At 49.0% G+C, this 57,671-nt stretch carries 47 protein-coding genes (2 of these 47 cut by a window edge); 16 read left to right on the top strand and 31 right to left on the bottom strand.

The features are described from left to right. Positions 1-1,071, bottom strand: the 5' portion of a protein-coding gene (locus KWG64_RS10830; protein WP_195815568.1) for an MFS transporter. The gene continues 222 nt to the left of window position 1, outside the view; only the first 1,071 of its 1,293 coding nucleotides appear in the window; it begins with the start codon at positions 1,069-1,071; its stop codon lies beyond the left edge, outside the window. A gap of 957 nt (positions 1,072-2,028) precedes the next feature. Here KWG64_RS10830 and uxaC point away from each other — a divergent pair. The 4 genes from uxaC (at position 2,029) to KWG64_RS10810 (ending at position 7,189) form a co-directional block, all read left to right on the top strand. Next, a complete protein-coding gene (uxaC, locus tag KWG64_RS10825; RefSeq protein WP_195815569.1) occupies positions 2,029-3,441 on the top strand; it encodes a glucuronate isomerase in 1,413 nt (470 codons plus the stop codon). Positions 3,442-3,580: 139 nt separating this feature from the next. Further along, positions 3,581-5,032, top strand: a complete 1,452-nt coding sequence (locus KWG64_RS10820; RefSeq protein ID WP_218521895.1) for a tagaturonate reductase — start codon at positions 3,581-3,583, stop codon at positions 5,030-5,032. A gap of 10 nt (positions 5,033-5,042) precedes the next feature. Next, the gene (locus KWG64_RS10815) at positions 5,043-6,533 is read left to right on the top strand and encodes a UxaA family hydrolase (protein WP_218521894.1); all 1,491 of its coding nucleotides are present in this window, start codon (positions 5,043-5,045) and stop codon (positions 6,531-6,533) included. A gap of 92 nt (positions 6,534-6,625) precedes the next feature. Continuing rightward, the gene (locus tag KWG64_RS10810; protein ID WP_218521893.1) at positions 6,626-7,189 is read left to right on the top strand and encodes a YgjV family protein; all 564 of its coding nucleotides are present in this window, start codon (positions 6,626-6,628) and stop codon (positions 7,187-7,189) included. Positions 7,190-7,213: 24 nt separating this feature from the next. On the opposite strand, the gene KWG64_RS10805 is transcribed toward KWG64_RS10810, so the two are convergent. From KWG64_RS10805 to pyrB, 7 genes are all read right to left on the bottom strand, one after another. Continuing rightward, complete coding sequence (locus tag KWG64_RS10805) at positions 7,214-7,945, bottom strand: proteasome-type protease (protein WP_218521892.1); 732 nt, start codon at positions 7,943-7,945, stop codon at positions 7,214-7,216. A 30-nt stretch (positions 7,946-7,975) separates the two neighbouring features. Continuing rightward, entirely contained in the window at positions 7,976-8,770 is a 795-nt protein-coding gene (locus KWG64_RS10800) for a transglutaminase family protein (protein WP_218521891.1), read from the bottom strand. Beyond that, entirely contained in the window at positions 8,770-9,711 is a 942-nt protein-coding gene (locus KWG64_RS10795) for an alpha-E domain-containing protein (protein WP_218521890.1), read from the bottom strand. The genes KWG64_RS10800 and KWG64_RS10795 overlap by 1 nt, the downstream gene beginning before the upstream one ends. Next, positions 9,705-11,165: a circularly permuted type 2 ATP-grasp protein gene (locus KWG64_RS10790; RefSeq protein WP_195815578.1), complete on the bottom strand. Its 1,461-nt coding sequence runs from the start codon at positions 11,163-11,165 to the stop codon at positions 9,705-9,707. Before KWG64_RS10790 ends, KWG64_RS10795 begins: the two co-directional genes overlap by 7 nt. Before the next feature lie 300 nt (positions 11,166-11,465). Then, positions 11,466-11,852 (bottom strand): 2-iminobutanoate/2-iminopropanoate deaminase, encoded by a 387-nt coding sequence (ridA, locus tag KWG64_RS10785; protein ID WP_101075009.1) that lies wholly within the window; start codon positions 11,850-11,852, stop codon positions 11,466-11,468. Between the two features lie 53 nt (positions 11,853-11,905). Continuing rightward, complete coding sequence (gene pyrI, locus KWG64_RS10780) at positions 11,906-12,370, bottom strand: aspartate carbamoyltransferase regulatory subunit (protein ID WP_101075010.1); 465 nt, start codon at positions 12,368-12,370, stop codon at positions 11,906-11,908. A gap of 13 nt (positions 12,371-12,383) precedes the next feature. Further along, positions 12,384-13,325 (bottom strand): aspartate carbamoyltransferase, encoded by a 942-nt coding sequence (pyrB, locus tag KWG64_RS10775; RefSeq protein WP_195815579.1) that lies wholly within the window; start codon positions 13,323-13,325, stop codon positions 12,384-12,386. A 397-nt stretch (positions 13,326-13,722) separates the two neighbouring features. Here pyrB and KWG64_RS10770 point away from each other — a divergent pair, with 397 nt between their 5' ends. Further along, positions 13,723-14,193 carry a YhcH/YjgK/YiaL family protein gene (locus KWG64_RS10770; protein ID WP_218521889.1) on the top strand — a complete coding sequence of 157 codons (471 nt, stop codon included), beginning with the start codon at positions 13,723-13,725 and terminating at the stop codon, positions 14,191-14,193. A 12-nt stretch (positions 14,194-14,205) separates the two neighbouring features. Here the strand turns inward: KWG64_RS10770 and KWG64_RS10765 are convergent, their stop codons facing one another. Next, a complete protein-coding gene (locus KWG64_RS10765) occupies positions 14,206-15,978 on the bottom strand; it encodes an alpha-amylase family glycosyl hydrolase (RefSeq protein WP_218521888.1) in 1,773 nt (590 codons plus the stop codon). A 164-nt stretch (positions 15,979-16,142) separates the two neighbouring features. Then, a complete protein-coding gene (gene argF, locus KWG64_RS10760; RefSeq protein ID WP_218521887.1) occupies positions 16,143-17,150 on the bottom strand; it encodes an ornithine carbamoyltransferase in 1,008 nt (335 codons plus the stop codon). Positions 17,151-17,318: 168 nt separating this feature from the next. Between argF and rraB the strand changes: the two genes are divergently transcribed. Further along, the gene (gene rraB, locus KWG64_RS10755; protein WP_104924309.1) at positions 17,319-17,744 is read left to right on the top strand and encodes a ribonuclease E inhibitor RraB; all 426 of its coding nucleotides are present in this window, start codon (positions 17,319-17,321) and stop codon (positions 17,742-17,744) included. 1,150 nt (positions 17,745-18,894) lie between these two features. Then, entirely contained in the window at positions 18,895-19,698 is an 804-nt protein-coding gene (locus tag KWG64_RS10750; protein WP_218521886.1) for a DUF4225 domain-containing protein, read from the top strand. Positions 19,699-20,182: 484 nt separating this feature from the next. On the opposite strand, the gene KWG64_RS10745 is transcribed toward KWG64_RS10750, so the two are convergent. The 15 genes from KWG64_RS10745 to tssB all read right to left on the bottom strand — a co-directional run bounded on the left by KWG64_RS10745 (position 20,183) and on the right by tssB (position 39,730). Further along, entirely contained in the window at positions 20,183-20,662 is a 480-nt protein-coding gene (locus KWG64_RS10745) for an Hcp family type VI secretion system effector (protein WP_218521885.1), read from the bottom strand. Positions 20,663-20,679: 17 nt separating this feature from the next. After that, the gene (locus tag KWG64_RS10740) at positions 20,680-22,041 is read right to left on the bottom strand and encodes a VasL domain-containing protein (protein WP_218521884.1); all 1,362 of its coding nucleotides are present in this window, start codon (positions 22,039-22,041) and stop codon (positions 20,680-20,682) included. 43 nt (positions 22,042-22,084) lie between these two features. Next, positions 22,085-25,567: a type VI secretion system membrane subunit TssM gene (gene tssM / locus KWG64_RS10735; protein ID WP_370628647.1), complete on the bottom strand. Its 3,483-nt coding sequence runs from the start codon at positions 25,565-25,567 to the stop codon at positions 22,085-22,087. Positions 25,568-25,647: 80 nt separating this feature from the next. Next, on the bottom strand, positions 25,648-27,069 hold the full coding sequence (tssA, locus tag KWG64_RS10730; protein ID WP_218521882.1) for a type VI secretion system protein TssA: 1,422 nt from the start codon (positions 27,067-27,069) through the stop codon (positions 25,648-25,650). A 23-nt stretch (positions 27,070-27,092) separates the two neighbouring features. Then, positions 27,093-27,695: a type VI secretion system-associated protein VasI gene (gene vasI, locus KWG64_RS10725; protein WP_255562161.1), complete on the bottom strand. Its 603-nt coding sequence runs from the start codon at positions 27,693-27,695 to the stop codon at positions 27,093-27,095. 95 nt (positions 27,696-27,790) lie between these two features. Next, positions 27,791-30,439 carry a type VI secretion system ATPase TssH gene (gene tssH / locus KWG64_RS10720; RefSeq protein WP_218521880.1) on the bottom strand — a complete coding sequence of 883 codons (2,649 nt, stop codon included), beginning with the start codon at positions 30,437-30,439 and terminating at the stop codon, positions 27,791-27,793. A 16-nt stretch (positions 30,440-30,455) separates the two neighbouring features. Beyond that, positions 30,456-31,220: a type IVB secretion system protein IcmH/DotU gene (icmH, locus tag KWG64_RS10715; protein WP_370530271.1), complete on the bottom strand. Its 765-nt coding sequence runs from the start codon at positions 31,218-31,220 to the stop codon at positions 30,456-30,458. Between the two features lie 4 nt (positions 31,221-31,224). Beyond that, entirely contained in the window at positions 31,225-32,568 is a 1,344-nt protein-coding gene (gene tssK / locus KWG64_RS10710) for a type VI secretion system baseplate subunit TssK (protein ID WP_218521920.1), read from the bottom strand. A gap of 2 nt (positions 32,569-32,570) precedes the next feature. Further along, positions 32,571-33,104: a type VI secretion system lipoprotein TssJ gene (gene tssJ, locus KWG64_RS10705; RefSeq protein ID WP_195825177.1), complete on the bottom strand. Its 534-nt coding sequence runs from the start codon at positions 33,102-33,104 to the stop codon at positions 32,571-32,573. Then, positions 33,101-34,429, bottom strand: coding sequence for a type VI secretion system-associated FHA domain protein TagH (gene tagH, locus KWG64_RS10700; RefSeq protein WP_255562153.1), 1,329 nt, complete (start codon positions 34,427-34,429; stop codon positions 33,101-33,103). The genes tssJ and tagH overlap by 4 nt, the downstream gene beginning before the upstream one ends. A 25-nt stretch (positions 34,430-34,454) precedes the next feature. After that, positions 34,455-35,489 (bottom strand): type VI secretion system baseplate subunit TssG, encoded by a 1,035-nt coding sequence (tssG, locus tag KWG64_RS10695; RefSeq protein ID WP_218521878.1) that lies wholly within the window; start codon positions 35,487-35,489, stop codon positions 34,455-34,457. Beyond that, a complete protein-coding gene (tssF, locus tag KWG64_RS10690) occupies positions 35,453-37,288 on the bottom strand; it encodes a type VI secretion system baseplate subunit TssF (protein ID WP_218521877.1) in 1,836 nt (611 codons plus the stop codon). The genes tssG and tssF overlap by 37 nt, the downstream gene beginning before the upstream one ends. A 5-nt stretch (positions 37,289-37,293) precedes the next feature. Beyond that, on the bottom strand, positions 37,294-37,725 hold the full coding sequence (gene tssE / locus KWG64_RS10685; RefSeq protein WP_195815597.1) for a type VI secretion system baseplate subunit TssE: 432 nt from the start codon (positions 37,723-37,725) through the stop codon (positions 37,294-37,296). Positions 37,726-37,727: 2 nt separating this feature from the next. Next, positions 37,728-39,212: a type VI secretion system contractile sheath large subunit gene (tssC, locus tag KWG64_RS10680; protein ID WP_195815598.1), complete on the bottom strand. Its 1,485-nt coding sequence runs from the start codon at positions 39,210-39,212 to the stop codon at positions 37,728-37,730. A gap of 20 nt (positions 39,213-39,232) precedes the next feature. Further along, positions 39,233-39,730 carry a type VI secretion system contractile sheath small subunit gene (gene tssB / locus KWG64_RS10675; protein ID WP_195815599.1) on the bottom strand — a complete coding sequence of 166 codons (498 nt, stop codon included), beginning with the start codon at positions 39,728-39,730 and terminating at the stop codon, positions 39,233-39,235. A 542-nt stretch (positions 39,731-40,272) separates the two neighbouring features. On the opposite strand from tssB, the gene KWG64_RS10670 reads away from it, so the two are divergent. From KWG64_RS10670 to KWG64_RS10640, 7 genes are all read left to right on the top strand, one after another. Then, entirely contained in the window at positions 40,273-40,791 is a 519-nt protein-coding gene (locus KWG64_RS10670; RefSeq protein ID WP_104924329.1) for an Hcp family type VI secretion system effector, read from the top strand. Between the two features lie 75 nt (positions 40,792-40,866). After that, entirely contained in the window at positions 40,867-42,855 is a 1,989-nt protein-coding gene (gene tssI / locus KWG64_RS10665) for a type VI secretion system tip protein TssI/VgrG (RefSeq protein ID WP_218521876.1), read from the top strand. Positions 42,856-42,871: 16 nt separating this feature from the next. After that, entirely contained in the window at positions 42,872-43,912 is a 1,041-nt protein-coding gene (locus KWG64_RS10660; RefSeq protein ID WP_218521875.1) for a DUF2169 domain-containing protein, read from the top strand. Next, positions 43,902-45,290 carry a polymorphic toxin type 50 domain-containing protein gene (locus KWG64_RS10655; RefSeq protein WP_218521874.1) on the top strand — a complete coding sequence of 463 codons (1,389 nt, stop codon included), beginning with the start codon at positions 43,902-43,904 and terminating at the stop codon, positions 45,288-45,290. Before KWG64_RS10660 ends, KWG64_RS10655 begins: the two co-directional genes overlap by 11 nt. Before the next feature lie 20 nt (positions 45,291-45,310). Continuing rightward, positions 45,311-45,610, top strand: coding sequence for a hypothetical protein (locus KWG64_RS10650; protein ID WP_218521873.1), 300 nt, complete (start codon positions 45,311-45,313; stop codon positions 45,608-45,610). A gap of 240 nt (positions 45,611-45,850) precedes the next feature. Continuing rightward, positions 45,851-46,468, top strand: a complete 618-nt coding sequence (locus KWG64_RS10645; RefSeq protein WP_218521872.1) for a polymorphic toxin type 30 domain-containing protein — start codon at positions 45,851-45,853, stop codon at positions 46,466-46,468. Further along, positions 46,468-46,845 carry a hypothetical protein gene (locus KWG64_RS10640; protein ID WP_218521871.1) on the top strand — a complete coding sequence of 126 codons (378 nt, stop codon included), beginning with the start codon at positions 46,468-46,470 and terminating at the stop codon, positions 46,843-46,845. The genes KWG64_RS10645 and KWG64_RS10640 overlap by 1 nt, the downstream gene beginning before the upstream one ends. Before the next feature lie 826 nt (positions 46,846-47,671). On the opposite strand, the gene KWG64_RS10635 is transcribed toward KWG64_RS10640, so the two are convergent. The 4 genes from KWG64_RS10635 to KWG64_RS10620 form a co-directional block, all read right to left on the bottom strand. After that, positions 47,672-49,105: a 6-phospho-beta-glucosidase gene (locus KWG64_RS10635; RefSeq protein WP_218521870.1), complete on the bottom strand. Its 1,434-nt coding sequence runs from the start codon at positions 49,103-49,105 to the stop codon at positions 47,672-47,674. Between the two features lie 57 nt (positions 49,106-49,162). Beyond that, the gene (locus KWG64_RS10630) at positions 49,163-50,695 is read right to left on the bottom strand and encodes a PTS transporter subunit EIIC (RefSeq protein ID WP_195815604.1); all 1,533 of its coding nucleotides are present in this window, start codon (positions 50,693-50,695) and stop codon (positions 49,163-49,165) included. A 147-nt stretch (positions 50,696-50,842) separates the two neighbouring features. Continuing rightward, positions 50,843-51,583, bottom strand: a complete 741-nt coding sequence (locus KWG64_RS10625) for a MurR/RpiR family transcriptional regulator (RefSeq protein ID WP_218521869.1) — start codon at positions 51,581-51,583, stop codon at positions 50,843-50,845. A 36-nt stretch (positions 51,584-51,619) separates the two neighbouring features. Beyond that, entirely contained in the window at positions 51,620-52,123 is a 504-nt protein-coding gene (locus KWG64_RS10620; protein WP_195815606.1) for a GNAT family N-acetyltransferase, read from the bottom strand. A gap of 306 nt (positions 52,124-52,429) precedes the next feature. On the opposite strand from KWG64_RS10620, the gene KWG64_RS10615 reads away from it, so the two are divergent. Together KWG64_RS10615 and KWG64_RS10610 are read left to right on the top strand one after the other, a co-directional pair. Next, positions 52,430-53,830: an AAA family ATPase gene (locus tag KWG64_RS10615; protein ID WP_218521868.1), complete on the top strand. Its 1,401-nt coding sequence runs from the start codon at positions 52,430-52,432 to the stop codon at positions 53,828-53,830. After that, the gene (locus KWG64_RS10610; protein WP_218521867.1) at positions 53,814-54,590 is read left to right on the top strand and encodes a retron system putative HNH endonuclease; all 777 of its coding nucleotides are present in this window, start codon (positions 53,814-53,816) and stop codon (positions 54,588-54,590) included. The genes KWG64_RS10615 and KWG64_RS10610 overlap by 17 nt, the downstream gene beginning before the upstream one ends. A gap of 95 nt (positions 54,591-54,685) precedes the next feature. Here KWG64_RS10610 and KWG64_RS10605 read toward each other — a convergent pair whose 3' ends face one another. Together KWG64_RS10605 and KWG64_RS10600 are read right to left on the bottom strand one after the other, a co-directional pair. Then, positions 54,686-57,541 (bottom strand): valine--tRNA ligase, encoded by a 2,856-nt coding sequence (locus KWG64_RS10605; protein WP_218521866.1) that lies wholly within the window; start codon positions 57,539-57,541, stop codon positions 54,686-54,688. Continuing rightward, on the bottom strand, positions 57,534-57,671 hold the 3' portion of the coding sequence (locus tag KWG64_RS10600; RefSeq protein WP_101075028.1) for a DNA polymerase III subunit chi. It continues 348 nt past the right edge of the window; the window shows 138 of its 486 coding nt (coding positions 349-486); its start codon lies beyond the right edge, outside the window — the gene reads right to left on this strand; its stop codon occupies positions 57,534-57,536. The genes KWG64_RS10605 and KWG64_RS10600 overlap by 8 nt, the downstream gene beginning before the upstream one ends.

Raw genomic sequence — 57,671 nt, 5'->3', positions numbered from 1 at the left:
GTTACGGCCAAACACGTCAGAAGACAAAGTAATCAGCGCGCCGGACAGTGACTGGTGAGCAAAACCACCGATGCACAGTAAAGCGATTGCTGCGTACGGGCTGGTGAACAGGCCGATCATGCCAGGGCCGATCATCAGGACCGCACCCATGGTAACCACCAGTTTACGGGAGACAATCAGGTTCACTTTGAAGTATTTCTGGAACAGCGGAGGCAGGTAGCCGCCGAGGATACAACCGAGGTCAGCAAACAGCATCGGCATCCACGCAAACATCGCGATTTCTTTCAGGTTAAAGCCATACACCTTGAACATGAACAGCGGGATCCAGGCGTTGAATGTGCCCCAGGCAGGCTCAGCCAGGAAGCGCGGCAGCGCGATGCCCCAGAACTGGCGGTTACGCAGGATCTGCCAGGCCGACATTTTCTTGCCGTTGGTGGTCTGGTGCTGTGCTTCCTGACCATCAAGAATGTAATCGCGTTCTTCGTTGCTCAGTTTTTTCTGGTCTTTCGGGTGTTTGTAAAATACCAGCCAGCTCAGTGCCCAGATCAGGCTCAATGCACCGGTAATGATGAAGGCGAGCTGCCAGCTGTGCATCAGGATGCACCAGACAACCAGCGGTGGCGCAATCATCCCGCCGATAGAAGAACCGACGTTAAAGTAGCCCACGGCGATAGAACGTTCTTTGGCCGGGAACCATTCGCTGCTGGCTTTCAGGCCGGCAGGGATCATCGCGGCTTCAGCCATACCAACGGCACCGCGGGCGATCGCCAGACCACCCCAGCTGCTGGCCAGCGCGGTCGCCATACAGAAGATGGCCCACATAACGGCGAACATGGCGTAACCGACTTTCGTGCCCATGACGTCAAGAACATAACCGGCAACCGGCTGCATCAGGGTATAGCAGGCGGAATAAGCGGCGATAATATAAGAATATTGCTGAGTGGTAATGTTGAGCTGAGTCATCAGCGTCGGTGCTGCGGCGGCAATGGCGTTACGTGTTAAATAGCCTAATACAGTGCCGCATGTCACCAGTGCGATCATGTACCAGCGTAACCCTTTAATCTTACCCATTTAACTCTCTCCCAGTAAATAATCCGGCAATGACAACGCACGCTGTCATGGCGTATTTCGCACCACGCTGCCTGAGCATGGGCTTCTGGCTTCCTTAAAGTGGTTTCCGGGGATATCGCCGCCAGATGATTTCACTGGGAGCGGCCCGATGTTTACGCACTGGTTTATTGTTATCTGTGCGTAAGATCCGATGAGCGTCCTGAACACCAGAATTGTTGCTTCGCCATGAGGCTGACTGCGCCTGGGAAGTGTTTTGCCCGGGCAACAGCGAAAGGACGTGGCAGGTAATCTCTGACGCTCTTGTCCGGGCGAAGCAAAGATAACTTGTCATACAGATTTAAAATTTGAATGACATCACAAAACCACATTTAATTTGTGTGCTTACTTAACTTTTTTAACTACACACTTATTTAATTGAATTTACTGAGAAAATTACTTTTTGATTGATCTTGTTCACACTTTTCCATGAAGGATTAACATCAGGTACCGGATCACTGAAACGTAATTGGTGTAACAACTTCACGGATTGATCACATTTCGTCCGCACGCTTAACGCGGGGCGTTTTGAGTACAGATTGCGCGTTTTATTACGCAGCTAATCAGAAGAACTCGATGGAATGCCGGCAGGCGCGGGGAGTAAGAGGCTGAGTAAATGGCGGCATTACGTGGAAACGGTGAAACTGGTTTTGTCACATTTGGTACGAAATAACCTGTCATACAGATTTAAAGTTTGAGTGACATCACAAAATGACACTCTGATTGTGAGGATAATAAGTACCCGTGCAGTAAGGCTTCAACGCTATTATTTTACAGAGAGTTAGTGAGTTTATTGGGTCCTGAATTGCCTGCTATTACCGGCATATACCCCTAAAAAGAGCTGGACGACAACCTGAATTGGTGTGATAACTTCGCACCATTGAGAGACAACTCTACAGATTTCATGATGAGGAACCTAAGATGGCGCAGTTTTTAACAGAAGACTTCCTTCTCGACACTGAATTCGCACGTCGCCTGTATCACGACTACGCGAAAGATGAGCCAATTTTCGACTACCACTGCCATTTGCCGCCTGAGCTGATCGCTCAGAACTACAAATTCAAAAACTTGTATGACATTTGGCTGAAAGGCGATCACTACAAATGGCGTGCGATGCGCACCAACGGTGTTCCTGAACGTATGTGTACTGGCGACGCCACTGACCGCGAGAAATTTGACGCGTGGGCCGCCACGGTTCCTCACACCATCGGTAACCCGCTTTATCACTGGACGCACCTTGAGCTGCGTCGTCCGTTTGGCATTACCGGCAAACTGCTTTCCCCGTCCACCGCAGGCGAAATCTGGGAACGCGGTAATGAATTACTGGCGCAGGACAACTTCTCTGCCCGCGGCATCATGAAACAGATGAACGTGAAAATGGTCGGCACAACCGATGACCCGATCGATTCTCTGGAACATCATAAAGCCGTCGCTCAGGACACCAGCTTTGATATCAAAGTGCTGCCAAGCTGGCGCCCGGACAAAGCGTTCAACATTGAAGCCGCCACGTTTGCGGATTACGTGAAGAAACTGGAAGCTGCGGCTGACGTTTCCATCACCCGTTTCAGCGATCTGCGTGATGCGCTGAAAAAACGTATGGATCACTTCGCGGCGCACGGTTGCAAAGTTTCCGACCACGCGCTGGACGTTGTGGTGTATGGCGAAGCGGATGATGCGACGCTGGACGGCATTCTGGCCCGCCGCCTGAACGGTGAAACGCCAACCACAGAGGAAATCGCCCAGTTCAAAACCGGCGTGTTGCTGTATCTGGCTTCTGAATATCAGCGCCGTGAATGGGTGCAGCAGTACCACATTGGCGCGCTGCGCAATAACAACACCCGTATGTTCCAGCTGATCGGCGCGGACGTCGGTTTCGACTCCATCAATGACCAGCCGCTGGCAGAACCGCTGTCTAAACTGCTGGGCGCGCAAGGTCTGGCCGGTGGTCTGCCGAAAACCATTCTGTACTGCCTGAACCCGCGTGATAACGAAGTGATCGGCACCATGGTCGGTAACTTCCAGGGTGAAGGGATGCCGGGCAAAATGCAGTTCGGCTCCGGCTGGTGGTTCAACGACCAGAAAGATGGCATGCAACGTCAGATGACACAGCTCGCCAATCTGGGCTTGCTGAGCCGTTTCGTGGGGATGCTGACCGACAGCCGCAGCTTTCTGTCTTATACACGCCACGAATATTTCCGTCGCATCCTGTGCCAGATGATCGGCCACTGGGTGGAAGCGGGCGAAGCGCCGGCAGACATCGAACTGCTGGGCAGCATGGTGAGAAATATCTGCTTCGATAACGCCAAACAGTATTTCCAGATTGAACTGAACTAAAAGCACAACGGAGCGCAGATTCCTGCGCTCCAGATAAAACACAGAAATAACAAACTATTATCCCAATAAAGAACGACGGCCACGGGACAAACTGATGTCCTCAAAGACCGGCGTCTGACCAAATTAAGGTGAATGTGAGATGCAAAGGTTAAATCGCCGTGACTTCCCAGGCCGTCAACATCCAGACAAAATTATCCAGTTCGGTGAAGGCAACTTTTTGCGGGCGTTTGTCGACTGGCAGATAGATTTGCTCAATGAACATACCGATCTGGATGCCGGTATCGTGGTCGTTCGCCCGATTGACACCGATTTCCCACCTTCACTGAGTACGCAGGATGGTCTGTACACCACGATCATCAGCGGCCTGAATGAGCAGGGCGAAACCGTGCGCGACACGCGCATCATTCGTTCCGTAAACCGCGAAATCAATATTTACCATCAGTTTGACGAATATCTGGCGCTGGCCCGCGACCCGAATATCCGCTTTGTGTTTTCGAACACTACCGAAGCGGGTATCAGCTATGTCGAAAGCGACAGCCTGAATGATGCGCCTCCGGCCAGCTTCCCCGCCAAACTGACCCGACTGCTGTTCGAGCGCTTCACTCACTTCTCCGGTGCCGCCGATAAAGGCTGGGTTTTACTGCCGTGTGAACTGATCGATTATAACGGCGAAGCCTTGCAGGAACTGGTGCTGCGCTATGCACAGCAATGGGCATTACCGGCGGCATTCACCCAGTGGCTGCAAAACAGCAACACTTTCTGCTCGACGCTGGTTGACCGCATTGTGACGGGCTACCCGCGCAGCGAAATCGACAGTTTGCAGGAAGAACTCGGTTATCAGGACAGCTTCTTCGACAGCGCCGAACACTTCTATCTGTTCGTGATCCAGGGGCCAAAAAGCCTGGCGCAGGAACTGCGTCTGGACAAACTGCCGCTGAATATCCGTCTTGTTGACGACATCAAACCGTATAAAGAACGCAAAGTGGCGATCCTTAACGGCGCGCACACGGCGCTGGTGCCGGTGGCATTTTTGGCCGGGCTGAACACCGTCGGCGAATCGATGAATGACGCGCAAATCAGCCGCTTTGTAGAGCTGGCGATTGCCGAAGAGATTTCACCGGTTCTGGATCTGCCGCAGGATGAACTGACGTCATTTGCTCAGGCGGTTCTCAGCCGTTTCCGCAACCCGTTCATTCAGCATCAGTTGTTGTCAATCGCGCTGAACGGCATGACCAAATACCGCACCCGTATTCTGCCGCAGCTGCTGGCGAGTCAGGAAAAAAACGGCATTTTGCCTCCGCGCCTGACTTTCGCACTGGCCGCCTTGCTGGCGTTTTACCGTGGCGAACGTCACGGCGAAATCTATCCGTTGCAGGACGATGCACACTGGCTGAGCCGTTTCTCCGAACTGTGGGCAAGCGTGCGCAGCGGTAACCTGCCGCTGGTCGGGCTGGTGGAAACCGTGCTCGCCGATGAAGAACACTGGGGGCGGGACCTGAACACCGTGCCTGGCCTGACGGCAAAAATCACCGAACAACTGCAGGCGATTGAAGACCGTGGCATGCGCGATGCGCTGGCGGCTTACAGCTAAGAGAGCAACTATGCAAAGTATCATTCAAATTCATACTGCCGATAACGTCGCCGTTGCGCTTCGCGATATTGATGCTGGTGAGCGGGTTGAAGCAGGCGGTCACACCGTCGTTCTGGCTCAGCCGGTTGTGCGGGGCCATAAGTTTGCCCTGCGCCCGATTGCGGCCGGGGAAAACATTGTTAAATACGGCCTGCCGATTGGGCATGCGCTGACCGCGATTGAGCCGGGTGTGCATATTCACTCACAAAACGGCAAAACCAATCTCAGCGATCTGGATCAGTACCAGTATCAGCCGGATTTCGCGACGCTGCCGGATCAAATGGCCGATCGCGAAGTGCAGATCTACCGTCGTAAAAACGGTCAGGTCGGGATCCGTAATGAAATTTGGCTGATCCCAACGGTGGGCTGCGTTAACGGCATTGCCCGCCAGATCCAGTCACGTTTTCTGAAAGAAACCAATGACGCAGAAGGCACCGACGGCGTCTTCCTGTTCACCCATCCGTTTGGCTGCTCACAGCTGGGTGATGACCACGTGAACACCCGCACTATGCTGCAAAATATGGTGCGCCATCCGAACGCGGGCGCGGTGCTGGTGATTGGTCTGGGTTGTGAAAACAATCAGGTGGACGTCTTCCGTGAAACGCTGGGTGAAGTTGACGAAGATCGTGTGCGTTTTATGACGCTGCAAAAATTCGACGACGAAGTGGAAGCCGGTCTGGAACGTCTGCGTGAACTGTATGCGGTTATGCGTGACGACAAACGCGTAACGGGCAAACTCAGCGAACTGAAATTTGGTCTTGAATGCGGCGGTTCTGACGGCTTGTCCGGTATCACCGCGAACCCGCTGCTCGGACGTTTCTCCGACTATGTGATCGCCAACGGCGGGACTTCCGTGCTGACTGAAGTGCCGGAAATGTTTGGTGCGGAACGCATTCTGATGAGCCGCTGCCGCGATGAATCGACGTTTGAAAAGACCGTTCACATGGTCAACGATTTCAAACAGTATTTCATCGAGCATAATCAGCCGATTTACGAGAACCCGTCGCCGGGCAACAAAGCGGGCGGTATCACCACGCTGGAAGAGAAATCGCTGGGCTGCACGCAGAAAGCAGGGCAAAGCCCGGTGATGGACGTGCTGAAATACGGTGAACGTCTGACGACGCCGGGCCTAAATCTGCTGAGTGCGCCGGGTAACGACGCCGTGGCAACCAGCGCGCTGGCCGGTGCCGGTTGCCATATGGTGCTGTTCAGTACCGGTCGCGGCACGCCTTACGGCGGTTTTGTGCCGACGGTAAAACTGGCGACTAACAGTGAACTGGCGACGAAAAAACCGCACTGGATCGACTTTGATGCAGGGCGCCTGATCCACGATGTCAGCATGGATCAGCTGCTGGGTGAGTTTGTGGATCTGATCGTTGCGATCGCGGATGGCCGTAAAGCCAAAAACGAAATCAACGATTTCCGCGAACTGGCGATCTTTAAAAGCGGTGTCACATTGTAACGCTTCCGGATACTCGTTAGAATGAAACGGCGTTTCAAATGTGAAGCGCCGTTTGCTTTTTCTACGCATCCTACGAATGAGATCTCCGAAAAATGACGTATTACTGGTTTGCCCAGTCAGTCGGTGTTCTGGCCTTTGTGGTCGGTATCACGATGTTTTTCAACCGCAGCGACCGTCGCTTTAAACAGCAGCTTTCCGCCTACAGCGCCATTATCGGCGTGCATTTCCTGATGATGGGAGCCGCACCAGCTGGCATGAGCGCCTTGCTGAACTCCCTGCGAACCCTGATTTCCCTGCGTACGCGCAATCAGTGGATCATGGTAATTTTCATCGTGCTGACGCTGGTTCTCGGCCTGAGCCGTGCGCATCACTGGGTGGAATTATTGCCGGTCGGTGCAACTGTCGTCAGCACCTGGGCGCTGTTTCGCACCAGCGGGCTGACCACGCGCTGCATCATGTGGTGCTCGACCTGCTGCTGGGTATTCCACAACATATGGCTCGGTTCGATAGGCGGTTCGCTTATCGAAGGCAGTTTCCTCGTCATGAACGGCTTTAACATTATCCGCTTCCGCCGGTTACAGCTGCGCGGTATCGATCCGTTTGAGGTTGAGAAAAAGATCGTGAAGAAGATGGAAGAGAATAAAGCAGCGGAGTGAAGATTCACTCCGCCTGAAAAGTATTTACTCGTCTAATTTCAGCGGTGGCAACTGCGCAAAAATGCTCAACAGGCCTTCGCCCCAGCCTTTGCGGATCATGTCGAAATACGGATGGCTTTCGGTGATCCGGTGTTGCTGTGCGGTGCTGTAACTGTCTGTCGGATAGGTCATCACATCCAGTGGCAGACCGACGGAAAGATTGCTGCGCAGCGTAGAGTCCATCGAAATCAGCGCGCATTGCATTGCCTGATCCAGCGGCGTTTCGAAGTTCAGCACGCGGTCAATAATCGGTTTTCCGTACTTGCTTTCGCCAACCTGGAAATACGGCGTATCGTGCGTGGCTTCGATGAAGTTCCCCTGCGGATAAACATGGAATAACCGCAGACCCTCGCCTTTTATCTGACCGCCCAGCAGCAAGTTGCAGCTGAAATCCGTGTTCCCGCCCTGGTTCGCACCACTGTCGCGGGCGATGACTTCGCGAACCGTTTCACCCAGCAGGCTCGCGGCGTCATACATGGATTTCACGTTGAGCAGGTTTTCCCGCTCGTCGTCCAGACAGCGCCGGTGCAGCAGGCTGATAATGCTCTGTGTGGTCGCCAGATTACCGGCGCTTTGGATCACCAGCACGCGTTCATCGCTTTGATGAAATACGTGCAGTTTGCGGAAGGTGGAAATATGGTCCACTCCGGCGTTGGTGCGTGAATCTGAAACAAACACCAGGCCAGAGGACAAGCGCATGGCCACACAGTAAGTCATAGAAAAATCTTCCCATTCAGATGGTCAGGATTATTGCGGAACGTCAAGCATGGCAACGGCCGCGACAGTGCGCATGTCTTCGCTTCCTCCCCCTAACCGGATACCGCGGACCGGGCACGCATCAAGATAATCTATGCCGATAGCCAGTTTCAAATGCTGATTCGGTTTGCAGGTGTTGTTGGTGACATCAAAGCTCTGCCAGCGGTCGTCCAGCCAGGCTTCCGCCCAGGCGTGCATGGCAACATGCGTCGAATCTTCTGAGTATAGATAGCCGCTGACGTAACGCGCCGGGATCCCCAGACTGCGGCAGCAGGCGAGGAAAACGTGGGTATGATCCTGACACACGCCCTGTTGTGCGGAAAACGCCTGCGATGCGCTGTCTTTTACGCTCGTCGTGCCGGGGCTGTAAGGCATTTTCAGCAGCAATTCGCCCATCAGATTGCACAGACTTTCATGCTGATCCTGCGGACGATAATAGCGGTTGGCGAAATCACGGATCGCACCGTCGGCCTGTGTCAGCGGGCTGGTGCGCAAAAACACCAGCGGTGATAAATGCCCGCAATTATCGTCTTCAGTGTTGTCTTCAATTTCGACCACGCCGTAGGCTTCGATAGTGATTGCCTGATGCGGCTGATCCAGCGTCAGCACGTGTAACACATTGCCGTAAGCGTCCAGCGTGCGGGTGGCGTATTCCGGCAACGTCAGATCCCATGAGAGGATTTTCTGATGGCTGGAATCCTGCGGCGTCAGGCGCAGATATTGCGTACTGTGTTTGACCTGTTGCGCATAGGTGTAATGCGTCTGATGACTGACATTCAGTTTCATTATTGTGCCTCCAGATAGGTTTGATGAATGCTCTCAGCGATGGCATTGGTCTGGTCAAGAAACTGCATTAACCAGGGGCTGAGGCCCGTTTCGACTATCTCGTCCATTTCGGTGAAGCGGAGCTGAGCATGCAGGGTATGAACGCGGCGACGCGGTAAATTGCCCGCTGACCCGCCGATTTCCTCCAGCTGTTCGGCCATGATTTCTACGCAGGACAACAGGGATCGCGGCAGTTCGCGGCGCAGCACCAGCAGTTCGGCAATGCGTTTCTGGCTGAGCTGCTGCTTGTAGAGCGTATGGAATGCTTCACGGGCACTGACGGCGCGTAATAGCGTGTCCATCCGGTAGTACTCGCGCACCGGATCTTCATCAGCATTGAGCAGCTGATTTTTGGCATCCAGCAGCCTTGCGGTGCTGTCAGCGCGTTCGAGCATGGTGCCAAGACGGATAAAATTCAGCGCGTCGCTGCGCAGCAAGGTGCCAAACATCGCGCCACGGAACAGATGTGAGCGCTCCTTAACCCAGTCGAAGAAGGAATCCGCGCCCGCAGAGCCGACGCCCTGACGGCGGATCAGTTTCATCTCAATCCAGGTGGCGTTAATGCTTTCCCACACTTCGGAAGACAGACTGCCGCGGACCGCATGGGCATTGTTCCAGGCCATTTGCAGACAGCTGAAAATGCTGCTGTGGTTGAAACTGTCCAGCGCGAAAAAGTTGAGCAGATTGCCCATTGTTTCCTGCGGATAGTGTTCATTGAATAAGGTGCGGGTGCCGGTCATGGTGAGCGGAACCAGCAGATCGTTATTTTCATCGCGGGCGCTGACGTCACGGATCGACATCATTGACAGCTTGTTGGTTACGTCCAGCAGGCGTGCGATATTTTCAGCGCGTTCCAGATAACGCGCCATCCAGTACAGTTCGCTGGCTGTTCTGCTTAGCATGCGTCACCCTCCGTCGGAACTTCCGACTCTTCTTCCAGGACCCAGGTATCTTTGGTGCCACCGCCCTGAGATGAATTCACTACCAGCGAGCCTTCCGCCAGCGCAACGCGGGTTAAACCGCCCGGTACCAGACGAATTTCAGCGCCGGTCAGCGCAAAAGGCCGTAAATCGATATGCCGCGGAGCCAGACCATTTTCCACAAACGTCGGGCAGGTTGAGAGCGCCAGCGTTTCCTGGGCGATATAGTTTTCGGGCCGCGTTTTCAGCAACTGGCGGAAGCGTTCGATTTCAGCCTTGCTGGCGGTAGGGCCGATTAACATGCCGTAACCGCCTGCGCCGTGGACCTCTTTCACCACCATTCTTTCCAGATTCGCCAGCACAAACGACAGGTCAGATTCCTTGCGGCATTGCCAGGTCGGTACGTTGTTAAGTATCGGATCTTCGGCCAGATAGTAGCGAATCATCTCCGGTACGTACGGATAGATGGATTTGTCATCGGCGACGCCGGTGCCAATCGCATTCGCCAGCACCACGCCACCGGCGCGATATACCGACAACAGGCCGGGCACGCCGAGCATTGAATCCGCGCGGAACGCCAGGGGATCGAGGAATGCGTCGTCGATACGGCGGTAGATCACATCGATTTTGCACGGGCCTGCGGTTGTGCGCATAAACACCGCGCCGTCTTTCACGAATAAATCGACGCTTTCCACCAGTTCAACGCCCATTTGCTGCGCGAGGAAACTGTGTTCGAAATACGCGCTGTTAAAGCGGCCGGGCGTCAGGACGACTACCGTCGGATCATTCACCGTGGTGCTTTCCCGCAGGGTTTGCAGCAAATGGGAAGGATAGCGGGAAACCGGCGCAATGCGTTGTTCTGCAAACAGTTCAGGGTATAACCGCATCATCATTTTGCGGTTTTCCATCATGTAAGAAACGCCGGACGGCGTGCGCAGGTTATCTTCAAGCACGTAATATTCGCCGTCGCCGCCACGCACCATATCGGTTCCGGCGATGTGCGCGTACGTATCCCGGTGAAGATCGATGCCCTGCATGCAAGGCTGATACTGATCGTTTGCCAGAACCTGTTCGGCCGGAACGATCCCCGCTTTGAGTATTTTTTGATCATGATAGATATCGTGCAGAAAAGCATTCAGCGCCTGAACGCGCTGACGAATACCGCGATCGAGCATTTGCCATTCGCTGGCCGGGATGATCCGCGGAACACTGTCAAACGGGATCAGCCGCTCCGCGCCATCATCTTCGCCGTAAACATTAAAGGTAATCCCCACCCGGTGGAATAACAGCGCCGCTTCCTCTTTTTTGCGCTGAACCGCCTGTTGATCGGCTTGCTGCAACCATTGCCAGTAGGCCTGATAATGGCTGCGGTGCGTCCCGTCAGCCATTAACATCTCATCAAAAAAGGGTGAATCGGAAAGGTCAATCTTGATCATCATCACCTCACAAACTGGACAGGCCGCAATTGAATCGTTCAATAACAATGAAGATCAGGCATAAAGTGTGCCAGCGTGCAAAACCTGCTGAAAATCAGGGGAAAAGAGCCCGGACTGCCCCGTTTCGGTGCGGTGACATTTTGGATTGGGTGAAAACAGGGCAAAAATGATCGGGTTACCGTAAGTATGGTCGCTGATGAAGCAACCGCCACCGGCGGCAGGAAAACATAAGAAACCTGAACGGACAGGCGAAAAAAAACCAGCCCGGAGGCTGGTCTGTACGAAGTCCGGCTGGCGCGATTAACGGCGAACGGCGATGGCTTCGATTTCGATTTTCACGTCTTTTGGCAGACGGGCAACTTCAACGCATGAACGGGCCGGGAAAGGCGCTTTGTGCTCGGTGAAGAAAGCTTCATACGTGGCGTTAACAGTGGCGAAGTCGTTCAGATCTTTCACGAAAACGGTAGTTTTCACGATGTCTGACACTTTCAGGCCAGCGGCTTCAACGATAGCCTGGACGTTTTCCAGAGACTGACGCGCCTGAGCGGCGATGTCGTCGGCCACGGCACCGGTTTTAGGATCAACAGGGATCTGGCCTGAAGTGATGATCATGCTGCCCAGATCCACGCCCTGAACATAAGGACCGATTGCGGCGGGTGCGTTTTCAGTACTGATTTCGCGGGACATAATGTCTCCTGATTTTGGGTTATGGGTAAAAATCTGGTCGCCAGTATACCTGCTCAGTCGTTATTGAGCACAACCTGATGTTCGAACTCTTTCTCGCAGTATTTGCATTTCAGGTGAACGCCATCTGCGCGCTGTTTCACCGCAAAGCTGGAATCCACCGGTTCAAAACGGCTGATGCAGTTGCCGTTCGGGCAGCGCAAAACCCCGATAATGCGGTCCGGCAACGTCGGCATCAGCTTCTTCACGACTTCATAATTATCGATGCGGTTCACCGTGGCGCGCGGGGCATAGACCGCCAGCTGATTAACCTGTTCGTCGGTCAGGAAGGTGTTTTCGATTTTGATAATGTCTTTGCGGCCAAGCTCGCCGGAAGGCAAATTCAGCCCGACGGTAACGCGTTGTTCTGTCTGCGTAAATTTAAACAGTGACAGCAATTTAAAGCCGACCTGCGCCGGAATATGGTCGATCACCGTGCCACATTTAATGGCTTCAACCTGAAGTTTATTGTCGTGAGTCATGATCGTTTTCTCCTCAAGCTGACTGTGCAGTATCTGCGTTCAACACCAGCGCCAGCAAAGCCTGACGCGCAAAAATCCCGTTACCGGCCTGCTGGAAATACCAGGCGTATGGCGTTTTATCGACATCCGGCGTGATTTCGTCGATGCGTGGCAGCGGGTGCAGGACTTTCAGGTGAGGCTGAGCGCCGTTCAGATCCGCCGCGCGCAGGACAAACTGCGCTTTGACGTTGGCATATTCAGACGGGTCCAGACGCTCTTTCTGTACGCGGGTCATGTACAGAATGTCGATTTCCGGCACGACTTCATCGATGCTGCTGTGCAGGCTGTATTCGATGCCTTTCTCTTCCAGCAGCGCCAGAATATAACCCGGCATAGCGAGTGCGTCGGGGGCGATAAAGTAGAAGCGGTTGCCGTTAAATTTCGCCAGCGCCTGCGCCAGAGAGTGAACGGTACGGCCATATTTCAGGTCGCCGACCATCGCGATTTTGATGTTATCAAGACGTCCCTGCGTTTCCTGAATGGTGAATAAATCCAGCAAGGTTTGCGTCGGGTGCTGGTTCGCGCCGTCACCGGCATTAAGAACCGGAATACCGCCCGAGAATTCCGTCGCCAGACGCGCCGCGCCTTCCTGCGGGTGGCGCATCACGATGGCATCCACGTAAGTGCTGATCACCGAAATGGTATCGGCCAGCGTCTCGCCTTTTTTGCCGAGCGACGTATTGCTGCTGTCAGAGAAACCGACGACGGAAGCCCCGAGACGATGCATAGACGTCTCAAACGACAGGCGCGTTCGGGTTGAGGCTTCGAAGAAACAACTGGCGATCACTTTGTGTTTCAACAATTCCGGTTGCGGATCCGCTTTCAGGCTGGCCGCGGTGTCGAGCACCAGCTCCAGCTCCTCGCGGCTGAGATCGTTGATAGAAATGATGTCTTTTTGATATAGCGGGTTGGCCATAGTCATTCTCCTGTTTCTTTGTTCTTAAAAGAAATGCGCTCAAAAACCGATGTTCTTAAATTCCGGACAAAAAAAAGCCCCTCAATGAGGGGCTTTCTGTAAAACGGTAATACCACGGAAGAACAACGGCAGCGGGCTGCCTGATGGCACGGTGTTTGGTCGATCATCTGAGCACAAAACGTGGCAATTGTTCATAGGTTCTCCCGGCAAATTGTGGCGCATTATACGCGCGTCACCGGTGACATCAAGCGGAAAAATAGACGAAAGCAAACGGTTGGCTACAGACAGATCCGGAGACCAAAACTGTTAACTGGATCAAATGGTGGGTCATCAGAGTGCATTATGATGTTGCTACATTGAAACATCATTTCATTTTTATTTTCATGAAGGGAAACCCATGATCACCGGAAACATTCATCAACTGCATTTAGTGCCTTACCTTCCCGCTGAGCTGCGCGAAGCCATTGAGTATGTGAAGAAAAATATCACGGCGGAAACACCGCTGGGCAAACACGATATCCGCGGCATTGACGCGTTTGTCCTGATTTCAAATGATTCAACGGCGCCACAGGCAGAACGTCGTGCGGAGTTTCATGCCCGTTATCTGGATGTCCAGATTGTACTGAACGGAACGGAAGGGATGACGTTCAGCAATCTTCCTGCAGGATACATTGATACCGACTGGCTTGAAGATAAAGACATCGCGTTTCTGGCTGCCGGCGAGCAGGAAAAAACCATGATTATGCAGGCCGGTGATTTTGTGGTGTTTTATCCGGGTGAAGTGCATAAACCGCTGTGCGCCGTCGGCGAACCGGCTAACGTGCGCAAAGCGGTCGTCAAAATGGACGTCAATACGCTGTCTTCTTAAGGCTTCGTCTGCTTAACGCTTTGTTCGTTTAAACAATTTCATCCGCCAGCGACGCAGTCTGCCGAGACGTTCTGGCGCTTTGAGTTTGTGTTTGATCCATACGACCTGCCACGGCTGGAGTCGCATCTGGCCGTTAAACACTTCTCCGCCAATCAGATCTTTGCCTTCCACCGCCAGTTTCAGAATTTGGGAATGATCGCTGATGTTAAATACGCAGGTGATCCGATCTTCGCTCTTCGGATCATAACGTTCCATGGCGAATAACGATTTGCCCAGATCAAACACACGCTGGCCAGCCTGCGGCGAAAATGCCGGATGCGCGCGGCGGTGTTTAATCAGTTCCTCTAAGCCGTAAAACACGCGGGAGCGCAGGCTGTCTTTCTTCTCCAGTTCAGCTTCCAGAGTGCCCAGCTCCAGCTTTTTACGGTTGATGCGGCGGTTGATCCCGGACTGATGCATACCGTCGAGATCGTTCTCGCTGCCGAGCAGGCTGTGGATGTAAATGGCCGGCACGCCGATGAATGACAGCAACAACGCCTGCGCCGCCAGGAATTTACGGGCTTTCAGGTCAACATCATCTTCCGGTTCAGTCAGCGCGCTCAGGTAATTAATATTCAGCTCGTACGGCGAATGTGTGCCATCGCCGTTGTCTTTATACGAGACGCGACCCTCTTTACGCAGTGTTTCCTGCGCCATGTATTTACGTTCATCATCGCTGAGAAAGGTTTCCGTCGGGCGCAGCCCGATGCCGTCGTGACTCGCCAGAAAGTTGAAATATGTGGTGTCCGGGTAGCGCGCTTCCGCGTTCAGGCTTTGAGCCCATTGGGTCAGCGTCGTGGTGTCCTGACGTAAAAATGCATGAAGCGTCAGCGGCGGCAGCGGAAACTGATACACCATATGCGCTTCATCACCTTCACCGAAATAACTGATGTTTTCGTGATGCGGTACGTTAGTTTCCGTAATGAGCCGCGTGCCGGGGATCACTTCGTCGAGGATCGTGCGCCAGACTTTAATAATATTGTGCGCCTGCGGCATATGGATGCAGCGCGTGCCCACTTCCTTCCAGATATACCCGATGGCGTCGAGGCGAATAGACTGCCCGCCGCTGGCTGCGTACTGCAACAGTACGTCGATGCTCTCCAGCAGAACCTGCGGATTTTTGAAATTGATATCCACCTGATCTTCACTGAACGTGGTCCACAGGTACAGCTCGGTGCCGTCGGCTTTGATAAATGGCGTCAGCAGCGGCGAGGCGCGCGGACGCACCACGCGGCTGTAATCCAGCTCGGGATTCGAGGCAATAAAGTAATCTTTGTAATACGGATCGTCGTGCAGATAGCCCTTCATCCATTCGCTGGATCGTGAGATGTGGTTGATCACGCAGTCGAACATCAGATTGAAATGAGCCGAAAGGTGATGAATGTCGGACCAGCCGCCGAGATGTTCGTCGATCCGGCGGTAATCAATAACGCTAAAACCGTCGTCCGAGCTGTAGGGATACATCGGCAGAATGTGGATATCGCTGACGATCTCGCGCAGATAGGTATTGGCGAAATGGTTTAAGGTCGCCAGCGGCGGTTGCTCGCCGTGACGAATGTTATCGCCATAGGTGATCAGATAAATATTGGTTCCATCGACCCAACTTGTCGTGCGGTGTTTGCCGTAATTCCATTTTTCAGCAAGATGCAGGATTTTCTTCAGCAGGTCAGCAATGTGTTCTCTGGGGTAAATCCGGCTTAAAAGACTTTCCAGCCGCAGGACATACTCGAGATTAACTGAGCTCATAGCGGTTCCTTCTTACAGCATTCTTTTTGTATGAAAAATAACAGCGCTCTGAAAAGGTTAGTTGAAAATACGGGGCGCGGGCAGATGAAGGGCGATATAGCAGAGGATTCCGGGGGAATAAAACGGCATCACTTTGGCTTGTCGCAAAATGATGCCGGATAAAATCAGACGTTGCCGAGGGTGGCGACCATCACGGCTTTGATGGTGTGCAGACGGTTTTCAGCCTGATCGAAGACCACGCTGTGGCTTGATTCGAACACTTCATCGGTGACTTCCATGCCGCCGTGCAAGCCATATTCTTCCGCCATTTGCTTGCCGAGTGTTGTCTGGTCATCGTGAAACGCGGGCAGACAATGCAGGAACTTCACCTTAGGATTGCCGGTCAGTGCCAGCATTGCGCCGTTAACCTGATACGGACGCAGCAGATTAATACGCTCTTTCCAGGCTTCTTTCGGTTCGCCCATCGATACCCAAACGTCGGTATACAGGAAATCGGCATCCTTCACGCCGGTCGCGATATCTTCCGTCAACGTTATGCTGCCGCCATTTTCTTTTGCCAGATGCTCGCAAGTGGCGACCAGTTCGGCTTCCGGCCAGCAGGCGGAAGGGGCAACCAGGCGCAAATCCAGCCCGCACAACGCTGCAGCCTCCAGTAGCGAGTTCCCCATGTTATTACGGGTATCGCCCAGATAGGCCAGACGCATACCTTTCAGTGGTTTACCCGGCAGATGCTCCTGCATAGTGAGCAAATCCGCCAGCAACTGGGTTGGATGGAATTCGTTGGTCAGACCGTTCCAGACCGGGACACCGGCATATTGTGCCAGTATTTCTACTTTATCCTGACCGTAACCACGATACTGAATACCGTCATACATCCGGCCAAGCACACGGGCGGTATCTTTCATGGATTCTTTATGGCCAATCTGGCTGCCGCTTGGGCCAAGGTAGGTGACTTTCGCCCCCTGATCGTATGCGGCAACTTCGAAAGAGCATCGGGTGCGTGTTGAGTCTTTTTCGAAGATGAGCGCGATGTTTTTGCCTTGCAGGCTGGCCTTCTCGGTGCCGTTTTTCTTAGCGGCTTTTAATTCTGCGGAGAGTTTCAGCAGGGACGAAATCTCTGACGGGGTAAAATCCAGTAACCTGAGAAAATGACGTTTACTCAACAAACTCATGATGTCGCTCCATAGCGCGTTAGCATTTCGGATTGAATTTAAATTCAATTTAACTGTATGAATATGCAATTACAACCCCGAAGCAAAAACTTTGTCGTTTATAGTGGAGGCGCGCCCTGTGGTGTGTGAAAATAGCGGTCAAACGTCACATTGATTGAGGACTGAGATATGGCAAACCGTGAATTGCTGGACGAACAACGTGAAGAGACTCGCTTAATCATCGAAGAGCTGCTGGACGATGGCAGCGATCCTGACGCGCTTTACACCATTGAACATCACTTATCTTCAGAGAAGTTCGAAGTTCTGGAGAAAGCGGCGGTTGAGGCTTTCAAGCTGGGTTATGAAGTCACCGACCCTGAAGAGTTAGAAGTTGAAGACGGTTCTGTACTGATGTGTTGTGACGTAATCAGCGAAATCGCGCTGAAAGCGGAACTGATCGACGCTCAGGTTGAACAACTGATGAATCTGGCCGAAGCCAACGGCGTCAATTATGACGGCTGGGGCACTTACTTCGAAGGCGATGACGACGAAGAAGGTGAGGAAGGCGAAGACGAAGATTTCGTCGATGAAGATGATGACGGGAAACGTCATTAATCGATTCGTAAATATTGAATCTTAGACAAAAGGCTGCCGGAGACGGCGGCCTTTTTTATGGGTCTTCTCTTATATGATGTTAGGAATCTATGTTCTGGTGCCTGTTATTTATACCTGATTAAATAACTATCCTATCTAAATTTATTCGCTAATTTCTTCAGCTGTAAAATTGCTTAATTATAATTCATTAGTCAACAGTAGTTGAGTTTTCATGTTATTATTACGACATAGATCAAGTTCCACTTTTTTTTCAAGAGTATGGTATATCTCTTCTTATTCAGGTGTGAGTAAAATTATGTGTTTATATTCGCTTGTTAGAATATTCAAACGAATCAATGAGGGGGGGTATTTTGATAGTCACTAAATCAAGCGATATTATTATAGATTCGTTTTCATATGTCCCTATATTGTTATATTTCTTTTTCTCTTTTGTTGTTGCGTTTTTACTTTATTGTCTCAGATCTTTTTTTATCTCTCAGAAATACTCCTTTATTTATTATTGTGCTGATTATAAACGTATACGTATCTTTTACATACTTGTATGCTGGTATTTACGGTAATGAATTTACAAAAATAATTGATTTTTTGGAATTCCCGTATTTGCAGTATTCATGCTTTCCTTTTTCTTTTTTATATATGTCATTAATTCCAAAGGCAGGAGGTCCATTGAAGTGGAAATGGTGGTAATATGATTATTTATTTCATGTTATATACCTGTAGTACCATTGGAAATGGTTAATAGATAACGTCACTAGTTTAGCACTATCTATCAGCCAATTTTTATCATATACAGTTGTGGTAAAGTGATGCTCCGGACATCACAGAACCCTATCGTTCCATAATCTTAGTCATAAGTATTAGGTATTTTATTTAAAAGCATGCCGTCCGGCATGCAGGTATTTTTGATCAAAATATAACAGATGTATAAAGCGCAAGTCTTTCGTTTACTTATTTCTTTAACGTTTGCGTATTTTATTTTCATTCATTCTGTGAATGTAATGCATTCATATGTTATTTCTATGGGAGTGATATTTTTCGTTTTTTAGGACTATTTACTCGCTAGATCAATTCTGCTTTATAAATTTAATAATATTATCACGTAGGTGAAGGGGTTACATTACTCGAAAATTTTATAAGTAGGAGATGTGTTATGTATCTGAAGAAACAAGGTAATGAAAAATTACTATTAAAAACTAAAGAACTCATCCAATTAGCGCGAACATTATCATATGATTACCTAGCTAACTATCGTTCAAGGCAAGATTTCAATAAATCTATTTATGAATATTCTGAAAAAATATTAAAAGCCGTAAGTGATAATTGCTTGACTGTAGATGGAGGAAACAGAATTATTCAGTCTGAAATAGACTCACTTTTGTTGCAATCCAGAAAAATACAGACGGGAAGAATAGAGCAGTATGCTGCAGTTAGGCTAGAGATCAAGAAAGATAAAGAGAAAGAGAGAGTTAATGTAATCCTGGCACAGGTGGGCTTTGTTGGCGGTGGAACACAAATATATACAGGTGCTGAAGTTTGTTTAGCATCATTGGGTTTCCGCTGCGCATCGTGGGGTATACCGCTAATATCTCATGGGACAAATAATATGTGGGAAAACGGTTACTATTTGCTGTTTAGAAAAAACTCTCCAGGTTGGATTAGAGAGGGGTATAGAAAAATAGCAGTTTCGTTGGGAGAAAAGCAAGATGTCGGAGATTATGCCTATGCTGTTGTTGACCTTTCATTATCGGTTTATGGTGTCAGCCGGAAGATTTATAAGCCACGTGAGCATTCTTGGAAACTTTGGGATACTATGAATAATGACTATATTTTGGGTTGGCGTGAAATGGGAACATTGCCTTTGATTTTTGAGGTGGCAGTCGACGGTTCTACTGCTTATACGGGTTATAGTCAATTTAAGACAATTAAAGTGGGGAACAGCTTTGATAATCAATAATTCTTACAATAATATCAACGACTCATTTTCAATATGGCCGATACTAATTTTCTTCTTAGTGTCAATTATTGTATTTATTTTCCTGTATTACATTCGTTTGTTTTCATTTTCTTTATCAAATTTTTTTGTTTTTACTTTAACTGTAATAATAAACCTATGTATTACTTTTTCATATTTTTATGCAGGTTTGTATGGTAATGATTTTATAAATATAATTGATTTTGATAAATACTCATTCTTGAAAGATTGTTGTATATTTTTATCATTTATTTATGCGGTATTAATTCCCAAAACAAGACATGGTCTCAGGTGGAAACGGTAATTTTAAATTAAATGAGTTTTTATGTTTCTCTGTTCTTTGTGGCACGAAATTTTAAGATTGAATCTTTTTCTATAAATATATTTTTCACGGACCCTGTTTTAATAGGGTACGTGAAGCGACTGAATTCCCTAATTCAAAAATTATTTAAATAAAAACTGATTATTATAATACTCTATCATTCCATAGGCTGTAAGCACTCGTCCCTGCAGTGATATGTTCCCAAGTGATTGTTTCATATGAAAGTGTTAGTGTTTCATGAGGCAGGCCATTACTGTTAAGTATCACGTTAGGGAAAATTACTTCAATGTTGGTAATTCGTGCTCTAGTTAACTTAACTTTGTAGAATAACTCGTTAATGCCAAATTTATTTATCCTGTGAACATCAAAGTCACATGTGAGTATTTCATTTTCTGACACTGCCTTCCCAAGTAAAGGCGATGATTTATCGATCGGCTTCGTGATAAATACCGGGTGGTGATTGGCGTTTTCTTCTCGTGAAATAGCATGAGAAAGGTCATAAACCATAATCTGATCCAGATGCGCGATCTGGGCTTTATTCCCTATTGAATCCAGAGATGAGCATCCTGCTGAAATTAGACCCTGGGTTTGGCCGTTGAGGGTTAAGTAAATAAGATTTGCCATGATGTTATTCCTTTATCTTAGTCATGAGTATTAGATGTATTATTTAGAGGCGCACTATCCGGCATGCCGGTATTTTTGATTAACAGATAACGACTGGATAAAGCGTCAAGTCTTTCGTTTACTTGTTTCTCTAACGTTTGCGTATTTTTATTCTGCTTTTTGGCGTCTTCGAGCTGGGTTAATAACGCTTCAACCGGCGTTTCCTGATTCAGTAACGTTTCGGCCTGGTAGGCGACGGTTTTGAGATAGGAAAGTGTGACGCCTTCTTTGCTTTTTTCCCGCTGCAGCAACAGCGCGGCAAACTCGTGCAGATCTTGCTGAACCTGAAGATAGCCGCGCAGGGCCGGGCTGTTGTCAGCGCGCAGTTTAAGGGTGTTATGCCAGCGCGCAGTCGCCTGTTGTTGCAATTCGTTTTCGGGCCAGACGGAGGCAGCCGTTTTTGTCAGGTGCTCCCCGGTCTCCAGCGCCTGAAGTGGTGACGTATTCAGCAAACGGCTCAGGCGCTGCGGATACGTTTTCAGTTCAGGTGATGTCAGCCAGAGCGCTGCGCTGCCTTGCGGGGTGTCGTTAACCAGGGCAATTTGCTGCTGTATAGGATTGACCTGCCACCACCATAATCCACCGAAGACCATTGCTGCGCAGGCTATACCCGCCAGAAAACCGCAGGTGACCGGCATCCGCGGCGCGCGTTTTTTATTTTCTGAATCCGTGAAATATACTTTAACTTTTGGTGCCTGATTCGCCGCCTCCATGCTGGGCAACGGGGAATAGACAGGGTCTGAATGCGAGGCTGGTTCTGGCATATACACCAATGTTGGCGAGGCATATTGCAGAGCCTGAGCACTGTGAGCCTGTTGTTCTGCTTCAGTGCGTTTACGGATGTTCTGCATAAAATAGAGCAGATTTTCAACTCGCGGAACGCGCTTGAGTTCTACCTGCTGGAGTTTGTCGCAGATGAGCTGCAATGTGCGTTCGGTGCGGTACAGTAACGGGGCATCACCGAGTGCCAGGGAAGGGTTTTTACGCAGAATATTGCCGATTCGGGTATTGAACCATTCCAGCATATCTGTACGTGCCTGATAGTTTTGCGGCCAAAAACGCTCCCATTCGGCGGTGATCAAACCGGCCAGCAGTTCGCAACCTTCGCAAAATCCCGACAATCCGTTAATTTTCGTTCGCGCCAGCGTGTAGTAGGTTGCTGTGTGCAAATCGACGCCGTTGGTTTTAAATAATGTCAGGGCCAGGGATTCGATCAGCCGCCAGTTAACCTCCGGTTGGGAAGGGTGGTTGGATTTATTGATCTCCTCACGAATGGCACTGAATTCAGGAAGGAAGCGCGGGTCGTCGCCCAGTTTGATGGTGTGTGTTTCGTCACTCATAGTTTTTCCTTAATACCCCGGCATTGCAGCCGGGGCGAGTCCTTTAATACAAAGTATCCGGCAAGGTAAAGCCGCTAAAGAGGCCGCCTGTGAACGGATTATCCTGTGTGTCGAAATGCACGCGATAAACCATGTACCCTCCGTCGACGTTGAAACGGACATCGAATGAGCCGTCGTCTACGTTAGTCAGGCTGCCTGCGTCGATTAAACGGAACTGCGCCCACGGCCCCTTGAAACTGATGCTCCGCGGTGATCCGCTGTCGGTGCCGACGAGCGTCAGCTTGCTCTCTGTGCCATTGCGCATGGTGTTAGGCCAGACCAGATGGGCTGTGTAATTACGGCCATGGCTGTAATCAAGTAACTGACCGTCCATGTTCAGAACGCTGCGGCGTTTGTTTGAGGAAAGCTCTGTTGTTTCAATAGCATATTGAGTGCCCAGCGCACTTTGCTGCGTGAAGAAGGTTTCACGGATTTTCTGCGCGGTTTCCAGTTGCTCCTGCACATCCGGACGGATTAGCACGTCGCCGTCTTCACCCCACGTCAGTTTATTTTCGATAAACAACTTCAGGTTCTGTTGATAGAAGCTGTCGAGAATACCGTCGGGTTTGAAGAACCGGTTAAAGGCATCCAGAGAAGCATCCTGCGTGGCTTCCGGATTAAACGGATAGCGGTCGGCCAGCGTGTCCTGGAAGGTTTTTACGACTTTGTCATTCCACTCCACTTCCATGTAATGAACGGCTTCAATCATTACAACATGCCAGGCCTGATCGGCCATTTTGCCAACCCAACGGTTTAGCGGTGCAGGCAGTGTTTTTGCCATCTGGCGGGTGGCGAAGATTGGATCGCTGTTGTTCTGATCGAGGCGCATCTGTACGGCTTTCAGCGCCGATTTGCCCGGTACTGGCGAGTTCTGGATTGCCAGCAGATAGCGGTGCAGCTCGGTCAGTTGCTGATAGACAGCCTGCAACGTGCTTTCCTTATCTTTTGTCTCGGTCAGTACGCCGTTTTCCGGGGCGAACTCGCGGCCTAAGCGCGTCAGCAACTGGAAATCGAGCGAAGACATCATCTCGTCACGCGCTTTATCCGGCAGGTTTGCCGGCGGCGGTGGGAGTTGCGTGTTATCACGAAGTGTTTGCAGCGCACGATAGAATGGCTGATCTCCGCTGATGATTTGCTCCAGCGCATCCGTCACTTCCTGAATATCTTCATAGTCCCGGATATCCAGATTATTCATCCCCGCCTGCCAGGTTGCGGTGTAATCGCTGATGTATTGTTCAGTGATGTGCCGTTGGATCTCTTCCCTGTCGGTATCGCTGAAGGTGACATCTTTCGTGATATTCAGCACCCAGCTGTCCAGTGCCGTGAGCTCCACCAGACTATCGCGTTGTTTAACAAAGTAACTTTGCAGCCCGTAACGGGTCAGAAACTGTGGTATTGCCAGTTCCTCTTCTTTGTTAGCCACAAAAACTTTGTCAAAGCTTGGGCCGATTTGATCCCGGAGATTAAGATCGGCAGGCAGAACGCCCTGCGCTTTTGCCCTCAAACTTTGGTAAACCCGCTGGTAGATAGACAGTTTACTCAGCTCACGTTGCGCGTTGGCGATGGGTTTGTCGTAAGGAACAAAGCGGTTGATTGCATCGTTATCGCCGCTCATTCTGCGTCCGTGCCAGTCAGTGTGATCCAGAGCATAATCCAGATGGGACATCAGCTGAGTTTGTAAGGCACGCTGACCGTGGAATTGGGTGCTCCAGCGTTGAGCCATGTATTGCTCTACAACTTTATTGTCCCGACCGGTTTTATCTTCCAGCATACGGATGACCCGCAATACGGCGAGTTTCTGCTCGCTGCCGGGAGGGGCGGCATTTAAGTCTTTGATCAGGCCGTTGAGCAGAGCGGGTAAATAGCGTTGCTCAAGCAGCTGGAGGTAGGTTTTTTCCACATAAGGCCCGATTTTGACACCCTGATAGAGCGCCATATCGGTCAGAGAATTGTGTTCGCGGTAGTCACCGTAGGCCAGTGTGGCATCGCGCATTGGGTTAAGAAGAGGCAGTTGCAGATTGCCCTGCTCATCAATTCCCTGCGGGGGCGGTATTTCCATAAAGGATTTTGCTTGTGCCAGCACCGTGACGCCGGCCTGATAGTTGGACCGGTAATAATGATGCCAGCCAGTGATGCAGGCCACGATGGCTGCAGCCCCAATAGCTGTAAATACAGTGCGTCTGCGGCGATTTTTATTTAACCAGACGCTGTTTTCGCTGGCGAGATTAGGCTCTGACAGCAAGACTTGTGGGAACAAATTGCGGGTAAAGTAAGGCTGAGTTTCTACAATCGGCCAAGAGGAAAGCGCAGTCTGGCCCAGGCGATATTGCGCCCCTGCAGACTGAATAAATACATCGTCAACCTGACCGCGTTGAAGTGATGATGTGAGATAAACACCCCGCAGCATGACTGACATATTATCGCCCGCCAGCAGCCCGCAAATCAGGGACTCAAGATACTCATTGATTCCCTGCATCTGACGGTTGAAGCTGAACAGCATACTGCGTTGACTGCTTTCCACGTGGTTCAGTAATAAGTCAGGAAGCGCCTGATTAAAAAGCTGCATCCATCCCTGCCAGAATGTCTGTAATTCATCACGCCAGTGGTCGTTTTCGTGTGAGCCGTCGGTGAAAGTGACACCCAAAATAGTATCGCGCTGCTGTTTATCCAGCGGCTGAAATAGCGGTGCGAAACCGTACAGTAAATCCAGTTTTGTCAGAACTAAATAAACTGGTAATTCACAATGCAAATGCTGGCGAATATCTTGCAGTCGCTGGCGCAATATCGTCAGTTGGTGTTCGCGCTGGTGTTTGCTGGCCGTCAGTAATTCAGGCAAATCCAGAGAAAGGATAATGCCGTTAAGAGGCTGACGGGGGCGATTCTGACTTAACCATGACAACCAGTGCGACCAGAGCCGGTTGTAGACATTGGCCTCATCCTGACCGCTGACAGGCTGTTCTATCAGCTTACCGTCAATATCAAAAATAATGGCATGTTCGCCAACGCGTGGGGAAATCTGCCAGGTTGTATTATTTTCTCCACGTACTTTTTCAGGAATATAGATCGTATCTGACGGATATCCTTCGTGCAGTAATGTCGTTTTACCACTGCCTGAAACGCCGATGACCATATACCACGGAAGCTGGTAGAGGTAATTACGCTTTGCCAGGTGGCGCTGCAGACGAAGTAGCCAGCGATCCAGATGGCGTTGTTGCTGATGAATCTCCAGGCTCAGCGGATCTTTTTCATGCTGACGCTGTTGGCGCTGGATTTCTTCAAGATGTTGCAGGCGTTTTACCACTCGCCAGGTCAGCCAGGCGAGCGCAATGAGCACCCAAACGGATGTTGCCAGCCAGCGGTTAGCCTGTGGTGCAAGGGGATGCTGTTCTCCCAGCGTCCAGGAGGGACCTTTCCACCAAATCCAGACTAATGAGAGTACCCATCCGACGATCAGTAAGATCATTGCAGAGATCTTCAACCGCGGCATTGCTGGTCTGAGTGTGGGTTTTAATGCCCGGAGAAAACCCGGTTTTGATATTTTGAACACGTTAAAACTCCTGTTTTACTTCACTGTTCCGTCGTGATTTTTACTTTTAATTGTTCAAGCAACGCAGGTTCCCAATCGGGTAGTGTCATCTGGCGTGCAGTCTGATGCAGAGTGGTATATTGCTGATGCGCTGAGGCCAACATCCCTGTTTTTTCAAGCAGTTGAGCGCCAAGGTATTGCCAGTAAAATTGTTGCCGGGGTTCGCTGGTTTGTTGCAAAAGCGCATCAATGCGTTGTAATGCGGGAACCAGTCCTTGTTCCGAAAAACACTCCCAGATATCTCTGGTGCAGCTATCACTGCCTGAAGAGGGACCTGACGCATTTTTATTTGCGTGATTTTCCGCCAGCCATTTCTGAGTCTGGTCTGCGAGAAAAGCAGTCTTGTCGGTAAATTGCAGTGTTTTCAGCACGGGAATGCGGTTTAGAAAAAGATTCAACTCATCGCGAATGGCTTCTGCGGTATCAGAGAACCCCAGCCGGGAAGCGATACACGCGGAGAGGTAATGACCATCAAACCAGTAAGGTGCCAGTAATAGACTTTTCTCGACCTGTTCCCAAAACTCGTGAGTCGAAGAGGGCAGGCGTGTTTGGTAATCCGCCATAAGATCGGCCGGGAAAGCCGCAAGGGGTGTCCGGCCATCTTGCTCAGCGGGTGGCGCGGTCATGATATTTTGCCAGAGTGCGTGCCGGCGTAAGCGGTATCCGGTGGTGCTTTGGGGATGCTGTTTACACAATTGCTCAGCGACTTTCAGCAGTGTTTGCCGCCATGATTTATCATCATGGTTTTCAATGCTGACAGGAAGGGAAGGGAGGGCATTATCGATGACGCCATTTGTACCGGTTTCAAGAGGATCGGGTATGGGTTGCTCACTCAATCTGACTTGTTCTGCCGCCTGCGCCTGAATACGGCGCTGATAAAGCAGGAATAACGCGTCAGCAGCATCAGAAAGAAGAAGGTTGTCTGTTTTCTTCCAAAGTTGCGCGAGATGAGCACATTCACCAAGCATGGCATCACGTTGTACCGGCGTGGTGTCGTTTGCAAAACTGATTGCAGCTGTTTCAAATCTTTTTACTATTTGCAGCGCAAAGCGATTTTTGTGGGCGATCTTTTGCGGCCAAGCCTGCTCCCAGTAATGCTCAAGATATTTTGTCAGAAGTTGCATCGCTAAAAGCAATTCAGCGGCTTTTCCACCATGCTGCAAGGAGCGCAGTAAATGAACGACCAGACGAAAATCCTTGCTCTCAGTCGACAGTAATTTCAACGTACGCTGTTGGATTGCTTCCAGATCAAGCTGACCATGCGTCAGCGAACCCAGCTTGACCATTTCGCTGTCGATGTATTCCCAGTCACCATTCGACTCACTCATTTCTGAACGAATCTTATCTTCTGGTAAAGACGCAAGGACATGCGTGAACCATGCCTCTGATTTTTGTATGTCCATAATTTCCCTTTCTAAATTCCGTATTACTCGTTTGCCCAATGGCAGGCAACTCTTAAGGGCGCGAGCGTTTTTTCCAGATCATTAATGTCAAATGTCAGTGGCTGAGATGACGTATTTTTATAGGCTGATGTGGCCTGAGCCGGGAAGCTCAAGGCGATCGTCAGCATTTTTGCCCCAAATAATTGTTTAATTTCATCAATCCCGGGCAGCCCGTGGCTGGAGTCGAGAAGAGAGTCGTTTTCCCTCAGAAACCAATGCGCATTGGTATGTGACTTTTCCGTCGTGATAGCCAGATCCGGCTCACTGCTGAGGGGCTTGGGTAACGCAATTTGCATGCGCGTAATGTTATCAATACAGCTGAACATCAGGACTGGCCGCGGCGGAAGGCTACCCAGTGCTGGCGTGGTAATCACGACAGAAGGATGTTCTCCTTCTGTTTGTGTGATCAGAAAGTGTGTGGAGTGATCATCACGCTGACTTTCCTGCCCGAATGCACGTTGCCAGGCTTCGCCCTGTACCTGAGCTTTCACCAGCGCCCCTGAAAAATCGGGGTAAGCCGGAGTAAACAGACGGTCATAACAATCAAGCCGCACCAGTGAAGAGGGCTCTGCCCGACACTGAGTCATTGCTTTTAGCGTGGCTTCCCCGGTGTCTGTTTCTGATTTCGGCGATGCAGAAAATGCCGTTCCTGAAGTGAACGGCAATAACAGGAAAAACAGTATTACTCTGCGCATAACACGCCTTCACTGTTGACCGTGGTTTCTTCCTGAATATCCGCAGTAAACTGGTGTGCTTCTACGCCAATCTCAACATGATTGATGGCAGAGCCTGCGGCCAGCTTCTGAAGCAGCAGCAATGAGAGTGGGGGGAGCACCTCGCCATCGATGATAGATTCGAGCATGCGCGCCCCGTTCTCAGCACGGGTAACCCGGAGCATGATTTCATCACTGACTTTTGCATCAATTTTGACCGTCGCACCGAAACGCTGATTGAACACATTTTCTAACCGCTGTAATTTTGCAGCGATGATGGTTTTGAGTGTTTCATCAGATAAAGGCAGGAAAGGAATCGTTTCCATTCGTGCAAGCAGCGCCGGTTTGAAGAAGTCAGCCAGAATCGGATACAGCGCTTCACTCATCATTTCCGGATTGTCGGCATGCTCGACAATGACCTGATACCCGAGGTTTGACGTCAGGAAAAATACAATATTCTTACAGTCGATCAGCCTGCCTTCACCATCGGCCATTTCACCTTTATCAAATGCCTGATAGAAAAGATTCAGTACGTCCGGATGTGCTTTTTCCACCTCATCAAGAAGTACGACAGAGTAAGGCTTCTGGCGGATAGCCTCTGTCAGAACTCCTCCTTCACCGTACCCGACATATCCCGGTGGGGAGCCAATCAGGCGGGAAACGGTATGTTTCTCCTGAAATTCAGACATGTTGATTGTCGTAAGATACTGGCGCCCGCCAAACAGTATTTCTGCCAGCTGGAGTACGGTTTCTGTCTTGCCAACGCCGCTTGGCCCTGCCAGCAAAAATGCACCCAACGGACGCCCCGGCCTGCGTAAATCTGCTCTGGCCGTCAGCAAATGTTTATGCAAATGAGCAATCGCCAGCGGCTGTCCCTGAATCTTTTGGCCCAGCCATTCTGGCAATTCGGTAATCAGTGACATTTCGCTTTGCGATAAACGGTTCAGAGGTACCCCTGTCCATTCAGCAATAACAGCAGCGATTTGGCTTTTATCGACATGTGGAGAGACCAGAGTTCTTTGCTGATGCAAAGGTTCCAGTTCACTCATCGCTGCGGCCAGTTTTTCACGTTTTTGCACAAAGGCTTCATTTTCTGATTCTGCATCTTCGGCGTGTAAAAGCTCATGGCGCAACGTAATGATTTGATGAACTAAATCGCGCTGATTCTGCCAGCCGATATCCAGTTCGTTCAGCTGGATTTGAACGTCTTCGTGAAGCTGATGCAGTTCTTCTAACCGCGAATTATTCTGCTGTAAACCAATGCGTTGTTCGCGCTCAAGCTGACGAATTTCTGCTTCGTATTGATGGTTTGCAGTGGTTAACGCTGAGATCTGTTTCGGTGGAGAAGACAGATTTATCGCTACCCGCGCGCAGGCGGTATCGAGAACATCAATGGCTTTATCAGGAAGCTGACGTCCCGATATATAGCGTTCGCTGAGTATGGCCGCTGCGCGGAGAGCTTCATCGTCAATCAGGACACCATGAGATTGTTCATACACGGACGCCAGGCCCCGGAGAATAACAGTGGCTTCTGCTGCGGTAGGTTCTGAGACTTTAACCGGCTGAAAACGCCGCGAGAGAGCTGCGTCTTTTTCGAAATACTTTTTGTATTCACTCCAGGTCGTGGCTGCGATTGTTTTGAGCTCACCACGTGCCAGAGCCGGTTTGAGCAGATTGGAAATATCCAGCCCGCCTTGCTGATTCCCGGCACCAATCAGCGTATGGGCTTCATCAATGAAAAGGATCGCCGGACGTGCCGCCTGCCGGATCTCCGCCATAATCCCTTTAAAACGCTTTTCAAATTCGCCTTTAACAGAGGCTCCCGCCTGAAGCGCGCCCAAATCCAGCGTAACCAGATCGGTATTTTGCAATTTCTCCGGCACCTGACCTGCAACCATACGCAACGCCAGGCCTTCAATCAGTGCGCTTTTTCCCACCCCCGCTTCACCGACAACAATCGGGTTGTTCTTTCGCCGGCGGCATAAGATATCGATCATCAGATCAATTTCGTTATCGCGGCACAGGACGGGATCGAGTTTTCCATTTCGGGCGTCATCGGTAACATTGCTGGAATAGCGGGCCAGAAGACTCTCTTCGCCTGAGAGCAGGCTACGGCTTTGCGTTTCACCATTTAAGATGACTGATTCCGCTGAGTTTTTCGTCCAGCTGGCAAATTCCTGCTTCAGCAGGTCGCGATTTATGCGTGTCAGTAACTGCGCTGCATCTGCGGGAACATAGCGGAGCGGCGTGTGAAGCAAAGCGAGGAGGAGTATCCCTCCGCGTAATTGCGAAAGCTGCATTTCTGCTGAAGCCAGAAGCCACGCATCTTTCAGCCATTCGACCAGTAGTGGCGAAAAACTCGGGTAGCTGTCGGCTGATTGGCTGCGGCCTTCCCCGGCCAATCTGAGTGCATCATGCAATTCATCAATATCGATGTCAGTTTGTTCGATGATGACGCGGACATCGCTGCGTGGCGTCATCAGCATTTGCGACAGTACCTGAGCAACAGTAATTTCCATTGCCTGTTGAGTCACGCATTCAGCAGCAGCCATTTCTAATGCCTGTTTTGATATGATATTCAGTCGGTTGACTAATACAGGCAGGTCTATCTGGATCATAGAAAACTCCTTTTTCCTATCTCAGTAGGTTATTCAGTTGATGCAAAATGTCCTGAGTCTGTGTGTTCAGACGAAGCAAATAGAACAGGTAGGTCGCAACCAGAATGGTGATACCACCCGCCAGAAGGTGCTTAATACTCAGCCGCTGGACTAACCGGTAAGCGCCATTTGCCCCTTTCTTATTCTGATGAAGCAGAGGGAAAGCGCTTTCACCTCTGAGCTGGTGCAGGATGTGATGAAGACGATGAAAAATTTGCTCAAATTCATCGTTGTTCTGAGCGCTGACTTTGTAGCGACCACGAAATCCGAGTGAAAAACACAGATATAAAAACTCCAGAAGATCCTGATATCGCTTGGGTTCACCCATCAGTCTTTCCAGCAGGATAAAGACTTTTTCCCCGCCCCAGGTTTCATTATGGAAATGCACGAGTAAAGACTGTTTGATCCAGTCGTTCTGTGTTGACCAGCCCTGACCCAACGCCGTTTCATCTATAAAAGTACACAGCACATAACGGAAAGATATGATCGTACCCGGCTCGTAACCGTGGTTTTGAAGAAGCTGTTCTATGGCGCGTATATCGGTCACAACCTGACCAAAGAGGTGCTCCGGTAATCCACGGCTGCTCATGCTTTTCAGACGAAGCACCATACCCAGCAGCGGAGTCGCGGCATCAATCATTGTATTCAGGCTGTTACCACGTAATGTCAGGCGATACTGGCGCTGGCCTTCTTCACTGACCTCTTCCGGAGGGATCGCGGAAACTGATGGCATCTCGCTCATTGCGTTATCCCCTTATTGCCCAGAGCTGCAGATCCAGTTCAGGGAATGATCCCGATACGTGCAGCGCAATGCCGTTTTGTTTCATGATTTCTGACCATGCAGGACTGTTTTTATCCAGGGAGAAGTAAACGTAATTGGCGTGATAAGGGATCTGCCGCGGGGCGGTTGACAGAGTGACTAACGGAACACCTGGCACCTGAACGCTGACGACATTGCGTATTTTTTCGACTGAGCTGATCTTCGATTGCTGTATAAACTGACGTTGCAATATCTCGTGCGGCAACTGCGATTTGACTGCCAGTACAAAGTTTGCCGACTGAAGCAATGTCGCGTCGTTTACGAGGGCAACGTAGATGCCATCCATGTAGCTAAATGGCAGGTTCATGGCTCTTGGTGCAAGAACGGTTCCCAGCGCTTTTCGCAGACGTGGCATGATCTGGCCAAACGTCGCAGTCAGGTTATCGTGCTGGTAGGATTCAAGTTTATCGGGCAATCGGGTGTCTTCGGTAAACGTCACCAGTTCGCCATACAGCGAGATTAAATCCAGATAAAACGCTTCAGGATGCAGCCTCGATAAGGCTGCGCGGTGAGTAAACCTGGTCTGATTTTTGTTGAACATTTGCAACATCATAAATTCAGCGACGTCGGCGATACCCTGTTGTGAAGGGGAGCCAATCCTGCCGGCCAGTTCTGAAGCTCTGCTCGCCAGCGCGGAGGTAATTTCATCCCGATATCTGCGTAATGCTGCGCTGGCCTGAACAGTCTGGCTGCCTGGAATAAAATCAGGATCCAGTTCCAGGCGTCCATCAGAATGGCGATTTTTGATGCGACAAACCGGGACTGTAACCCAGGCACTCAAATCATCAGCGGCGGTCATTAACCGAGGAATGAGCTGGCCTAATGCCAGCTGGCTGGCATCACCTTCATTGGTGTGCAGGTCGCGAACGTCACTGTAATTAATCCGGTAACGCCCGGAGCTTTGTCCGGCACTGTGCATGCCTTCCACTTCATTGATAACGTCACTGATGATAGGAAAAACCAGAAAAATATCCCGGCTGGCAGTGGAGTTCATGCCAGTAACGAGCAGCGGGACAGGCAGGATATCCTGATCAGGAATACTAAATACCGTGCCGTCTGGCATTGAGCCGGTCGCCTTGTTAATACTGATTTTGCCGTGTTTTAGCTGCGTTTCATCAATATCGAGCTCAGTGAATCCCCAGTTCAAATTACTGATAGCAGACAAACGGTTGTGAACCACATAGTCGTTATAACGCTGAAGTTGCTGAAAATGTTGAGGCTTCACAAACAGCCCTTCCTGCCAGATCACTTTATTTTTCATGGTTGCCACGATCATTCATCCTCATTTTTTAATTCGATACTGTTGTCACGAACATGTACCAGCAGGTGGTAGTGATGGCCGATGCCTGTAACGCGCTCAATTGATTTCCATTCGGTTACCTGATCGTCAGAAAAATAGGCCACTACGCCGATATAGCGCGTGGCGGGTTCTAATTTCGTAAGCGGTAATGTTTTCATGGTGTCTGGCAATAAGTTGAAATCCTGGTGATCGATGTAGTTCTTACCCAGAACGTCATCCAGCTTGTTAGTCGTGATCTGATCGAAATCTGCTTCCCTGAGCTTAGAATCTTCACTCATGTAAATAAGCTGGATGCTCACCGGAGAAGGCTCACCGCTGTCATTTGGGTTGATGTCTGGCTCGGTAAGCAACATTACGGTCATGTCAGAGGGTTGAGCCGCGTTTTCACCCACCTTGATGTCGGGATCACCGATAACCTGGCCTATTTTTTTTATGGTCTGGCAACCCGTGATAGCGCCGGACATCAGGCATATCAGCGAAATCGACAGGAGAAAACGCCATCTCATGATGTGCTTGTCTCCCGGTTCGCCTGGCGTAATACACGGTCATAAACCTGGGCGTACACTTCGTTAAAGAGTTTTTCAAAACCGAGCTGGCGGCTTGATGCCAGTTCCGTGTAGTAATTGCAGTACATGCGCCATGCCCATGCATCATCCATATCCTGACGGTGTTCGTGGCTGCGGCGATATTGAGCAAAACGATTCATCAATTGCTCGGGTGAAAATGCGTCAAGCATCATCCTCAGGGCTTCAACGATGGCTATCTGATTTGCCTGATTATGCAATTTCATATTGCGGAGACTTTCTGAAACTGCCGCCGGGGCTGACAGATGCACCGGGCTTTTTTGATCGGCAAACAACACACTCAGCGCTGATTCGTAATTGAGATTCAGACGTAACGGATTGTCTTCTAAAGGGCGCAGATGTTTATCGGAAAGGCTGTTTTGTTGAAATTGTAAATCGAGTAACCCTTTTACCGCTGCCTGTAACGTACGGCCAATCTCTTCCAGAAAATCATCCGCATCCTGGGAATTATTCAAAGGCACCGCGTGGCCTAATCCGCGCATCAAAGGTGTGATAGCGACGTGCCGATAGGTCAGATCATTCTTCTGACGATTAACTTCATCATCTGAGAGCGTGTACGGATTATTTCTTGCATCAGGTAAGTCCATAAAAGGATTATCTATTCCGCCATTTGGGGAAATATCAGAACCGGGTGCGGTCGGATGGATACGGTGTGAATACTGCATATAGGAAGGATCATCGAATGCAGAAAACTCGGCATGGAGCGTTGTCAGACTTTCCTTCTGCAATGCCGCAAGCGGATCCTGGGAAAAGCTGTTAACTAAGGTCGGTGCCGTTTCACGATAAGGCATCGTATTTTGGTAAGCTGGCTGCCCGTCGGTTGTTAACAACGTTTCTGTCAGCTGATCGCGGTTCATCACGATGGTTTCTGGCGTAGCGTTTTGCATGTCATAGTTCACCTCATCTCCAAGATGAAACTGCGCTTTCATCCGAAGTGAGCCAATGTGGATTTCGTCTCCTTGCCGGAGGCGGATTAACCCGGAGTTATGGGTGACACCAGACTGATTTATCAGCAGATTTTTTGCGAAGCTTTGCATGCAAAACGTGCCATCATGCCAGCTGATAGCGCAGGATTTTTCCCCGATTTTTTTCTGCCGATCCTGAATTGACCAGTGGCAGTTTTCAGCGTGACCAATATCACCACCGTCGGTATTGAAAAGGCATTTCGCCGCCCGGCCACTTTCAAGTTCATTACCATTCAAAATCTGTAATGAGAGTGATGGCTGCTGTTGTGTATCCTTTGCCATACTGCGCTCCATTTATATGTTTTGATTACGATCTCACGGCGATTTTCACGTGAGGATGCCGGGCGGGATTTCCAAGAAAGCTAGTCCATCCCAGCAGGGAATTTTGTTCATTGCCTAACGTCATTCCACCTACCTGGTCAGGTGCAATTCCCAGACGTAAATCCCAGGCAAACTGATCGCGTAAGATGAATGCGACGAAAAGTGTCAAAGGTAGAAAGTTCTCCCCATTCGGAAGAAAGGAAAGGAAACGTTCGCGGGATAAGTTATCTATGCATAACAGGAATTTGCCACCACGATCCGGCACTGTGCTGCCAATAGAAAAGTTCTGGCCCAGCACCGACTTCCCATTAATTTTGCAGCCAAGAATGCCTCTGCTGCCAAGTCGATTTTGCTGCTCTGGTGCAATATTCATCTTCCGTAACTGCCAGCCTTGCAAGGTCACTTCGTCAAGATCAAAACAGTGAGAGACCAGGCTGCAGATAACTTCTGGTGAGCGTCCCGGATTGGCCAGCGCGCCGGCATAAGCCAGCATTTTGCTGTGGTTGATCGCCATGCGACCTCGGATGCTCTGACTACCAAGTCCGACTAAGGCATACATCCGTTGAGAGAAATCATCAGTTCCACCGTTGCGGAAACAAACGTAGTACCGATATTTTCGCCAGATGTGATAGATAAACTGCGTCCAGCGGTGGGAAAACATATCCAAAAAATCAGTCAGTTTTCTCTCGCCTTGCGCAGATTCCCAGGCAAGATTATCCAGGTAATACCCCGGCATTGGAGACTGACTTCCATGTAGGCCCAGAAATGCAGTCGTCATGATGATCTGATTTGATTGATTCACCCTGAGTTCCTGCACATCGCTTATGGGAAAAGCAATGCTCGCATCAGCTTCGAAGCGAACGGCTTCTTCATGAGGCTCAGTCTGCAAGGATATTTTTTCATAAGTCCCGGTTTGCTTATGAATGGCCTCTACCAGCGCATAAAAGTTATAACGACGAACATCGCTGAAAGGGATCTTTGTCATTAAATCAGCGCGTGCTGACCTATTCTTTCCGGCCATTCGTAGCACTCCTGATTATCGATATTGACCACTTTCAATATGTGGAAACTGTTCACGCTGGCATAGAGCGAAAAGAAATGTGAGAGCACAGTACCCAGTAAATACAGATCGCCTTCACAGACAAAAGGTGTCTGCCGGATGGATATCGTGGAGGCCAGACCGCGGACCGGCACGCCTTTAAATAAACGATCGACAGGGTGGGTTTCAATCTGCTCCATTGCATCCAGCTTCTGTTGCGATAAACGTGCCGCCTGAGGGTGGTGGATCCCGGGTAAATCGTAAGTGCGAAGTACCTGTTTTAACGCCTCAAGATCCAGCAATGACAAATAATTAAGGCTCATGTTCGACAGCAGAGACCAGTGAAGGCTGCCGTCGAGAATTGGATATAAAGGCAATGAAGGTCTGGTCACATTACGGAATGAAGTAATCGCCGGATCTTTTCCGCTTGCCAGATTAATATCACCAATCTTGAGTTGTGCGGGAAGATCGCGATTTGTACAGGTCAGCATAATGGAGACAATTTCTTCATTATCTTCAATGTATTGCTGTTTCTGATACGTACCGTCGCCGTGTACGAAAGAAATGTAATGCTCGAAGCCGGGGTTGGTGAGCGAGCTTTGTGTTTTCACGCGATAATATAAAGCCTCGCGTTGCTGAGCATATTCAACCTGATGCTGAAAGCTTTCGAAGGACACATAAGTGTGCGTAATAGTCTCAGCAGACTTTCCGTTTCTTTTGATATTACGTAAGCCGCTTTGAACGCTGTCCACAGAGAAAATATCGTAGCACTCTGCAGTCTGATGATGAGCTTCCAAAAAATATTGGGTAGAGGCATCATCCAGAACAATCGTTTCTGCACTTTCTGAAAAAAGATTAACAGCGGGCGTGCAATATAAACGCAGGGAGTCTTTTCTTAATTTTAAATCTGCCGGCAGCGGGCGAGAGAAATGCAAACGCAGAGTAAACTGTTCGGCCACTAAATCTTCAGGCAGAGATTGTACACCGGTGATATCGAAGAAGAAAAAACTGTCCAGAAAACAGAGATATTCTTGTAGTACGCGATAACCGCTGTAAACGTTTTTAGGATACGGCAGCAAGGCATCCTGTTTTTCAAAACCAACAGGATATAGCCTGAAATCGGGCAAGTGTATTATTTTCTCTCCAACGACTAACTCAACATCGGTCATATACTCACAGAACCACAAATAAATTTGGTAGCGAGTGTAATTATCGTCGTTGCCAAGCCATAAACGTATTTTCCCAAAGTCCAGAGCGCTGAGATTTTGTTGCTTCCCTGTCAGAAAATTAATGTCGATCATGCCATGTTTATGGCTGTTATTTGAAGAAACGCTCTCCAGACTTAAAGGAAGCAACCAGATATCACGACCTAAATTAAATTTACACGAAGGGAGCGGATCCCCTGAGCTGTTATCTAATTTTTTACCGGTGACTTCGCCCGAAGGGCTCATAACCTGAGCGCCTTCAGATACCTTAAATGCTGTCGTCACAGTTTTAGGATCGGGAACATATTCCATGATGGTCATGCTGGGTGTAGGACGAAGATAATTGGGCCACAGCATGTTGAGCAGACTATGCGTGAGTTCCGGGAATTCATCTTCAATTCTTGAACGCATGTTGCCAGACAGAAAAGCAAAACCTTCCAGCAAACGTTCGACGTCAGGATCGGCTTCTTTTTCTGCTAAGAACGGGGCCAGATGAGGTTTTTCTTTAGCCAGTAGTTTCCCCAACTGACGTAAATAATCGAGCTCTTCCCGGAAATATTTTTCCTCAAATGACATGGTGCTTAATCCAGTTGATAGTGGTGATGGTTATCGAGTTGCATATTGAATTCCACGACATCCCGGAGGCCGTTAAAATCCACATGGGCAACAATATGGAAATTAAGATCCATCGGGTTATATCCTTCGTTATTGAGCGCCTGGACCTCAGCTTTTCTTACTCTGGGTTCATAATGCTCAATACATTCCTGAATGGCATGCTCGACCGTTTTTCGGAAATCAGCAGAGGTTGCCGTTGCGTCATTGAGGTCGATAACGCCCAGCTCTAAGGTGCTCTGGCAACTGCCAGGTCGGGCATTAAGAATGTTGCGCAGATTGCGTTTAATCGATTTTTGTAAGCTCTCGACTTGCACTGAATGGGAGAAACCCGAAGTTTCCCCCCCGATGCGTTCAAACAAACTGGCAGAGACATCCCTTTTCCGGCCTGGCATCATCATGCTTATTCCTTATCCAGTCTTCCAACCAGTGAAAGTTCGAAGTTGGCACCCATGTATTTGAAGTGCGGGCGAACAGAAATTGCGACCTGATACCAGCCCGGATCGCCATCGACATCCAGCACATCAATTTTGGCCGCGCGTAATGGTTTACGGCTGCGCACATCAGCAGGTGGGTTTTCCTGATCGGCGATGTATTGTTTAATCCAGTTGTTCAGTTCACGCTCCAGATCGTTACGCACTTTCCACGAGCCGATCTGTTCACGCTGAAGGACTTTAATGTAATGAGCGAGGCGGTTGATGATGAACATATAAGGGAGTTGTGTCCCCAGCTTATAGTTCGTTTCAGCCACTTTGCCTTCCGGGGTGCCGGGGAATTTTCGCGGTTTTTGTACGGAGTTTGCGGAGAAGAATGCGGCATTATTACTGCCTTTACGCATCGTTAGCGTGATAAAGCCTTCTTCTGCCAGTTCAAATTCGCGGCGATCGGTGATCAAAATTTCAGTGGGAATTTTTGCCTGTGTTTGCCCCAAGGCTTCAAACATATGAACCGGAAGGTCATTCACTGCACCACCGCTCTGAGGACCGATGATATTCGGACACCAGCGGTATTTGGCAAAACTATCTGTCAGGCTGCTTGCCAGAAGATATGCCGTATTTCCCCATAAATAATCTTCATGGTTATGGCTGACATCTTCCTGATAATTGAATTTTTTAACCGGATTCTCGACAGGCGAATAAGGCAGACGTAACAGGAAGCGGGGTGCTGTCAGCCCCAGATAGCGCGCATCTTCAGTTTCTCGTAACGCACGCCATTTGGTGTAGGCCGGGCCTTCGAAAATAGACGAAATGTCTTTGATTGTTGGCAGTTCGGTGAATGAGTTAAGACCAAAGAAATCTGGCGAGACGGAAGTCAGGAATGGCGCATGAGCCATCGCACCGACTGCACTGACATAATTCAGCAGCTTCATATCTTGTGCGGAGTTGTTAAACGCGTAGCTGCCGACGATGGAAGCGATCGGTTCACCGCCAAACTGGCCATACCCGGATGAGTAAACATGTTTATAAAAGCCGGACTGAACAATTTCTGGCGCAAACTCAAAATCTTCCAGTAACTCTTCTTTCGTTGCATGCAAGATATTGATTTTAATGTTTTCTTTAAAATCTGTACGATCGACCAACAACTTCATTGAGCGCCAGAATGATTCAACCTGCTGAAAAGCATCAGCATGCAGAATATTATTCATCTGCTGGCTGAGTTTTTTATCCAGCTCAGCAATCATGCGGTCAACGGCAAGTTTGTTGACGGGTTCTGCATGGCTGCCAGATTCAAGAATGCTGGACACAAATGCAGCAACCCCTTGTCTGGCTATATCGTAACCATCTGATTCCGGCTGGATGCGTGTTTGCGCCATAATCTCATCCAGAAGCGACTTTTGTTGTACGCCAGATTCAGCAACGGATGCAGACAGTTCTTCCTGTAATGACATAGTAAAAATCCCTTTTAAAATTATGGCTTATTGACGATATCAAGTTCTTTCAGGAGCTGTGATCGTGACTCTTCCTGGTCCAACAAAGCTTGCAATTGAGTCCGGAAAGCCGGGACATTGCCCATCGGACCTTTCAGTGCAACCAGTGCTTCACGCAACTCCAGAAGTTTTCTCAGCTCAGGCACCTGCTTAACGATGTTATCCGGGGAGAAATCCTCCATCGCTTTAATATCCATCTCGACCTGGATATCTTCCCCTTTCTTATCGCTAAGCGAGTTTTCAACGCTAAAGTTCAGGTTGATCCCTGTTTCACTCATCACAGAGTTAAAATTATTTTTATTAATAGATACTGCAGAGCGCTCATCGATTGGCGCATCTTCCGGCCGGCCTTTCATATCACCGACTACCAGGAGATTTAGTGGTAACTCAACTTCAGAACTTAATCCATCCGCTTTTGGCACATAGCGAATATTAATTCGCTCTTTAGGAGCGACACTGCCGTCTTTGGTATTGCTCATATTGAATCATCCTTAATGTTACATGCCTGTCAGTTATATGATGGCTTTCATAGATAAAGTTTATGTTGCTTTATATATGCTGTGGTTTGGTTTATGGGTCGTTATTTCCATTTCAAGGTTGACTAAATTACCATTATAAAAAATTGTTTGTACATAACTATCAGCAAAAAAATTAAAATCTGATTTATAGCCGTCTTGGTTATGCGTTTATCACATTGTTTTTGTTGAATTTAATTGCTGTTTAATAAGGATGCATCGTTTATTTATATGATTAATAGAGCGTTTATTCATATTTTAAATTGTAGGTTTTTACGTTTTTTATTATTTGCTAGTTTACGTTTAGGTGTTATTTTACTGCCGACCTCATTTCATGGATGCATTTCTATACAGATGTTTTGGAAAGTTATTTCCGAAAATTAACCTAATCTTTGATGTATGGTTTCTTTATCTTTTCCATATAACAAATGTCAGGCTCTATAGGATTTCATGGATTGGGGGGAATTTAAAATCCGTGGTATGTATTATTTACAAGGAGTTTTACGATGCCAACCCCATGTTATATTTCAATGAATGGTCAGACTCAGGGCAATATTACCGCTGGCGCTTTCACGTCAGAATCAGTGGGTAATATTTATGTCCAGGGACACGAAAATGAAATGCTGGTACAAGAATTTCAGCATATTGTGACCGTTCCAACTGATCCGCAATCAGGCCAGCCTGCAGGTCAGCGTGCACATAAACCATTTATTTTTACCGTGGCGCTGAACAAAGCGGTTCCGTTGCTTTATAACGCATTGGCCTCAGGTGAAATGCTGCCTACGACCGAACTAAAATGGTTCCGTACTTCCGTTGAAGGAAAGCAGGAGCATTTCTTCACTACCCGTCTGACTGATTCCACTATCGTGGATATCAACTGCCATATGCCGCACTGCCAGGACCCAGCAAAACGTGAATTCACTCAATTGATCGAAGTCTCATTGGCTTATCGCAAAATTGAATGGGAACACGTCTCTGCCGGTACTTCTGGCGCGGATGACTGGCGCGCACCGCTGGAAGCCTGATCCCTCAGGTTATAAGTCAACGCCCTGCATGTCATATGCAGGGCGTTATCCCCAGTGCATCGAAGGAATGACATCATGCCACTCAATGGAACCCGCTTTACCATCAATGTCGGAAAAACCCCCAAAGACACATTTGCCGTCCTGAATTTTACCCTTTCCCAAACCTACTCAGAACTCTTTACCCTGGGTGTTGTGCTGGTCAGCAGTGATCCGGCTATCGGGTTTGAAAAAGTGCTGGATGAAGTGGCAACGCTGGTGATCTGGCAGGGTGACGAAATAAAGCGCAGGGTTCGCGGCATCGTGACTTTTTGCGAGCAGGGAGACACCGGTAAACACCAGACGCTGTACCGCATGACGATCCGCCCCAACTTCTGGCGCAGCTCTTTACGTCGCAACTGCCGCAGTTTTCAGAATCTGAATATCTCCGCGATTCTCCAGCCATTGCTCAGCGAAATGGAAATTGTGAAATACGACACGTTATTTCGCGCCAGCCATAACTGGCGGGAGTTTTGTGTCCAGTTTATGGAAACCGATTTTGAATTTATCACCCGGCTGGCAGCAGAAGAGGGGATCTTCTTTTATGAGCAGGAATATCTCAAGGCGAATGATCAGAAGCTCACTTTTGCGGATAACTGCAGCGCGCTGAGCCATATCGGCTCGTTTGCGTATAACCCGAATGCGGCCTCCGAGGCTCAGACGTATTGCATCAGCCATTTTCGCCGCAGCGCCAGTATCAGGCCATCTGAAGTTGTCACGCAGGATTACACCTTCACCGCGCCCAACTGGCAGGCGCAGTATCAGGCCCTGCCACCGCGGATGAAGTTCCAGCACGATCTGTATGAAATCTATGATTATCCCGGGCGTTTCAAAGACGAACAGCACGGCGCGGATTTTGCCAAATATCAGATTGAAGGCTGGCGTAACAATGCCGATATCGCGGTAGGCAGCAGCAATACGCCGGAGCTGTATCCTGGTGTCTGCTTTGCCCTGAGCGCCCATCCGCGTGAAGACCTGAATGTGAACTGGCAGGTGGTGGCCAGTGAAATGCACGGCGACCAGCCACAGGCATGGATAGGCAACGAAGGCCAGGGCACGACGCTGCTCAACGAATTTGAAGTGATCCCCGCGACCCAGACGTGGCGGGCGATGCCACATCCCAAACCCCGCGTAGACGGGCCGCAAATCGCGATAGTCACCGGCCCGCCGGGAGAGGAAATCTTTTGTGATGAGCACGGCCGCGTGCGTGTCAAATTCGCATGGGATCGCTATAACCAGGCCGACAACTACAGTTCCTGCTGGATACGCGTTTCTCAGGCGTGGGCCGGTACCGGTTTCGGCAACATCGCCATACCGCGCGTCGGGCAGGAGGTGATTGTCGACTTCCTCAATGGCGACCCGGATCAGCCGATCATCACCGGTCGCACCTATCACGCCAGCAACCGTTCTCCCGGCAGCCTGCCAGAAACCAAAACGCAGATGGCGATCCGCTCGCAAACGTATAAGGGCAGCGGTTACAACGAGCTGATGTTCGAGGATGCGACGAGCCAGGAACTCCTGTCGATGCACGCGCAGAAAGACATGAAGACTAAGGTTCTGAACAACCGGACAACGGACGTGGCAGTTGACCATACCGAAACGGTAGGGAAAGGGCAGACGATCACCGTCGGGAAGGAGAAAGCGGCCGGGCATGATCAGAAGATCTCTGTGGCCAATGATCGTGAGGTGACGGTGGACAACGATCAGACGCTGACCGTCAACCACGATCGCCACGTAAAAGTGGCCAATGACCAGGACTGCGAGGTGACAGGTTTTGATCATGAGAAGGTCGGTAAATCGCAGGATATTGACATTGGCGCAACCTACACGCTCAAGGTCAAGGACAGTCTGACCATCAATGTAGCAGGTAGCGTGATAAGCATGGACGCCGGAAAAATCGAACTGACCTGCGGTGCCAGCACGCTCTGCATGAGCAGCGCAGGCAAAGTGACGATCAACGGTAATGAATTCCAGTTTGCCGCCAGCGGGCCGGTGAAAATGACCGGTAAAAAAGTTGAACTCAACTAACACAAGGAATGTGGCGATGATTGAACTGGAGAATTACACCCCCTTTCCGCATATGGTTTTTGAAAAGTACGGCGTTTATGGCGTGCTTTTTGATGTGGTCGCTTTTCGGGGAACGTTTCGCTTGAAGGGTAACGGTCTTCTGGCCGACCTGTCAGAAGAGCAGCGGCCATTAGTGGTGGCGGATGAGTATTATGGCGATCCTCAGACCAGTAGTTTGAAATGTGAAACGGATTTAGTTCTTTATAAAAAGCAAACCGATATTCATGTTACTGGTGTGGCGTATTCAGAAAAGGAACGCCGCGTCACTGACTGGACGGCAAGTATTAGCATAGGCAGCTTTACTAAATCGCTGTGCTTACATGGCACCCGACAGTGGGAATATCATCATAACGGCTGGCAACTTACGCCACCGCAGGAAATTTCCCAGATCCCTCTGCGCTATGAATATGCTTTGGGCGGGCGCTGGCTGCAGGCTGATGGCACGGAAAAAATATGCCAGCAAAATCCGATTGGTCATGGTTTCTATCCTGACATTGTTCAGATGGACACGTCAATCTCCTACCCTGCACCGCAAATTGATGACGGGCAGTTAACAGATCTTGCCTGTATCGGCGTCCCGCAGGGGCTGGGGCCAATATCCCGCTGGTGGGAACCGCGTTTACGCTTTGCCGGAACCTACGATGAAACGTGGCGTAATAACCGTTTTCCTCTGTTGCCAGATGATTTTGATGTTCATTTCTATCAGTCAGCTCACCCTGAGATGCGTTATCCCGGCTATCTCAACGGCCGAAAACCCATACTTTTGAAAGGACTGTTTCCTGAGTCTCATCAGTTACTGACAGCGTTGCCTGAATACCAACCGATTTGCGTCCTGACCAACGGAAAAAATCAAAACCATACGCTTGCTCCCAATCTTGACACGCTGACTTTCGATCTGGATGAAAGGCTTATTCACGCCACCTGGCGATTAACTGTGCCGCGCTCACTGGATTTTCGTGAAGGGATATTGGGCTGCATCGTACCGGTGATGGCAAAGGGAGCATGTTATGGCGGATAAGCACATAGCTGACGGCGAAGCGGCATTTAAGGCAGTGAGCTCCGCTCCTGATGTTTGTATCGTGGGGATCGTTCCCGTGCCATTTGACAGTTTCCAGACGCTGGTTAGCCAAAAGCAATATGCCAGCACGGTGTGGGCGCGCGGATGTTCGGTTTTAAACGTCGGGTCAGTGATTGCCGGAAGTCAGGGCAATACCGGGTCAGGCGTTGCTTCCGGAACGTCGCTGGCGAGTGGAGACTGCATCATATTAACCGGTAGCCCGACAGTTTTTGTTGAAGGAAAGCCAGCCGCCCGGCACGGTTCTCTGGTCGGTATGAATAATATGAACTGCGTTGGTTCATTGTACACCTTAGTCGAACCCCCTCTGGTTAGCGTGAAAGATAATACCGTGCCCTGTAATAACCCGCCGGTAACATCCGCAGCGCTGGAGAAAATGAAAGCCAGAAAAGAGGATATGGAACATGGCCTGCTAGCTAAAGCGAGGCATTTCCTGGATATGGGAAGCGTGCTGAAATCCGGGGATGCTTACGCCGGAGGGCTGATTGGTAAACTGCGCCCGGGAAAAATAGAAGGTGCGGGGACGGTAGGCGAGGTCTTCAATGCGGCAAATGAAACAGGCGCTGGCGTTGTACGGGGCGTACTTGGCCTGGGCTGGGATTTGGTCTCAGGGGTAGAACATCTGGGAAACAGCGCAGTACAGTTCAGTCTGAGCCAGACGACAGAGGAATTATCACTTGATGCGGCCATTCTGGGCGAGAATATCAGGCTGGGTAATGTTTGTGCTGAAGGGTTATTGCAAGACGCCAAACAGACATTGAATGCTGCAAAGAAAGCTGCCGCTGATGAATGGGATAATGCCAGCCATGCCTCACTGGGCGATCAGGCAGAAATGGCCACGAGAATATTGGGTTTGATCGGGTCATTTTTTGTGGGTGCGGGGGAAGCTAAAGTTGCTGGCTCAGTGTCGAAGGTGAGTGAAGCGGCTCGAATAGATGAAGTTAATGAAACCGTTAAAATATTGGATGAAATAGAAGGTGCTAATAATGGAATATACGTAATACAAAAGCCTACAGTCATAATTGAACAATCGAAACAAAATAAGCATATACTAGGAACTAATGAATATAAAATATCCTTAGAGTCAGGTTTGAATAAAAGCATCCTTACCGTCTTACCCAACTCACTACTTTCAGAAATTGGTTCAGGAAAACAAGTGGGCAACATTTTGGTGGGAATGCCAGGATCCAAAGAAAGGATTGATTTTGGTCGAGTAATTGGTAACTATGTAGAACGAGATACTGGCGCACTATTACCAACAAGCAATGGCATTGTTCATTACAGCAAGAAAGGTGTACACGTTGTACCGTCAAGACCTTAACTAAAATTGGAGCGTGATAAATGTATAACAATGATTTAAATGGATACTTTAGGCTTTCAATGCAAAGTGCTTTACTTGGAAGTATTACGCCTAATATTCGGGCGGTAATTGGTTTTTTTTATGATAAAAAGATTGTAATAGATTTTTATTTTGACGGGGTGATTAGTGAGGATGACGAAGAATTAGCATCTGAAGTTGGCACAGAAGTGATTGCTGATTTTGAAAGTGAGTTTGATATTGAAATAAAAACAATACGTTTGGACTATCCTAAACCCGTAAAGAATAAAGATGGTTTCTTGTTATTTCTTCGGAAGGAGTAGTTAGAGTTTTTTATTAAATTAAGGAGTTTATTGGCAAGCAATTAAAATGAAGGAACATTGATAACACCAGAGTGTTCAGAGTTATGTATTACGCTTATAAGATTACAACGTAATGACTTTCTCAAGGCACCATTCAAAATAAATCGCCGGTTGTGTCAATATTAAATTCCAGTTCAGGATCGGCGCTGTCCATTTTTGTGAATAAGATAAGCCGACCAGCAAATGGCAGTTTTGAGTACGATGGGCATCAATACCAGCAGCATGGAAGCTGCCAGTGAATTTAACAAAGCCGTACTGGAAGAAACAGATACCAGCGAACCGCTTCTGGAGTTGGAGAATGAAGCACAGGAAGTGGGTGCCGATATTGAAGCTGCTTTGGAGTTGCTGTTTTTGATTAAGGGGTTAGCTCAGGGGGCTATAAAGCTTATTGGGCGGGGTGGGAGGAGTGGAGTTAAGGTTGTTGCATTCCAAAATAAAGCGATACTCGAACTTTCTGGGGTGATTAGAAATCCAGATGGTAGTATTTTAATAGTGATTTCTGAAGAGTCGAAAGTACGTAAACTTACACCGCCAAGTGGCTATCTTGGCGAATATGGTTATGAATACAAATGGAAAGGTTTATCTGGAGGAACAATGACGGTGCGTATCCATGGAATTGATCCTTTAGCACCTGCTGGCTCAAATGCTCATCGTGGGTGGATTGTCAGAATCTTTGATGGAAAGAAAAGTATGGACTCTCGAGGTGTTTATCACTCTCCTGGTATATTCAATGAATCAAGCCCAAACTACGATCCATCTTTGATTAATGATGTCCATATTCCGATCTCAACCCCTGAAAAATTTCCTGGAGTAAATTGATGATTTTAAATAACAGCTATAACTTAGTTAATAAAATAACTGCAATAAATAAAGCATTGAGTTGCAAAGAATATGATTTTTATGAGGACATTGGATTTGTTAAAGATTTGTTTTCATCCCCGTATAACAATAGTGTTGTGGCTGAACCGAATGTTATAAAGGACTTGTGGTTGGTTCTATTTAGAGTTTTCTGTCATGACACATCCTATGATAACAAATTTGATGCTATTTTTGCTATGAGTGATATTTCTCTGTATGCAAACCAAAGGGAAATTGATATTGACAGATCCGTTTTAAAAAAGTGGCGGATTGAATGTAATCAAAATGATATCACATCAGAGGTATTGGAAATAATTGATGATATTTTAGCAGTGTAGTTTTAGAACGCTAATTGATGTGCGTTATAAAGCATTGAGGATGTTTGTATTTATTGATAAGGTGTGTTGAAATTGATTTCGCCTAAAATGAAGGAGATGCATTATGATCTGGTGAAAAATTTGAGTTTTCCAGATTCTACGGTAGAACGATTTGAATGGAAAAGTAAGACATTATGTATAATAAAAATACAAGGTGCTTTACTAGAGAAAGGTCAAGACGTTATAGAATATTGTAATTTATATATTTTTGGGGAATGGTCTAAGTGCCAAGTCTTACGACCATTTGTCTAAGAGTTGGGTGGCACATGATGGTAACGAAGATGTGAAAGATATTTGCGAATTTATTTTTGATGTTGATCTAACCATTCACGGATTAGGCCGAGATTCTGGTTCATAGTTAGAAATTACATTAATTTCACTTCAAGAAGTTTATGCTGAACTTACTTGATTAATTAATTTGATTACTAAATGTGAATGAGTTGATCTACTTTCATCTTTGATAAGATGAATAAACTATCATGAATGTGTATGGACAGGGTGTTAAATGAAAAATTTTACGAAGTCTGTACGCTCTTGATGGCGGGATACTTAATGAAAAAATCTGCCTTGACCGAGAAAAATGAATAGTTTATTACTTGGGAAGATATGAGAGTATAGGGTGTATGAGGTTTCTTAAAGAGAATGTAGTTTATCAGTATGATTATGATGCCATTGTGGACATTGTTAATGGGAAAGCTAGGTAGAGTTTGTCGTCATAAATTTTGTAAATTAGCGGGTAGCTTCCCTAATCAATAATAAAGCCGACCCCAAGAGCCGGCCCCAATTTTTAAAGCACTTCTCCGTTACTGCCAATCACTTTCTGATACCAGCCGAAGCTCTCTTTTTTAGAACGCGCCATCGTACCGGTGCCGTCGTCATTTTTATCCACGTGTATAAAGCCGTAGCGTTTGCTGTACTGGCCGGTTGTGAAGGACACGCAATCGATGCAGCCCCACGGGGTATAACCCATCAGCTCTACGCCGTCTTCCAGCACAGCTTTCTTCATCTGCTCGATATGCGCTTTCAGATAAGCGATACGGTAATCATCATGAATGACGCCGTCTTCGCCCGCTTTGTCGATGGCACCAAAACCGTTTTCGACGATAAACAGCGGTTTCTGATAACGCTCATACAGAATGTTCAGGGTGTAACGCAGGCCAACCGGGTCAATTTGCCAGCCCCAGTCGGAGGCTTTTACGTGCGGATTCGGAACGCTGCCTGCGAAGCCGGACAAACCGTTGTCATCGCTCGGGTTATGCGCAGAAATCGCGTTGCTCATGTAGTAGCTCAGGCCGATGTAATCCGCGCAACCTTCGCGCAAAGCCTGCAAATCGCCATCTTCCATTTTGATGTTGAAACCGCGGCGTTCCCACTCTTTCAACGCATACGCCGGGTAGTAACCGCGCATATGGACGTCGCTGAACAGGAAGCGTTCGTGCATCGCTTCGACTGAATACATGACGTCGTCAGGATGGCAGGAGAACGGATACAGTGGCACCATGGCGATCATGCAGCCAATCTGGAAATCCGGGTTGATCTGATGGCCAAGTTTGACCACTTTGGCGCTCGCCACAAACTGGTGATGCAGCACCTGGTACATGGTTTCTTCCGGATTTTCCTGCTCGGTAAACACCACGCCGGAACAGCAATATCCGAACAACGGATACTTCCAGTTGCGCTGGTTGTTGATCTCGTTGAAGGTCATCCAGTATTTCACTTTGCTTTTGTAGCGTTCCATTACGACCTGGCTGAAGCGTACAAAGAAATCAACGACCTGACGGTTTTTCCAGCCGCCATATTCTTTCACCAGATGCCACGGCATTTCGAAGTGGGAAAGGGTGATCACCGGCTCAATATTGTGTTTGAGCAGTTCATCAAACATATCGTCGTAGAATTGCAGACCGGCTTCGTTTGGCTGTAATTCGTCGCCGTTCGGGAAGATGCGCGTCCAGGCAATTGAGGTGCGGAAACACTTGAAGCCCATTTCGGCAAACAGCGCGATGTCTTCTTTGTAGTGCGAATAAAAATCGACAGCTTCGTGGTTAGGGTAGCTGTAACCCTCCAGCACGCCGTCGGTCATCACGCGATCGACGCCGTGTGCGCCGCCGGAAAGCACGTCACAAATGCTCACGCCTTTGCCGCCTTTATTCCAGCCGCCTTCAACCTGATGTGCCGCAACTGCGCCGCCCCATAAGAAATCTTTCGGTAACTGTTGACTCATTTTCGTTCTCCCTTGAGGCGGGCTGTAGCAGCCCGCGTGGTAAATGTAATATCCGGTTTAATTCATTTCTGCCTGTGCGGCGCGCTGACTTTCAGCCTGGATCTTTTTCGTGGCCGCCACATCGGGCTCATCTTTGAAACCGACCAGCCAGGTAAACAGGGCGCCGAGAACAAAGGCGACGGTAATCGACAGCAGGAAACCGAGGAACTGCGGCATGTGGCCCTCTTTGAAGAACACCGGCAATACCGCAATGCCCGGCAAGCAATAACTCCATGAAACCGCGTTGAAAGAACCGGCAATCGCACCGCCGATACCCCCTGCGACGCAGCTGCACAGGAAAGGTTTTTTCAGACGCAGGGCCACACCGTAAATGGCGGGTTCGGTAATCCCGAACAGGCCGGTGACGCCAGCGGAAAGGGAAATCCCTTTCATTTCACGGTTGCGGGTTTTCAGGTAAACGCCAAACATGCTGCCTGTCATCGCGAATACGGCCGAGGCTTGCAGACCAGTGAAGGTGTCGTAGCCCAGCGTTGCATAGTTGCCGACGGTAACCGGCGTGATGCCCCAGTGAACGCCGAGTGTGACCAGCGGTTGCCAGAAAGCACCGACAACGAAACCGGCAATGGTCGGGCTGAGGTGATAGAGATAGTTGTAAACGCCGCCAATCGCGCCGCCGATCAGGTTGCCGATCGGGCCGAATACCAGAAGCGTCATCGGTACCATAATGGCGATACAAAACATCGGGGTGAACAGATTGCGGATGACGACCGGCAACACTTTGTTGAAGAAGCGTTCGACGTAAGACATCGCCCAGACCATCAGGATGATCGGAATAACGGACGCGGTATAGCTTAGATATTTCACCGGTATCCCGAGGAAATCGAGCGTTGGCGAAGCCAGCGGAATGCCGACAATGTTAGTCAGGATGCTGGCGATTTCCGGATTGTTCACTGCTTCACGCATCAGTTGCTGCATGGCCGGGTCGGCAGAGTTGATCGAGGTGATTTTGAACGCGGTCAGCATGTTCATATAATCAGGGCTGATCAGCGCACAGGCCGTAATGACGGCAGTAAACGGATGAACGTTGAATTTTTTTGCCGCCGTAAACGCGATCATGACCGGCAGGAAGGTAAACGCCGTCCAGGAAACGAAATTGAGAATACGGTAGGTGCCGCTGCTTGCATCCATAATCCCGACGGCTGCGAGGAAAGAAATGATCCCCTGTAAAATACCGCAGGCGGCGAGCTGATAAAGGAAAGGGGTGAAGATACTGGAAATGACATCCATCACGCGGCTGACGATGCCGACGTTCGGCGCAGAGACCGGCGCGTTTTCGTCGACGTGGATCAGTTTCAGAACCTGTTTATAAGCGTCGCTGACGTGGTTACCAATGACCACCTGCATCTGACCACCGGCTTCGATTACGGTGATAACGCCTTTAACGCGTTTTAATTCTTCTTTATCAACAGAACTATTATCTTTCAGAACAAAGCGTAAACGGGTAGCGCAATGTGTGATGCTAATCACATTATTTTCGCCGCCAATATATTTAACAATATCCTGAGCTGTCTGAGCGTAATCAATAGCCATTATTTATTATTCTCCTGCGGGTATACAGAGGTGAGCTTTTTTGTTTTTTTACTCGTTGGCAGGAGTGTAGCAAAAGAAAGGGTATTGTCACGATATAACAAAAAACAGGAAAGGTAATATGTCACATCTTTAAAACACCCTGTTTTTTCATTGCGCTGAGTCACGTTTTATTAAAGGTAATTTCTTTCCAATCGTTTCGATAATATAAAGTACGGGGATCTGGGTTGTAATATTGTACTGACCTTCTAATACAATTTGCGGCATGTGGTAGGAGATGTTGAGGTCTGCCATACGCGCCAGCGTTGAGTTCTCGCTGTTCGTCAGGCTGATGATCTGGCAGTTGTGCTGGCTGAACTGTGTGGCGAACCGTAATACTTCCTCCGTCTCTCCTGAGACAGAAAGAATAATAGCGATGGCATCTTTATACATATCGCTGTTAATCGGGAAATAAGGGTCATCAATAAATGTACTGAATTTCCCGACGTTAGAGAAAAAACGTGCGCTGTATTTCCCTAATGAACCTGATGTTCCTACCCCGACAAATATAATCCGCTGCGCGTTAGAAATTCTTTTTGCCGCCTCATCTAATAATTCATCAAATTCGCTGTTATTAATACTTTTGAAATAGCTGATGATTTCACTGATACCAAAGGAGACCGGCGGTTTTTCTTCATGTTCCAAAAACAATTTAAAACGGATACGAAACTCAGAATATCCGTCGCAATCCATTTTTTTGCAAAAACGCAGAACCGTGGTGGTGGATACCCCGGCGGCATCTGCCAGCTCACGAATAGTCATGTACATCACTTTATCGCCATTTTTGACGATGTAGTTATAGACCGTCAGTTCCAGTTCGTTTAACGCTGAAATGGCTTTGTGTGTGAACATGAGATGCCTGTTTTTTTATGGATTGCGAAAAGGATATCAGAGGTATTTTAACATCGTCACTTCACAATCGACATGCCCGGTGTTGCCCAGTGAGCCATCAATATGTTGAAAACCCAGACGCTCATACAGCGCGATCGCCTGCGTCAGGCTGGCGGTTGTTTCCAGATAGCAGCGCGCGAATCCGTTCTGGCGGGCATGTTCCATTGCCTGTAACGCCAGCCGTTTCGCCAGACCCTGGCCACGCAGTGAAGACAGGAAATACATTTTTTGCAGTTCGCACAAATCATCTTCGCCGCCAGAAAGCGGTGCCACACCGCCGCCGCCGGCGACTTTACCATCGACTTCCACCACCCAGTAAGCGCAACGTGGCTGACTGTAGCTTTCATACAGATGATCCAAATTTGGGTCAGCTACGGTATAGCCTTTATCGGCAGTCAGGCCAAATTCAGCCGATACATGGCGGATTACGTGTGCGATAGCCGCGTTATCTTCAGGGCGAATTGGGCGCACCAGCACGCTGACAGGAAGGGAAGTCGTCATATTGCTCACTCAGTTTCAAATAATAAGATAAATAAACAGACCGTTTTAATACCATCTAAGGGCAGGTGGGTGCAACGTTAGCGCCGATATACGGCGAAGCTAACCGACACTTTTTATCGGACAGAAAGAGCTGAGTCAGACTCACGGATACTTAGGCTAATTCCTTACTATGCCAACATATACTATTGCTTACAGGAAGTTTATAATTTGATATATCATCACTTTTTTGCACTTGCCTGCCTGAGGCAGAGCTGAAAAATTCAACTCATCGGGATGGCCGCGCGTACCACTGGAGCGAAAACTGTTATGAAACTGAATCGTATCACTATCGAGAATTTTCGTTGTTTTAGAAAACTAGAGGTTTCATTTCACCCCTCTCTCACTGTTCTGGTCGCGACTAACGGTGCAGGAAAAACTACCGTACTTGATGCCGCGCGTATAGCGCTTTGGCCATATATAAAAGGCTACGATTTAGGCAGTACTAATGGAAAATCAGCAACTATTCAAATTGATGATGTACGCTTGAAAAAACGGCCTGGTGAAATTGCGATGGAGGCCGTTATTCCTGCGAAAGTTACCGCAGAAGGTATGTGGGGCGAGCAGTACGAAAATGAAATATGGTCTCAATCCCGGGAACAAGTGAAAGCCAGTTCTAAAACCCTGTCTGGTAAAACCACAAAAAAATTTACCGCGTGGGGAGAGGAATTGCAAAGTCGCGTCAGGGATGAGGACAGAAAGACATCTGTTGATTTACCATTAGTTTTATATTTGGGCACGGGACGGTTATGGTATCAGGGCCGTTACATATCTGAAGGTGTTGACAAACAATTGGATATCAGTTCATTTTCGCGAATGTGGGGATATCAGAATTGCTTAACAGCAACATCCAGTTATAAGCAATTTGAAGCGTGGTATAGCTGGATTTATCGCAGCTATCGTGAATTACAGATTAAACAGCTGGAAAATGAAAATACTTTAATTACTGACAATGCCATATTTGAGAGTTTCAAAGCTGCAATACATGTTGTTAAACAGGCAATCAACAGCCTGACTAAAGCAACAACGGGGTGGCATGATCTTGAATATCGTTCCAGTCAAAATGAACAGTTAGTCATGAATCATAATGATCATGGATCCATCCCTCTGTCTCAGTTAAGTGATGGTTTACGCAATATGGTCGCTATGATCTCGGATATTGCTTTTCGTTGCATCAAGCTTAATCCGCACTTTGGTGGCGACGCGGCTCTTAAAACGCGGGGGGTAGTGTTAATTGATGAAGTTGATATGTTTTTGCACCCGGCTTGGCAGCAACATGTTATTCACTCATTGAGAGAGGCTTTTCCTGCGATCCAGTTCATTGTGACGACACACAGCCCGCAGGTGCTAAGTACCGTTCCTGATGAATGCATTCGCATTCTTGATAATGGCGAAGTATTTAACGCGCCGAAAGGAAGTCAGGGAGCCGAATCTTCACGTATTTTAAAACGAATCTTTGACGTAGAGCCGAGACCAAAACATGATCCTGTGGCTGTATTACTGAAAGAATATCTTGATTTGGTTTATTCAGATAAATGGGAAAGTCTTGAAGCTGAAGAAAAACGTAAGGTATTGAATCAGCATTTTGGTGATGAAGAACCCTCTTTGACGGATGCTGATCTGTATATTGAAAATAGAAAGTGGGAGCAGGGGCTTGAAGAAGATAATTAAAACTGCGGGTCCTAATGGACTTACCCGCTTTTATCATCATAATCCGCTCGGAAGTTGGAGTGACTTCTTTTATCACAATACAAGTATTCCCTATAAAAGGTTAAAAGCAGATATTTTTGCAGATCAGGGAGGGTTGTGCGCTTACTGTGAGGCTCAGGTATCTAAACGTTCTGTGCATGAACAGAGAGTAGAACATTTTCATGACAAGTCAGATAATTCAAATATTGGGGCTCATAATTGGGGATTAGACTGGAATAACGTCATTGGTATGTGTGTGGGAGGGACGGATCATGAAAATAAAACTAGCTATCAACTTCCTGCCAATTTAAGTTGCGACTCTCATAAAGAACGGGTTCTTACTACTTCGCCAGAGGGAGTTGTGCTTAATCCTCTGCTGATTTTTGCTTCACCTTGTCTATTTGATTTGGATAAACGGACGGGGGAATTAAAGCCTCACGCTTTGAACTGCGCTAACCTCTGTATTGTTGGTAATACATTTACGACTGTCGATGAGCTTGTCGAAAATACAATTCGTATATTTAATCTCAATTGTGACCGTTTAAACCAGCAGCGGCAGGCTATTTTATTTGACTATAATAGACGTATAAAAATAGCAAGAGAAAATGGAGATGGGCAGATTTTTGCCAAATTAACCCAGCAGTGGTTTACTCAAAAATGGTTACCTTTTTTCACAACACGCAGAATTTTACTGAGTAATCATGCTGAGACTTATCTGTCTGAAATAAACTTCAACGGATAACCGGTTATGTGTATTTAATCAGGTTTTATAATGACAAAGGCCGCTTTCGCGGCCTTTGTCATCTCAAATATTTACCCGGATAACCGGCACCAAAATTACAGAGCAGCGATTGTCGCTTTCTGTTCTGCAATCTTGATTTTGGCTTCACCGCAGGCTGCCAGACGTTCGCGCTCTTTTGCGACAACGGCTTCCGGCGCACGTGCCACAAAACCTTCGTTAGACAGTTTGCCTTCGATAGACGCAATCTCGCCATCCAGCTTCGCCATCTCTTTGTCCAGACGCGCCAGCTCGGCATCTTTGTCAATCAGACCGGCCATCGGGATCAGCAATTCAGCGCCTTCAACCAGTTTGGTGACTGACACAGGGCCTTTATCGCCAGCAGGCAGAATGGTGATGGATTCCAGACGCGCCAGAGACTTAATGAAGCTCAGGTTCTGTTCCACACGACGTTGTGCATCGGCACTTGCACCGCGCAGCAGCAGTTCCAGCGGTTTGGCCGGAGACAGGTTCATCTCGGCACGCACGTTACGGATAGCGATGATCGCCTGCTTGATCCACTCGAGATCGGCCAGCGCCAGTTCGTCTGCTTTCGCCGCGTCAAATTCCGGGAACGGCTGCAGCATGATGGTTTCCGCTGTGATGCCTTTCAGCGTTTTCACGCGCTGCCAGATGGTTTCGGTGATGAACGGAATGATCGGATGCGCAAGACGCAGCAGACCTTCCAGCACTTCAACCAGCGTATGACGGGTGCCGCGCAGTTGTGCTTCGCTGCCGCCGTTCATCACAGGTTTAGTCAGCTCCAGATACCAGTCGCAGAACTGGTTCCAGGTGAACTCATAAAGAATACCGGCGGCCAGATCGAAGCGGTAGCTGTCCATCGCTTCGCGGTACGCTTTCACCGTGCGGTTATATTCCGCCAGGATCCAGCGGTCAGCCAGAGACAGCTCAAGTTCGCCGCCGTTCAGGCCACAATCCTGTTCTTCTGTGTTCATCAGCACGAAGCGGCTGGCGTTCCACAGTTTGTTACAGAAGTTGCGGTAGCCTTCGAGGCGTTTCATGTCCCAGTTGATGTCACGGCCAGTGGAAGCCAGTGCCGCCAGCGTGAAGCGCAGGGCGTCAGTGCCGTGTGGTTCGATGCCGTTCGGGAACTGTTTCTCGGTACGCTTGCGGATTTTTTCTGCCAGCTGTGGCTGCATCATGTTGCCGGTACGTTTTTCCAGCAGGTCTTCCAGCGAGATACCGTCGATCATATCCAGCGGATCGATAACGTTACCTTTGGACTTGGACATTTTCTGCCCTTCGTCGTCGCGGATAAGACCGGTCATGTAAACGGTGTGGAACGGAACCTGTGGCTTGCCGTCTTCATCTTTCACAAAGTGCATGGTCATCATGATCATGCGCGCGATCCAGAAGAAGATGATGTCGAAGCCGCTGACTACGACGCTTGACGGGTGGAAGGCTTTAAGATCAGGCGTCTGCTCAGGCCAGCCCAGCGTGGAGAATGTCCACAGGCCGGAAGAGAACCAGGTGTCGAGCACGTCTTCATCCTGAGTCAGAACAACGTCTGCGCCCAGATTGTTTTCGCTGCGTACTTCCGCTTCGTCGCGGCCAACAAATACGTTGCCTTCGGCGTCATACCACGCCGGAATGCGGTGTCCCCACCACAGCTGACGGGAAATACACCAGTCCTGAATGTCGCGCATCCAGCTGAAATACATGTTTTCGTACTGTTTCGGTACGAACTGGATATCGCCCTGTTCAACGGCTTCCACCGCGACTTTCGCCAGCGGTGCGGTACGGACGTACCACTGGTCGGTCAGCATTGGCTCAATAACCACGCCGCCACGGTCGCCGTAAGGAACGGTCAGGTCGTGAGGTTTGATTTCTTCCAGCAGGCCGGCTTCTTCAAACGCGGCAACCACGGCTTTACGTGCGGCAAAGCGCTCGAGGCCACGGAATTGCTCAGGGATATCGTTGCAGCACGCATCGCTTTCTTCGCCGTTAGTGTCGAACACTTCAGCGGTCTGGCGGATGTCGCCATCGAAAGTCAGGATGTTGATCATCGGCAGGCCGTGACGTTTCCCGACTTCGTAGTCGTTAAAGTCATGCGCAGGCGTGATCTTCACGCAGCCGGTGCCTTTTTGCATATCGGCGTGTTCATCGGCCACGATTGGGATACGGCGGCCAACCAGCGGCAGAATGATGTCTTTGCCGATCAGGTCTCTGTAACGCGGGTCTTCCGGGTTAACGGCCACGCCGGTATCACCGAGGACGGTTTCCGGACGGGTGGTCGCGACAACCAGATAATCTTTGCCTTCAGCGGTTTTCGCGCCGTCAGCCAGTGGATAGCGCAGGTGCCACATGGAACCTTTGGATTCGCGGTTTTCAACTTCGAGGTCAGAGATCGCAGTGCGCAGTTTTGGATCCCAGTTCACCAGGCGTTTGCCACGGTAAATCAGATCTTCTTTGTACAGGCGTACGAACACTTCGCGCACGGCGTTGGACAGGCCTTCGTCCATGGTGAAGCGCTCACGCTCCCAGTCCACGGAATCGCCCAGGCGGCGCATCTGACGGGTGATCGTGCCGCCTGATTCTGCTTTCCAGTCCCAGATTTTGTCGATAAACGCTTCACGGCCGTAGTCGTGACGGGTTTTGCCTTCTTCGGCTGCGATTTTACGCTCAACCACCATCTGCGTTGCGATGCCTGCATGGTCGGTGCCAGCCTGCCACAGAGTGTTTTTACCCTGCATGCGCTGATAGCGGATCATGGCGTCCATGATGGTTTGCTGGAAAGCATGACCCATGTGCAAGCTGCCGGTAACGTTCGGCGGCGGGATCATGATGGCAAAGCTTTCTTTACTGGTATCACCATGTGGCTTGAAATAGCCCTGTTGTTCCCAGTGCTCGTAAAGCGGCTGCTCGATGTCTTGCGGGTTATATGTCTTATCCATTTCGCTTCGTATTTTCGTCGGTCGATGTGGTGACTGAGGGCGGCGTGGCCGTCGTCAAAGAGAAACCCACGCTGCGATAGGCTTTGTAGCGTTCGCGCGCAAGCTGTTTAAGGGAATCTTCGTAAGGAAC

It is taken from the genome of Rahnella sp. PD12R (assembly GCF_019200965.1).
In the GTDB taxonomy this organism is placed as follows: domain Bacteria; phylum Pseudomonadota; class Gammaproteobacteria; order Enterobacterales; family Enterobacteriaceae; genus Rahnella; species Rahnella laticis.
The sequence above is the reverse complement of the archived record's forward strand: the minus strand, read 5'-3'. Positions and strand labels throughout refer to the sequence as shown.

Coding starts and splice junctions, on each gene's coding strand:
- ridA (WP_101075009.1), bottom strand. CDS start 11,852: ATGTCCCGCGAAATCAGTACTGAAAACGCACCCGCCGCAATCGGTCCT.
- icmH (WP_370530271.1), bottom strand. CDS start 31,220: ATGAGCGAGATGCCATCAGTTTCCGCGATCCCTCCGGAAGAGGTCAGT.
- tssH (WP_218521880.1), bottom strand. CDS start 30,439: ATGATCCAGATAGACCTGCCTGTATTAGTCAACCGACTGAATATCATA.
- KWG64_RS10625 (WP_218521869.1), bottom strand. CDS start 51,583: ATGTTCACACACAAAGCCATTTCAGCGTTAAACGAACTGGAACTGACG.
- tssF (WP_218521877.1), bottom strand. CDS start 37,288: ATGTCATTTGAGGAAAAATATTTCCGGGAAGAGCTCGATTATTTACGT.
- KWG64_RS10770 (WP_218521889.1), top strand. CDS start 13,723: ATGATCACCGGAAACATTCATCAACTGCATTTAGTGCCTTACCTTCCC.
- KWG64_RS10800 (WP_218521891.1), bottom strand. CDS start 8,770: ATGAAACTGAATGTCAGTCATCAGACGCATTACACCTATGCGCAACAG.
- KWG64_RS10605 (WP_218521866.1), bottom strand. CDS start 57,541: ATGGATAAGACATATAACCCGCAAGACATCGAGCAGCCGCTTTACGAG.
- KWG64_RS10635 (WP_218521870.1), bottom strand. CDS start 49,105: ATGAGTCAACAGTTACCGAAAGATTTCTTATGGGGCGGCGCAGTTGCG.
- argF (WP_218521887.1), bottom strand. CDS start 17,150: ATGAGTTTGTTGAGTAAACGTCATTTTCTCAGGTTACTGGATTTTACC.
- KWG64_RS10815 (WP_218521894.1), top strand. CDS start 5,043: ATGCAAAGTATCATTCAAATTCATACTGCCGATAACGTCGCCGTTGCG.
- tssB (WP_195815599.1), bottom strand. CDS start 39,730: ATGAGCAATACCAAAGACGGCAGTGTCGCTCCTAAAGAGCGAATTAAT.
- KWG64_RS10795 (WP_218521890.1), bottom strand. CDS start 9,711: ATGCTAAGCAGAACAGCCAGCGAACTGTACTGGATGGCGCGTTATCTG.
- tssA (WP_218521882.1), bottom strand. CDS start 27,069: ATGGACATACAAAAATCAGAGGCATGGTTCACGCATGTCCTTGCGTCT.
- KWG64_RS10745 (WP_218521885.1), bottom strand. CDS start 20,662: ATGGCAAATCTTATTTACTTAACCCTCAACGGCCAAACCCAGGGTCTA.
- tssJ (WP_195825177.1), bottom strand. CDS start 33,104: ATGAGATGGCGTTTTCTCCTGTCGATTTCGCTGATATGCCTGATGTCC.
- KWG64_RS10810 (WP_218521893.1), top strand. CDS start 6,626: ATGACGTATTACTGGTTTGCCCAGTCAGTCGGTGTTCTGGCCTTTGTG.
- tssI (WP_218521876.1), top strand. CDS start 40,867: ATGCCACTCAATGGAACCCGCTTTACCATCAATGTCGGAAAAACCCCC.
- KWG64_RS10750 (WP_218521886.1), top strand. CDS start 18,895: ATGTATCTGAAGAAACAAGGTAATGAAAAATTACTATTAAAAACTAAA.
- KWG64_RS10615 (WP_218521868.1), top strand. CDS start 52,430: ATGAAACTGAATCGTATCACTATCGAGAATTTTCGTTGTTTTAGAAAA.
- KWG64_RS10660 (WP_218521875.1), top strand. CDS start 42,872: ATGATTGAACTGGAGAATTACACCCCCTTTCCGCATATGGTTTTTGAA.
- KWG64_RS10620 (WP_195815606.1), bottom strand. CDS start 52,123: ATGACGACTTCCCTTCCTGTCAGCGTGCTGGTGCGCCCAATTCGCCCT.
- KWG64_RS10645 (WP_218521872.1), top strand. CDS start 45,851: ATGGGCATCAATACCAGCAGCATGGAAGCTGCCAGTGAATTTAACAAA.
- tssG (WP_218521878.1), bottom strand. CDS start 35,489: ATGGCCGGAAAGAATAGGTCAGCACGCGCTGATTTAATGACAAAGATC.
- KWG64_RS10630 (WP_195815604.1), bottom strand. CDS start 50,695: ATGGCTATTGATTACGCTCAGACAGCTCAGGATATTGTTAAATATATT.
- KWG64_RS10805 (WP_218521892.1), bottom strand. CDS start 7,945: ATGACTTACTGTGTGGCCATGCGCTTGTCCTCTGGCCTGGTGTTTGTT.
- KWG64_RS10790 (WP_195815578.1), bottom strand. CDS start 11,165: ATGATCAAGATTGACCTTTCCGATTCACCCTTTTTTGATGAGATGTTA.
- KWG64_RS10640 (WP_218521871.1), top strand. CDS start 46,468: ATGATTTTAAATAACAGCTATAACTTAGTTAATAAAATAACTGCAATA.
- KWG64_RS10765 (WP_218521888.1), bottom strand. CDS start 15,978: ATGAGCTCAGTTAATCTCGAGTATGTCCTGCGGCTGGAAAGTCTTTTA.
- uxaC (WP_195815569.1), top strand. CDS start 2,029: ATGGCGCAGTTTTTAACAGAAGACTTCCTTCTCGACACTGAATTCGCA.
- tssE (WP_195815597.1), bottom strand. CDS start 37,725: ATGATGATGCCAGGCCGGAAAAGGGATGTCTCTGCCAGTTTGTTTGAA.
- vasI (WP_255562161.1), bottom strand. CDS start 27,695: ATGACTCAGTGTCGGGCAGAGCCCTCTTCACTGGTGCGGCTTGATTGT.
- KWG64_RS10740 (WP_218521884.1), bottom strand. CDS start 22,041: ATGAGTGACGAAACACACACCATCAAACTGGGCGACGACCCGCGCTTC.
- KWG64_RS10820 (WP_218521895.1), top strand. CDS start 3,581: ATGCAAAGGTTAAATCGCCGTGACTTCCCAGGCCGTCAACATCCAGAC.
- KWG64_RS10655 (WP_218521874.1), top strand. CDS start 43,902: ATGGCGGATAAGCACATAGCTGACGGCGAAGCGGCATTTAAGGCAGTG.
- tagH (WP_255562153.1), bottom strand. CDS start 34,429: ATGGCAAAGGATACACAACAGCAGCCATCACTCTCATTACAGATTTTG.
- rraB (WP_104924309.1), top strand. CDS start 17,319: ATGGCAAACCGTGAATTGCTGGACGAACAACGTGAAGAGACTCGCTTA.
- tssM (WP_370628647.1), bottom strand. CDS start 25,567: ATGCCGCGGTTGAAGATCTCTGCAATGATCTTACTGATCGTCGGATGG.
- KWG64_RS10650 (WP_218521873.1), top strand. CDS start 45,311: ATGTATAACAATGATTTAAATGGATACTTTAGGCTTTCAATGCAAAGT.
- pyrB (WP_195815579.1), bottom strand. CDS start 13,325: ATGGCCAACCCGCTATATCAAAAAGACATCATTTCTATCAACGATCTC.
- pyrI (WP_101075010.1), bottom strand. CDS start 12,370: ATGACTCACGACAATAAACTTCAGGTTGAAGCCATTAAATGTGGCACG.
- KWG64_RS10670 (WP_104924329.1), top strand. CDS start 40,273: ATGCCAACCCCATGTTATATTTCAATGAATGGTCAGACTCAGGGCAAT.
- tssC (WP_195815598.1), bottom strand. CDS start 39,212: ATGTCATTACAGGAAGAACTGTCTGCATCCGTTGCTGAATCTGGCGTA.